Below are 52,773 nucleotides of genomic sequence, written 5' to 3'. Positions count from 1 at the left end.
GTGCTGAGGGATCTCTCGCTATGGGACAAGAAGGACGCCAAGGCGATCACGCTGTCGGGCGGTATGAAACGCAGGTTGATGATCGCCAAGGCGCTGTCGCATGAGCCGCGCATCCTGTTCCTCGACGAGCCGACCGCCGGCGTCGACGTCGAGCTACGCCAGGACATGTGGGAGATGGTGCGCCGGCTGCGCGAGGATGGCGTCACTATCATCCTCACCACCCATTATATCGAGGAGGCCGAGGCGATGGCCGACCGCGTCGGCGTCATCAACCGCGGCGAGATCATCCTGGTCGAGAACAAGGCCGAACTGATGCGCAAGCTCGGCCGCAAGCGGCTGGTGCTGGAACTGCGCAACCCGCTGACCGCCATTCCGGAGGCCTTTTCGCGCTATGCGCTGGAGCTGTCGCCGGATGGCGGGCAACTGATCTACACCTATGACAACCAGGCCGAGCGGCCGGGCGTCGCCTCGCTGATCCGCGACCTCGAGGCCGGCGGCATCCAGTTCCGCGACATCGACACGCAAAACAGCTCGCTCGAGGAGATCTTCGTCAATCTGGTGAGGAGAGAGCCATGAACCTGCGCGCGGTCTGGGCCATCTACCGGATGGAAATGGCACGTGCTTTCCGCACCGTGCTGCAGAGCATCGTCTCGCCGGTCATCTCGACATCGCTCTACTTCGTCGTCTTCGGCTCGGCCATCGGCTCGCGCATCACCGAGATCGACGGCATCAGCTACGGCGCCTTCATCGTGCCGGGGCTGATCATGCTGTCGCTGTTGACGCAGTCGATCTCCAATGCCTCCTTCGCCATCTACTTCCCGAAATTCGTCGGCTCGATCTACGAATTGCTGTCGGCGCCGGTGTCCTACCTGGAGATCGTCATCGCCTATGTCGGCGGCGCCGCCACCAAATCGATCATCCTCGGCCTGATCATCCTCGCCACCGCCTCGCTGTTCGTGCCGCTCACCATCCTGCATCCGTTCTGGATGCTCGCCTTCCTGGTGCTGACGGCGGTGACCTTCAGCTTGTTCGGCTTCATCATCGGCATCTGGGCGAAAAGTTTCGAACAGCTGCAACTGGTGCCGCTGCTGATCATCACGCCGCTGACTTTCCTCGGCGGCAGCTTCTATTCGATCAACATGCTGCCCGGCATCTGGAAGACGATCACGCTGTTCAATCCGGTAGTGTACCTGATCAGCGGCTTCCGCTGGAGCTTTTACGGCAAGTCCGACGTCTCGGTCGGCATCAGCCTCGGCATGACGCTGGTGTTCCTGGCCGTCTGCATCGCGATCGTCGCCTGGATCTTCAAGACCGGCTACCGGCTGCGGAACTGACGCGGCAAAGGCGCCCTGAGACGCCGCCGAGATCTGTAGAGATTCAGGTCAGGCCGGCCTCACCTGAATATCGGCAGATCTAGATGGCCTTGACCAGCCGCAGCAGCCCCAGCATCTCGATATAGGTCCCCTCGCGGAAGGCGATATAGACCGGCTCCTCCATACCGTGGAAGCGGCGCTTGAATGCCGCCTGGCCCTGCAGGTTGAACCGGCGGCGGTTGACCCATGGCGAAGAGTAGGCGCGCTGGAAGACGTTGCGCCAGAAATCGCTTTCGGCAAATCCGCTCGGGTCGACGTCGACGAGCGGTGACAGGCCAAGCGTGACCACCTCCATGCCCTCCTCGCGAAACCGGTCGACGGCGAATTTGGTCAGCCCGATCTCGGCGTGCGGCGAAGCATCTATATGCTTGCGCTTGAAGGCGGTGGTGTAACCGATGACCTTGCCGTCGCGGAACAGCGGATCGAAATCGAGCAGGGCGATCAGCTCGCCATCGGGTCCATGCAGGACGAAGCGGCGCATGTCGGTGCCGAGGTGATCGTTGAAGGGGCGGTTGAGGAAGCCCATCTCCCAGCGCTTGACGATGCGGTCGCCGCGCCAGTTTTCGGACAGCCGGGCGATTTCGTCGAGGAACACCGTCCGCTTGTCTTCCTCGAACGAAAAGCCCTTCTTCGAGAGCCAGCGCTCGGAATAGCGCACGGTCTCGTTGCGCTTGCCGGAAAAATCATGCTCGGGCAGGACGAGCCTTGTGTCGATGCCCAGCCGGTTGACCTTGTAGCCGAGCCCGGCCAGCACGCGCGCGGTCTCCTCGCCGATCTGCACGAACCATGGGTCGCCGGCGGTCTCGACGAAGCGTCTGATGTAGTCGGCCCGCCGGGCCGGCGCCGCCACCGGGTCGCCGAGAGCGAAGTGATGCTTCATCTTGGTGCCGAAGGCGATGTAGCCGTCGGCGTCGCCAAAATAGGAAAGCTTGGCTTGCACCGCGGTGGAATAGGCGAGCGAGAAATCGCCATGGCGGCGGACAAGCGCCAGCCGTTCGACATGTGTCAGCGCAAGGCGCTCGACCTTGGGCGAGGCGCCCTCGAGGATGTTGTCGAAATAGATCCGCAAGGAGGGCATGGTCGAGATTCCGCGTGCCGTCTGTGGCGCGACGTGTCTTTCGACACGCTGGACGCGCCACGGCGTCCTGTTTTTTCGTAGGAAGCCAAAATCGCTGCGATTTCGAATTCCTGCGTGGGTAACGAGATCCGCCAGCCCCCGGAGCTCGAATCAATCACATTGCCGCGACCTGATTATCGCCGATGCCGCGGATATGCCATATAGGGCTGCATGGTTTCGGACAGAAGCGGGCATCCCGCTTCATGTCGTTGTTTTGGCCGCATTTTTGCGATGGAAGTTGTTTCCGCTTGGCGGCGCAATGCTCTGGAGCGCAAGCGCGGCCCGGCGCGGGGCCTCGGCAATGGGTACCGATCCGCTGCATGGGTTTGCGCGCGATCAAACGGTTACAGCGTCCTGCAAACCTTGTCGGGATGCCGTGGCGGTTGAATGGGTTTTGAGAGTGAATGACTGATACGACGACCAGACCGATGGTGGAGCAGTTGGTGGCGATCGAGCCGGCGATCGTCATTGGCGCCGGTGCTGCGGGACTGGCCGCCGCGCAGGCTTTGATGAAGGCCGGCGTGCCGGCGTCGATCCTGGAAAAGGAGAGCCGGCTGGCCGAGCCCTGGCATCGGCGGCACCAGCAACTGCATCTCAACACCCATCGCGATCTCTCGGCACTGCCTGGCCTTTCCTATCCCGGCGATACGCCAGCCTTTCCACCCAAGAGCGTCGTTATCCGCCATATGAACGATTTCCGGGACGCGAACCGGCTGCCGGTGGAGTTTGGCGTCGCCGTCGAGACCATCGTGTTCAGGGGCGACCACTGGGCCGTGCGCACCAGCACCGGCTCACGCCTGGCGCGTCATGTCGTCGTCGCCACCGGCCGCGACAAGGAGCCGTTCACGCCGCAATGGAAGGGCGCGGAGGCCTTCGCGGGCCGGATCATCCATTCGGCGGATTTCGGCGACGCCAGGTCCTATGCCGGCAAGAAGGTGCTGGTTGTCGGCGCCGGCAATTCGGGCTTTGACGCCCTCAATCACCTGGCTGGCGTGGATGTGGCGGCTCTCTGGCTGTCGGCCCGCAACGGCCCCGCCATTCTGCCCAAGCGGATCGGCAAGATCGCCGTGCACCGGCTCTCGCCGCTGATGGCGCGCCTGCCGCTGCGCGTCGCCGATGCGGCGATCGCCGCGACGCAGCGCCTGGTTTTCGGCGATCTGACCAAATTCGGCATGCCGCCCGCGCCGTCGGGCGGCGCCAGCCGCCTGACCTCCGACTACACCGCGATTGCCGCGGACGATGGCGCCGTCGACGCCATCAAATCGGGCAAGATCACCGTCGTGCCGGCGATACGCGAGTTCAGCCGCGACGGCGTGATCCTGGCCAATGGCAGCCTGATCGATCCCGATATCGTCATTGCCGCGACCGGCTACCGCACCGGGCTGGAGCGCATGGTCGGCAGTCTCGGCGTCCTCGACAGCAAGGGCGTCCCGCTCTTCAATGGCGGCGACGCCGATCCGAAACTGCCCGGCCTGTGGTTCACTGGTATGCGGCCGAGCATTCGCGGCTGCTTTGCCAATGCCGGCATATTGGGCAAGGCGATCGCCAGGCGGATCGCCGGTGCGTCCCTGCCCTCGGGTGACTCACGCTGATTTGACTGGAGGCGGCTTTGACTCGTTCCTTGCCATGTTATATAACATGTTATGGATTTAGAGCAATTCCAGGAGAAGTGTGAACGGTTTTCCGTTCGGAATTGCGTCAAAACAAAGAGTTAGAGTGGTTCGCCGTTTCCGTGAAACCGTGAACTGCTCTAGGGACAGATTGATCATGGAAGACGTTATTCGGTCGCTTGGCTATCTCTGCCTGGGCAGCAGGCTGAAGCGCATCGGTGAACAATTGCAGGCCGACGCGCAGCATCTGCTCGACGGCCTGGAGGTCCCGCTTCAATCGAGCCAATACCCGCTGCTTGCTGCGCTCGACAGGCTGGGGCCTTTGGCCGTCGGCGAACTGGCGCAATCGCTCGGGCTGACCCAGCCAGGCGTGACGCGAAGCGTGTCGCTGCTGGTCGAGTTGGGGCTGGTCGAAGCCGTCCAGTCGGAAGGTGACCAGCGCCGCAAGATGGTCTCCCTGACGGGCAAGGGCCAGCGCCTGGTCGACGTGGCGAAGCGGGACGTCTGGCCGCGCATCGAGCGCGCCGTCGCGGATCTGTGCCGGGACCTCTCGGGGCCGCTTCTCGATCAACTCGCCGCTATCGAGGACGGGCTCTCCGCCGCTCCACTCGATCGCCGTGTGAAAAAGGGTGTCGCGCAGTGAAACATGTCCTCGACCGGCCCGTCTGGAGCGCGCTTGCGACGCGCCATCAAGCCCTCGCGCAAGGTGGCGAGCTCGCCAGGCGCTATTCGCCGTCATTCGCCCTCTTCGCCGCCACCGCCGCGGACGATGCCGAAAGCCTGCAGGCGCTCAACGACCTTGTCGGCCCCGGTGACAGCGTCATCATGGCTCAGGCCGACCCCATAGCCCTTCCGGCCGGCCTCTCGGCAATCTCGCAAGCCGCAGCCGTGCAAATGGTTGCCGATGCGCCGTTACAGCTGGTGTCGGATGATCGGGTGCAACGCCTGACACAAGACGATGTGGCGGAAATGGTGGCCCTGGCGGCGCTCACCAAGCCCGGCCCATTCACGTCCGGAGCGTTGAGCCTTGGCGACTTCTGGGGCGTGAAGGCCGGCGGCCGGCTGGTGGCGATGGCCGGCGAACGGATGAAGCAGCCGGGTTACAGCGAACTCAGCGGCGTCTGCTCGCATCCGGATGTCCGCGGCGGCGGCCTCGGCCGGCTGCTGTCCGTGGTCGTGGCCAATCAGATTTTCGCACGCGGCGAGGTACCCTACCTGCACGCCTACGCGACCAACGCCGGCGCGATAAAGCTGTACGAATCCATCGGCTTCAAATTGCGAAGCGCGATCAATGTGGCTATCGTCCAACGTCAGGGATAGCGGCAGGCTGGAAGTGGCTCTTCAATCTCAGGCCGATTTCGGCTCCAGCCGGCGGAAACCGACGGCGTCCGTCAGCATCTCCTCGTCGACCATGCCGGCATTGTGGAGGGCGAGCAGGGTCAGGGCGATTTCGCGCGCTTCCGGCGAATCGGGGTGCGCTTCGCGCTTGAGGCAGGCTTCGTCAAAGACGCGCTGAAGCCTGGCGATGTCGCCGGGCTTGAGCAGGCCACGATCATAGATGGACTTCGACATGGTGGCGGTCTCCTGAGAACGACCTAGGGCGCCACCTGTAAATTGCCAATCTTTCCCGGAGCTTGAATGGGCTTCATGCCACGAAGGAGGGGCGTTCGGGAACCGAAACCCCTCCCAAGGCTGCAAACCGAGGCCCGAACTCAGACCGCGATCTTGCCGCCGCCCTGCCTGGTGATGGCGACGACCGACGGCCGCACCGGCATGTCTGGCTTGAAATCCGGCCAGCGCGTCGACGGATCCTCATAGTAGGACGGGCGGCCAAAACCTTCCCAATCCTCGCCGCCATCGCCCGGATGCTGGACGGCGACGAACGCGGTCTGGTCGTCGGGCGCAAACAGCGGGCCGCACATTTCCGCACCGATCGGCACGCGGAAGAACAGCTTTGAGGTCGCCCGTGCCGCCCCTTCCGTGTCGACCGCCCACAGGCCGTCTGTGCGGCCGGTGGCCTTCGGGCCCTGACCATCGGTGGCGACCCACAGGCGACCGGCCGAATCGACCGCGCAATTGTCGGGCATGCCGAACCAGCCATTGGCCGTCGTTGCCGTAGAGAAGGTAGCGCCCACATCGGCAACCGAAGGATCGCCGCATTTCAAGAGCACTTCCCACTTGCCCTTGGTGGCCGTGAAATCGCCATCGCTCTCGGTGATCTCGATAATGTGGCCGAAGGCATTTTCAGCGCGGGGGTTGGCGGCATCGACCTGGTCTGCCTTGCGCTTCGAATTGTTGGTCAGCATGACATAGACCTTGCCGTTGACACCATTGGGCTGGATGTCCTCGGGCCGGTCCATCTTGGTGGCGCCGAGCAGATCGGCGGCGCGGCGCGTCTCGATCAGCACGTCGGCCTGGCCAGCAAAACCGTTTTCCGCCGTCAGCGGCCCCTGGCCAAAGACGATCGGCAGCCAGTCGACCGTGCCGTCCTCGGCGAATTTGGCGACATGCAGTGTGCCGTCGTCGAGCAGGTCCTTGTTGGCGGCAGGGTCGTTGGCGTTGAACGTGCCCTTGGTGACGAACTTGTAGGCATAGTCGAAGCGCTCGTCGTCGCCGAGATAGAAGACGACGCGGCCGTCCTTGGCGACGATCGATTCGGCGCCCTCATGCTTGAAGCGGCCCATGGCGGTGCGCTTCCTCGGCGTCGAGGTCGGATCGTTGACGTCGACCTCGACGATCCAGCCGAAGCGATTGGCCTCGTTCGGCTCCCTGGCGAGGTTGAAGCGGTCGTAATGCGCGCCCCATTCATAGGCGCCTTCCGGAATGCCGAGGCGCTTGTAGTTGGCGGCTTCCTTGTGGCCTTCCGGCAGTTCGCCGGAGAAATAACCGTGGATGTTCTCCTCGGCCATCACATAGGTGCCCCACGGCGTGACGCCGCCGGCGCAGTTGTTGAAAGTGCCGAAGACTTTCGTGCCGGACGGATCGGCATTGGTCTTGACGCGGTCGTGGCCGGCGACCGGACCGGACAGCGCCATTTCGGTGGTCGAGGTGATGCGGCGGTTGAGCTTGCCGTCACGCACCACTTGCCATTTGCCAGACACCTTGCGGATCTCGACGATGGTGCCGCCATGCGCCGCCATTTCGACATCGACCTGCTCCTTCGAGAGCGGCGCGACCTCGGCCTTCTTCTTCCCGTCCTTCTCGACGATCGAAACAATGCCCGGGAACATCAGATGCGGGTTCGTGTATTCGTGGTTGACCACCAGCAGGCCGTGCTCGGCCGAGCCGTCGATCGCGATGTAGCCGACATAGTCGTTGTTGTAGCCGAACTGCCTGGCCTGCGCCTGCGCCGACTGCTTGGTCGGATCGAACTCCGGTGAATCGGCAAACAGCGGATCGCCCCAGCGCAGCAGCACGTCGGCATCATAGCCCGGCGCGACATGGTGCTTGTCGTCGATGCCGGCCTGGAGCTCGTCGAATTTGAAGGCTGAGCCTTCCGCGGCGCGGGCATCGTCTGCCGCGATCATGGCCAGCGGGCTGACGGTGGCGGCGATCGCTGAGACGGCGAGCGATCCCTTCAGGAAACCCCGGCGCGAGAACCGCGCGGCGATGATTTCGCCCATGGTGCGGTTGTCGGTGGGGTTGACGGCCGGTCCTTCGTTTTCCTCGAGCAGGCTGGTGCGGAATCGGGCGTCGGGGGAACGATGTTCGGTCATCAGGGCCTCTGGCTTTGGAGTGGCTGGAGCTTGTTGCCTGTTCGACCCCTTACGCCAGGCCGATCACATTTTCGTGACATCATACAAGCTCCAATGCTGGGAGCGAGGCGACTCACTCACCCGAACATCAGACTTTGGTCCAATCTTGCGTTGGCAAAGGTCCTGGAGGACAACCGCAACGGTCGGAGGTCGCTTCCGGTCACCACATCTTTCGGCGATGTTGTTGGTTGCAACGTTGGGGTGGGCGCGCCGGCTCAATCGACGGAGATCAGGGATGCACGGATCGATCACGGCCCGTTGTCGCCGGCTGACGCTTGTTTCGGCGGCTGCTCTGGCGCTGACCACCATCCCCTATCGAATTTCCCTGCACGGCTCCGCCCCCGGAATCGACGCTGCCACCGCGCAGGCCGCCAAGGGCGGCAATGGCGGCGGCAACAACGGCAATGGAAACGGCAACGGTGGCGGCAACGGCAGCAACGGTAACGGCGGCGGCAATAGCGGTAACGGTGGTAACAGCGGCAATAGCAGCGGCGGCAATAGCGGCAACGGAAACGGCGGCAATAGCGGCAATGGAAATGGCGGTAACAGCGGCGGCGGCAATAGTGGCAACGGCAATGGAAACGGCGGCAATTCCGGAACAGATGGCGACGGCTCGGGATCCAGCAATGGCCAAAGCGACAAAGGCGCCAGCCATGTCAACACCACGACCGGTGACAAGGTCGACGTGACCGGCAACAAGATCACGGTCACGCACCCCGACGGCATCGTCGAGAAGGTCGATAGCGGCCGGTTCAAGATGCAGGATGCGCTGGGCCGCACAATCATCGACCGCCGGGCCACGCCGGCCGATGTCAGCCGTCTGAAGGCTATGTGAGGCTGGTCAACAGGCAACGACCAGCTTCGCATGTCACCTCCGCCGCCCCCGGCGGAGGTGACCTCTCTTTGTCTGGCCCTCGTACGGGTCCGCGATGGCCCTAAGAGAATGGCCCAGAGCAATTCCAGGAAAAGTGTGAAACGGTTTTCCCGGGAAAAGCGCGTAGCGCTTTCCCTTGCGAATTGCGTCAAAACAAAGAGTTAGAGCAATTCGCCGTTTCCGTGAAACGGTGAATTGCTCTACGAGCGGTTCCGGTCCCGGTCGTGAAACTCGCGCATCATGAGAGCCGCTTCAGTGCGGTTTCGCACATTGAGTTTCGACAGCACCCCGGTCATGTGATGTTTGACCGTCTTCTCCTGCAGCTCCAGGCGCAGGGCGACCTCCTTGTTGCTGAGCCCTTCCGCCACCAGCTGCAGGATTTCCGTCTGTCGTTCGGTCAGTTGCCGCAGCCGGTCCGCCACGCCGTTGGCAGGCTGCGGGGACTGGAGATCCGAAAGCAGCCGCGCCGACAGGGTCGGCGTAAGATAGCTCTCGCCGGCCGCCACGTTGCGCAGGATGTCGGCCAGCGCGCGCGACCCGACACCCTTCAGGATATAGCCCTGCACCCCGGCGTTCAGGGCCCTGGTTACGTCGGCATTGGCCTCCGAAACGGTCAGCATGACGATCTTCTGGGCGGGATGGTCGGCAAGGATGGTTGCAACCGCGGCCAGGCCGCCGCCCGGCAAGGAGATGTCGAGCAGCAATAGGTCGGGCCGCACCGTAGAGGCGATGCGTTCGGCATCCTGCGCCGTCGCACCTTCGCCGACGATCTCGAAGCCTCCGAGTTCCGACAGGCTGCGCGTCACGCCTTCGCGAAAAAGCGGATGGTCGTCGACAATAGCGATGCGAATGGCGCCAATCATGCTTGCTCCTCGACTGACAGGCTGATCACCAGCCGCGTGCCTTGCGGTCCAGTCCGGGTTTCGAACTGGCCGCCAATGCTTTCAACCCTATCCCTGAGGCCAGCCAGCCCCAATCCTTCGACCCGTGCCGCTGGATCAAAGCCTGGCCCGCCGTCCGATACTTCGACGAAGAGCCTGCCGCCTTTCATTTCGGCATGCACCGCCTGATCCTTGCCCCGCCCGTGGCGATAGGCATTGTTCAACCCTTCCTGCACGAAACGATAGATGCTGATTTTCTCGGAGGCGCCGGGTTCGGGCAGATGCCTGGGCAGCGTGAGCGTCACCGACGTTCCCGTCCGGCGCTGGTGTTCGTCGACTGCCAGCCGCAATATGTCCATCGCGGCGGCCGTCTCTATCTGCGGCAGCACGAGGCCGGTGCAGATGCCGCGTATTTCGCGCATCGCATCCTCCAGCGTCTTGCGGATCATCGTGACCTCGGTCGAGCGGCTTTCGCCCCAATTGCCGTCGCCGGAAAATACCGGGCTGTCCATGCGCAGCGCCGCCAGGGCGACGAGTTGCGCCGGTCCGTCATGAAGGTCGGCGCCGATCCGGCGCAAATATCTTTCGTTGAATGCGGTGGCGCGGCGGGACGCCCGCTGCACACGCTGCCGCAAGGCGCTGTTTTGCGTCACCAGGCCCTGCAGCTCCGACACCTGACGGCGCAGCGCCCCGCGCTGGTCGTCGATGGTGCGGCTGGCGCGCAGCACGATGCCCGACAACAGCAGAAACGCCGCCAAGGTGGTGCCGGCCACGACCAGCCAGCTCGACAACAGGGCGGAAGCCAGCGTGGCTTTGAAATCGCTGGCGACCTCGAAAAATTCAGTGACGGCCACCACCTCGCCGGACCAGGGCGCGCGCACGGGATTGTAGATCTCCAGCAGCGGCACGCCGGCGGCCCGCTCCTTCTCTTCGTCTTCGTCGAACGTATCGAATTGCGCGGTGACGTTGCCCTGGAAGGCGGCCCGCAGATTGTCGGTCAGGTCGAAGCGGCGGCCGATCAGCGCCGAGTCTTTCGCGTAGAGCACGGTACCGTCGCGGCGCCAGAGCCTGAACGAGACCAGGCGCTTGCCGAGCGCACCCTGGCCGAGCGTCTCATCGAGTGCCTGCTTTGCGGATTCGCTGAGCTCCTCGCTCTTGCGCAGGTCAGGCAGCAGCGGCGCAATCACGCTGTCGACATAAAGCGCCGTCGACGCGGCCGAATTGCGGATGACGCCGTCCCGGATCTGCGACGTCACCCAGGCGCCCACCACCAGCATGACGGCCAGAAGGCCAAAGCCGCCGGCAACGAGGAATTGCAGGGCAAGAGAAAGCTCGCTCCAGCGCCGCGCCAAGTTCTGCAGAATACGAATCATGTGCCCCTGACCGCCCTTCCATCGACAGCCGGGCGACATCAGCACATTGAGCTTCAGTCGTGCCGTTGCCAAGACCTTCGTTAGAACGAGGTTACTTGACGTCTCGGCGTGCGTCGGAAACAAGGTCCGCGGCAGATGCCGCCAGAGCCGCTTCGAGGGGGACGGGACGTTGAGTTTTTCGGGACTGCTGCAGCTTGGCTTTTCAACGGTCATCTTCCTTCTGGCGGCGACCGCCGCCAAGCAATGGGGACTGGCGCCGAGCCTGGGCAAGATCCTTTTGACGCTCGCGCTCTATTCGCTGGGCAACCTGATCATGCTGCGGCTGATCCGCGAATTCGGCATGTCGGTGTCGTTCAGCCTCTCGGCGGTCATCCAGCTGGTCTCGGTCAACGTCGTGGCGCTGGTGTTCTTCGGCGAGCGCGTCAACGCGCTGCAGGCCAGCGGCATCGTGCTGGCGATCGCCGCGGTGGCGCTGATCACGCTCGGGCCCTATCTGCAAGGGCGTTGACCGAGATGAGGACTGCGACACCGCTCCGATGAAAGACACCGCAAGCACCCTGCTCAACCGCATCGAATTCCCGGTCCTGCTGGCCGGCCTGGTCATCGCCGGCGGGCTGTGGGGTTTTGAGGAACTGATGGAGGTGGCGCGCGCCACCACCCCGCACGCCTTCGACACCGAGATCCTGCTCGCTTTCCGCCAGGCCGGCCAGCCCGGCGTCCCGATCGGGCCGCCATGGCTGGAAGGGGCGATGCGCGACATCACCAGCCTTGGCAGCGCCAGCGTGCTGGTGCTGATCACGACGGCAACGATCCTCTATCTCCTGTTGATCCGCAGGCCCGGCACCGCGCTTCTCATCTTCGTCGCTGTCGCCGGCGGCCAGGTGCTGTCGAGCCTGCTGAAGCTCGGCGTCGACCGGCCGCGGCCCGAACTCGTTTCGCATCTGGTCAGCGAGACGTCGCTTTCCTTCCCGAGCGGCCATGCCATGCTGTCGGCGGTTACCTATCTCACGCTCGGTTCGCTCGCGGCGCGCTTCCTGCATGGCCGGGCGACCAAGATCTACGTCCTGTCGCTGGCCGTGCTGACGACGGTACTGGTCGGCGTCAGCCGCATCTATCTCGGCGTCCACTGGCCGTCGGACGTGCTGGCCGGCTGGTGCGCCGGCTTCGCCTGGGCGATGTTGTGCTGGTTGGTGGCGCGGGTGTTGCAGCGGCGCAAGGTGGTCAGCGACGATGCCTGATGGCGCCTGACCGCACCGCTCAGGCTTGCGCTCAGATCAATCTGTTGATCAGGTGTCCACCACAGCCTGCCAGCGCCAATACCATCGACAGCAAGCATGCCGACGTCATCAAAGCCTTGAAAATGTTCACCGCGTTACCCCCTGCCTTAGATGGACGAGACCCTAGCTTGCATTCCTCGGGAAGTATCGAAAAATGGGCAATCAGGCGGCGGTGCTTACGTCTCAGACATTCATATTGATGCTTGAAACATCATGATAATGGTATTATACGTTATTTCAGCAGACTCAGACATGGGTTCCGACCGATGATCACTGCCGCGCAGATGCGCGCCGCAAGGGCGCTGGCCGGCATCGATCAGAAGACGCTCGCCGAGCGTGCCGGTGTTTCGCTTCCAACCATCCAGCGCATGGAAGCGAGCGACGGCGTGGTCCGGGGCGTGGTCGATACGCTGATGAAGGTCATCCAGGCGCTCGACGAGGCCGGGGTGGAGTTGATCGGCGAGAACCAGGCCAGCGAGCGCGGCGGCAGGGGCGTGCGCCTCAAGCCCGCCGTGCCGCCAGATCCCAAGGCTGAGCCGGCATAAGTCGCGACGGCGACCGCCGACAGTCCTGCCGACGATCCCGCCGCCTTTCAGGTTCGGAAGGCAGTCCATGGATCAGACCCGTCAGGCAGTGCATCAACCTGCCCATAAGCCAGCCCACAAATCGACCCCTGGGTCGGCCCAAAAGTCGGCCCAAGGGTCGACAAAGCCGACATTCGCCGAACTGTTCACGCCCAAGCTGGTGACGGTCTGGCGCGAGGGCTACCACCTGCCGCAGTTCAAGGCCGACTTCATGGCCGGGCTGACCGTCGCCATCGTCGCGTTGCCGCTGTCGATGGCGATCGCGATTGCCTCGGGCGTGACGCCGGAGCGCGGCCTGTTCACCGCAATCGTCGGCGGCTTCATCGTCTCGGCGCTCGGCGGCAGCCGCTTCCAGATCGGCGGGCCGGCCGGCGCCTTCATCGTGCTGGTGGCGGCAACGGTGCAGCGCGAAGGTGTCGATGGACTGCTCCTGGCAACGATGATGTCCGGCCTCTTCCTGCTTGCCATCGGCTATCTCAGGCTCGGCACCTACATCAAATTCATTCCCTATCCGGTGACGGTCGGCTTCACCGCCGGCATCGCAATCATCATCTTCTCCGGCCAGATCGTCGAATTGTTCGGGTTGAAGCTTGCGGGGCCGGAGCCCGGGCCGCTGCTGCCGAAACTGATGGCGATCGGGCATGCAGCCGGCACGGTCAACATCTCGGCGACGCTGGTGGCGGTGCTGACCATCGTCACCATCGTCGCGGTCAAGCGTTGGCGGCCGGGCTGGCCGGGCATGCTGATCGCCGTTGGGCTCGCCTCGCTGGTGGTGGCGCTGCTGGCACTGCCGGCGGAAACCATCGGCACGCGCTATGGCGGCATTCCACGCAGCCTGCCGTTTCCGGCGCTGCCGGCGCTCAGCCTGGGTAAAGTGGTCGCGGTGCTGCCGGACGCCATTGCCTTTGCCTTGCTCGGCGCCATCGAATCGCTGCTGTCGGCCGTCGTCGCCGACGGCATGACCGGACGGCGGCACCGTTCCAATTGCGAACTGGTGGCGCAAGGTTTCGCCAACATCGCCTCGGCGCTGTTCGGCGGCATCTGCACCACCGGCACCATCGCCCGCACCGCCACCAATGTGCGGGCCGGCGCGCATGGGCCGGTCTCGGGCATGCTGCACTCGCTGTTCCTGCTGGTCTTCATGCTGGTGGCGGCACCGCTGGCCAGCTACATCCCGCTTGCCGCTCTCGCCGGCGTGTTGGCGGTGGTCTGCTGGAACATGTTCGAGAAACAGGCCTTCGCCACGCTGCTGCGCGCTTCACGCGGCGACGCGCTGGTGCTGTTGGCGACCTTCCTGATCGTCGTCTTCCGCGACCTGACCGAAGGCATCGTCGTCGGTTTCGCGCTCGGCTCGATCCTGTTCATCGACCGCATGGCCAAGTCGATCGCGGTTGAGGCGGATGTGCCGCTGGTGCAGGACGATGTCGCCGACAGCAGTGGCCGCGCCTATGATGCCAGCGAGGCGAGCGACACAGACACCGTCGTCTACCGTATCTCCGGCGCCTTCTTCTTCGGCGCCGCCTCCACCGTCGGCACCGTGCTCGACCGCATCGCCGACCAGCGCAAGAATTTCATCCTCGACTGTTCCGCCGTGCCGCTTTTCGATTCGACGGCCGCCAATGTCATCGAAAGCGCGGCTCACAAGGCCAGCCGTGCCGGCGTCCGCTTCATCATAGCGGGCGCCTCGCCGCAGATCCGGCGCACCCTGATCAACCATGGCGTCAAACGACCGCTGGTGACCTACGCCGCCTCGATCAAGGACGCGCGGGCGCAGTTGGCTGGGGCGTCGGCGCGTGCGGTCACGCAATAGCTGCATCGCGGCTCGGATGTCAGCCGCCCCGCATTTCCTCAGCGTGCGCCTTCGCTAGGTCGGCCATGCTGTCGAAGCGGAAATCCACCGTCGGGACGTCGCCGGGGTTCATCGTCGCGCCAAAACCCTGATCCGCATGCCGGCGATAGATCCAGCACGATGTCAGGCCGAAGCGGTTGGCGGGAGCGTGATCGTGGAACATGCTTTCCGCGGTGTGCAGGATCTCTGGCTTCTCTATCCCGATCGTGCCGAGCTTTTCGAGCATATAGTCGAAATTCCGGTCGGAAGGCTTGTAGGAGCCGATATCTTCCGCCGTGTAGATCGCGTCGAAATCCACGCCGAGCTTCCTGTTGCTGAACGAGAAGCTTTTGTTGTCGACGTTGGAGAGGATGATCAGCTTGTAGTGCCTTTTGAGATACTGCAAGGCCTCCGCTGAATCGGCAAAAGCCGGCCAATCCTTCACGCTCTCGCCATACGCCACGCATTCCTCTAGCGTGACGATGACACCCCACTCCTCCGCAAGTCGCTTGTAAACGATCGCCAGGAGGTCGCGATAGCGTTTCCCCGGCGTCCATCTCTGTTGGCTGGATTCGTGCCGGGCGTGCGCCTCCAGAATGTCGTTCCGGCTCAACTTGCGGGCGGCCCGTTCGGTCAGCGGCTTCAGGCCGTCGATCATGCCGGATTCCCAATCGATCAGCGTGCCGTAGCAGTCGAAGGTCAGGGCTTTGAAATCTGTGAGCTTCATGAGGTACCTCTCCTTGATGTCCATGAGTGAATGTCCGTGAGTGAGCGATGCCGGCGTGGATCGGGATCGATCATGAAGTCGATTTCGCCTCGGGGATTAGCCGATCTGCTGCTGATTGAGCTGAATGTCCTTCGACGCCGCGCTGCCCGACGAGGTGAACCAGACACCGAACAGTGTCACCGCAAGGCCAGCCAACATCGCTTTCGAAAGCGGCTCGCCGAACATCGACCAACCCCAGAGCATCGTCACCGGTGGGCTGAGATAGATCACGCTGCTGACCTGTGAGGCCGTGTAGAGGCGCAGGCTCGCATAATAGGTGCCGTAGCAGAAGAAGGTCGAAAACAGCACCAGCCAGGCGATGCCGAACCCGAAACGGGCATCGAGGGGCGGCATCAGCCCGCCATTCCATTGGGCGCAACCGGCGAAAAGGATCGCCGCCGTCAGGCATTGAATGCACAGGCTTTGATGGATGGGCATATTGATCGTCCCCATCCGCTTCTGCACCAGGGTGGCCAGCGCCAGAACCATCATGGAAGCGACCGTCAACACATATGCCCAGACCGGGGCCGTCCCGAGGCTCAGGCTGTCCAGCGAGACGATGAGAACACCGGTCACACCCAGCGCCGTTCCGATCCATTGTCTCCCGGTCAACCGGTGTCCCAGAACCGGCTGCGACAAGGCCGCGATGGCGAGAGGCACAAGATCGGAAATCAGCGCGACAAGCCCGGTTGGCACGCGCTGGCCGATGGCAAGTGCGAATCCGCCGAGATAGAGGAACATTATCGCCACGCCGAAGATCATCTGCTGGACAAGGGCACGGGCGCTCATGCGCGGTCCGATCAGGAGAGCAAACGGCAAGAGGATCAACCCGGACATCAATGTCCGCCAGAACAGCACCAGCATGACATCGGCATTCTCGCTGGCATAGCGGATGCCGACGAAGCCGGAACTCCAGCTTACGGCCAGCGCCGTCGCCATCATTGGCCACAGGAGGCGATGGGCTTTGGTGGGCAGGAGCGTCATGGGATCTCTTATTCAGGCCCGCCCGTGGCCCCCGAAGCGGAGCACGGCCGGTGTTGGCTCGGACTATTGGAGACACCAACGGTCGTTTGCACATGACAAATTTCGATACGTCCATGAAATAGCCGCTAAAACGAGCATACAAGCTTGCTTGAGAGGCGCCTGCGGATCAGAAATCGGCGCCCTGCTCTTGTTTCGAACGAGGATTGTCATGGCCGGACTGATGAACCGCCGCCTGGATGTCGACGCCTTGCGCGCACTGGTCGCCATCGAGAAGCACGGCGGCGTTACGCGCGCGGCCGAAATTCTCGGTCTGTCGCAGTCGGCCGTCAGCCACAAGATCAGAAGACTCGAAACGAGTCTCGACTGCGAAATCCTCGCCCGGAAAGCAAACGCGCCGATGTTCACCACGGCCGGGCAGGATCTGCTTGGCTATGCGCGGCGCATTCTGGGCATCCATGACGAGGCGGTCCTGAGCCTGTCGAAAAGCACTTTGCAAGGCAAGATCGCGCTGGGAATGACCGAGGATACGACCTGCACGGACCTTTCGCGCATTCTTGGCCGGTTTCGCCGGCTCTACCCGGAGGTGAGCGTCCGCACGCAGGTGCGCATGAGCCTTGTGTTGCAGGAGCAACTGAGCCAGGGAGCCCTTGATGCCGCCATCATCCAGGTCTTCCAGCACGAGGTCCGCCCCGCCGACATCCTCCTGTTCCGCGAGACGCTGCATTGGGTGAAATCGCGCGACCTGGTTCTGTCGTCCGGGAAGCCGGTCCCGTTTCTGTCCTTCGATGAAAATTGCTTTTACCGGCGCTGGGGCATCGATGTCGGGCAGGACGAGGATACGGTGCTGGAGACCGTGTTCGAATGCTCCAGCGCTGCCGGGATCATTGCGGGCGTGACCGCCGGGCTCGGCGTCGCCCTCTTGAGCCAGCGCTACCTGCAGCCCGACATGGAGATTGTCGACAACAAATTCCCCAAGCCTCCAGACCTGGCCTATGTCATCAGGCGCGCGCGCTCCCCCCGGAACCCCGCGCTCGAGACGTTGGTCAGGGAGATCGAGGCCGAGGTGAAGCGTTACGGGACGCTTCAAATCGCCGTCTGAGCGCGTCGCGCTGCTAAAGCTGACTGGTCTCTTATTCCCGAAGCGACCTTGAGCCGCTGACGAACGGGCTGCCTCTGACGTAGAAACGCAGCGGTCGGTCGGCATCTTTCGAAATGCCGATCCTGATGCCTTGCCCGATCTCGCCGGGCTCAAAGTCATCGCTTGCGAGCCATAGCGGGCCTTTCCGGCAGAGATCGAGCCCGTCGAGCGAACGATCGATCCGCAGCGCCGCCGCCAGCCGTCCCGGCCCGCGCGCCAGGTCGCGCAAGCGCTCGACGCCGCGGTTCTGCCGCATGATGGCGATGCCTTCGAGCGGCTCGAGCGCCCGGATCAGCACGCCGGTTCCAATCCCCGACGCCTCGCTCGAGACATTCAGCATCTTGGAGATGCCATAGGCGAGATAGACATAGGCGTGGCCGCGCTCGAGGAACAGCGAACGGTTGCGCGCGGTCATTCCCCTGAAACCATGCCCGGCGGCGTCGCCGACGACATAGGCTTCGGTCTCGACGATGCGGCCGCTGACGATGCCTTCGGGCAAGTCGCGCATCACCAGCTTGCCGATGAGATAACGGGCGAGAGCGGCCGTATCCTCAGGCAGCTCTAAACGAGCGATCGGCGGATGATCGTCCCTGTGGCTCAAGGTATCCGCTCGACCCATTGCGCGCGCGACGGTCCCGGCTCGAAAGGGTCGCTGAAATACTGGGTCTCGTGAGCCACCTTGCCGTCCAGGAATTCCATGATGCTGACCGTGTAGGACGGTCGCCCGTCATAAGTCAGGACATATTCGGTGACCCAGAGGTTGCCCGTGCCGGTGATCCGCCGCACCGCAAAACGCTTGCGGTTCGGCTGCGCGGCGCGCGACGACTGGATGTTGCGCCGCCCACGAATGCGCTCGCCCGATTGCGGATAGTCGAGCACCGCATCCTCCCGGTAGATCTCATGTTCCGTCTCGAAGTCACCGGCATCCGAGGCGGCCCAATGGCGATCCAGAGCGGCGCGAATCTCCCGATCTTCCATCTTAACTCCTTGGCTGTCGGCCGCTGCACCATACGCCGGTCCCGAGCGGACCTTCCAGAGGGAAGGCCCGCTAGGAACAACTCTCAATCGAGCTTCAACGCCGCGACCTCGCCCTCGTTCATCAGCGGCACGTAGAGGATCGACTTGCCGTCGGTGCCGATGTCGGCGCTGCCCGGCTTGAAATGCGCCACCGCTTCCGGCGTTCCGCCGGTCTTGTATCGGTAGAGCGTGCCGGTCATGTAGGCGGTGGCATAGATGGTATCGCCAATGGCGATGACGCCGTCGAGGTCGGCGAATTTTTGCGCCCCGGGCAACGGTGAAATCGCCTTGCTGGCGAGGTCGACCGACAGCAGCCCGCCCGGCTCCGCCGTGCTGAAGTCGGGCTTGATGCCCTTGCCCCAGGAGGCGACGATCAGCCTGTCGCCGTCGGCGAAGACGCCATTGGGCGAGGCCAACAAAGCATCCCTGACGAACAACTCCGGTCTGTCGCCGTCGATGCGGTAGATCGTGTCGGCCAGCATGTCGCTGACATAGACCTTGCCCGCCTTGTCCGAGGTCATGTCGTTGAGGAAGACGGCATTCGGCACCGCGATGCTGTCAACGAGCTTGCCGCTGGCCAGATCGACGACGCGAACCTTGGTGATGTCGGCGACATAGAGCTTGCCGCCCGATATCGCCATGCCCTTGGGCGCGTCCATGCCGTCGGTCCAGTGCTGGGTGACAATCTTGCCGTCCAGGGACAGCACACTGAGATAACCGTTGCCGTCTACATCGCCTGCATTACCGACGATGTTGGAGACAATGATGCGATTGTTGGCAGCGTCGAACAGCGCCGATTCCGGTTGTTCGAAGCCGGTGGCGCGCCAGAGTTCGCCGGCCTGGGCGGAGGGTGCGGCCGCGATGCCGATGGTGGCGGCAAAGGCTGAGATGATGAGACGGTTCATGGCTGTTCTCCTGTGATGACAGGCGGACAGCTAGGATTTTCGATACTTTTCGGGAAGTCCGATTACCGCTAGTATCGAATATCGATACGAAACTGCGGGCAAGAGGTGCACGCCATGAACGCTCTGATCTTCGAGGCGCTGAAGCGGACGCTGAAGGCCAGGGGTGTCACCTATCGCGAGCTTGCCGAACGCATGGGCGTTTCCGAGCCAACGGTGAAGCGCATCTTCCACGAGCGCAATTGCAAGCTCGACCGGCTGGTGGAGATTTGCGCGGCTGCCGGCGTCGAGCTGGAAAACGTGCTCGGCTCGATGAATCGCGGGCCGGGGCCGGTCAACCACATCGCGCCTGAGATCGAGCGCAGGCTCGCTGGCCGGCCGGCACTGCTGTTCATCTTCGTCATGCTGTCGGAGAAATTCACGCCCGAAGGCATCATGCGCTCGCAAGGCCTGAGCGAGGCCTCGATGTTCCTCTATCTGCGCGACCTCGAGGAACTCGGCCTGATCGAAATCGGGCGCGGTCTTTCGGCAAGATTGCTGGTCGAGACGCCGATCCAGTGGAATTTCGAAGGACCGCTCAAGGCACTGTTCGAGATGACCAACAAGAATTTCATCGGCTGGGCCATCACCCACATCGACAAGGAGGCGACCTTCGTCAGCTTCTCCAGACGGATGCGGCCGGAAACGGCGGAGATGGTGCGGCGCGAGGCGGAAGATCTGGCCGAGCGCGTGAAACTGCTCGCCCATCATGACCAGCACACCACTCCCGAGGACGGGCTCACCGGCTACAAATTTACGTTTGCCTTTGGCGCGACGCCGTTTCCGGCGATCATGCCGATCGGCCCGCACCCGCGAGATGCGGGTGCACAGGTGGGCAGGCCGCGTATGCCGGCATAGCGATTGGCCGGCCGAAGGCTCGACGGCCTCGGCGTCTCAGGGCACCGCCCTTGGGTTGAAGTCGCGCTCCAGCGTCGGCGATGGTGAAAACGGTGGCGGATGGGTACAAGATCTTCTGGCGTAAGGGCGGATTGCGCTGAATTATAAAGATACGATTCGCAATACCTCGGGCCACTCTCATTCCTGAAAGACCTTGCTCTTGCCCCTCCTTGTCGCTGCCTCCGCATTCATTGGCGCCTGGATAAGCCTGGTCCTGCATGAGTCTTCTCATGCTCTCGCCGGACATCTGGCAAAATTGCAAATAAGAGAAATTCATCTCGGCTTGGGACCAACAACACTCGACACCCGCTTGCTGAGAATGGAGGTCCATGTAGGGACTATCCCGCTAGGAGGCTGGACAAGAACGTTTCCTCAATTATCCTTTTCGAAGCCCGCCAACCTGTTTTTTGTGGCCGCAGGGCCGATTATGGACATCGTTTGGTTGGGTGTTCTGAGCGGCGCAATGACTATCTTTCACGGCACAGAACTTGTAGGCACCATCTTGGCGCCGGCCGTTATAGTTCAGATGGCAATGGTCGTCGGCAACGTTCTTCCGCTTCGTTCCAAGGTCTACGGCCAGCGACTGCCCAACGATATGCTGGCCTTGTGGAAACTTGCCCGAGGTCGCGATCCGTTCGAGGTGCTCTGGCAGGACTATCTGGACCGGTTGCGGCCGTATATGAGTCCGGACGATCCGCCGTGGYACCCCACGGGTCAGTCGGATCGTATCGCTTTCTATTTGTTCAAACCTGACCTGACGGACGAGGACATTACAGCGCTCGAAGATGAGCTGACCCACACGGCGTCCGCAAGCGAGCGACTTCTCCTCATTGACACCGCCGCCACGAAAATCCTCGCTCAACCCACCCAGCCGAGCTCTCGTCTCGATGCTTTACTCGATCGCTTGACGGAAAGTGCCGTCGCCATGTCTCCGGAGCTCCCTACGCTGAAAGGCACACGCGGCGCGGCGCTGGCACGATTGGGGCGCCACGAGGAGGCGCTGAATATCCTTGCGCAGGCCGATGACTCCGACGACTTCAATCGCTGCTTGAATGCTGCCTTCCGGGCATTGGCACATTCCCACGCCGGTCGAAAAGAAATCGCCGCCGCCGAGCTTGAGACATCCATCGCCATCTTGCGATCTCACAACTGGGCGGGCGGGATCGCCCTTAAAATAGTAAGCGGTGTCTGCGTAGAAACCGGATACCCCACTCCCAAAGAGACCGAAGCACCGACACCCCCTGCAGAAGACGGCGCACCTCCAGGCTAAGGCGCCAGCAACGAGGCAAGGCGGTCATGATCAGGCCGCGTTCGCTTCTTCCTGCGGTGCGGCAAGATCATCGCGCGCCTTGCGGGCGAGCTTCTTCGTCGAGTGCTTAGGGCTGTCGCCGAACAGTTCGGCGGCCTCGGCAAGACAGGATTTCCGCAGGCTCTTTTCCGAACGTTTGATGAGTTTGCCGAGAAGCTTTGTGTCCTCGTGCGGCCCAAGCGGCGCGTCGTCCGCCTCAAGCAGGCCCGTACGCGCGAGATGCCGGCGCACGGACATCCGAGCAGTCCGCCGCAAAAGGACGCCGCCCGCTTCCGGCTTGAAAGGAATGCTATTCGGCGGCCTTTGCGTCGGCGGCCTTGTCATCCCAGGTCACCGCCCGGTAGTCGAAGCCATATTCCAGCGTTGGCTTGACGATACGGAAATAGGGCGACAGGTCGAAATCACGCGGCGTGTACAGCGAGTGATGGCGGATATGCAGGATTTCCTTGCGCGAATAGTTCGACTGCGCCGAGGCACGGCCGGGCGCGCGGGTGATCTCGGGCAGGATCGGATAGCGGATCTGGCCATAGGCCTCGGCAATCAGCGTCGAGCAGATGGCGCGCGTCGGGTCGCCGGAGCCGAAGGCCAGCATGCGGCGCCGCCAGCGTACAGGCACCGGCGGCGTCGGCAGGAAATAGCGCAACATGTCGAAAATGTTCTTGAGGTCGTATTTCAGGCCGAGCTTGCCGACCATGAAGGCGACGACCGTGTCGCGGTCCTCCGGTGTCAGGCCATTCGCCCGGCAGATGCGGGTGTTGTAGGTGCGATAGCGCGACAATGGCACCGCCACGCAGCCTTCGCCGATCGTGACCTCGATCAGCCGCGGCCGCTCCGAGCCGTCCTCCGGCTCGGGCAAGGTGTCGCCGACATAGAAGGCCGCATGCGACCAGGTCGACTGGGTGAGATACTTGATCGCCGCCGAGATCTTCTGGTTGCCCTCGATCAGCAGGATGTCGCCGGGTTCGAGTGTGCGGCGCAGCGTTTCAGGGTCCGACGGGGTGTAGGGTTCATAGCCGGAGGACTCTTCCTGCAGCCGGCCGGCGAGCCAGCGGCCAAGTCGGTCCAGGAGCGTATCGCTGGGCTCGGTCATGATGGAGCGTGACTAGCACAGGCCGGAGGGGAAGTGCTAGCGCGACGGTCGCCGCCTTTCCTTCTCCCGTCGCGGGAGAAGCTGAGACATCAGTTGGCCGCGGTGGCCAAATCCTCCGCAGACGCGCCGGCAAGATCATCGCGCGCCTTGCGGGCGAGCTTCTTCGTCGCGTGCTTGGGGCTGTCGCCGAACAGCTCGGCGGCCTCGGCAAGGCAGGATTTCCGCAGGCTCTTTTCCGAGCGCTTCAGGAGCTTGCCGAGAAGCTTTGTGTCCTCGTGCGGCCCAAGCGGTTCGCCGTCCGCCTCGAGCAGCGCGCGCAGGACGAACAAATCATGCAGGTCGCCGAGCCGTTCGCCCAGCTCATCGACGGCCTTGCGCCGCGCCTTGATCGGCGTCGGCCACAGCCTGCCCAGCAGCGACAGGTGCATGCCATGCGTCTTGGCCGCCTTGCGCAAATCGTGGAAATCATTGGCCTCGCCGCGCGCGCCGGCCCTGTCGAGTGCCTTCCTGGCACGGCGCAGAGTGACGCGGGCGCCTTCGGCAAGCACGTCGGCCGCCTGTTCCGGCTGGTCGGGCAAGGCCAGGCTTTCGATCCGCTTCATGCCGTCTTCGCAGGCGGCTGTCGCCGCGCCGATCGCCGCTTCGAGGCCGGCGCCTTCATGCATATCGTGCTGACGGGCGATCAGCCTGTCGCGCACGGCATCGAGCCCGCCATCGGCGCTGTCCCTGGGAAAAGCTGCCGCCAGCCGGTCGACGGTCTCGATCAGCGCCGTCGCCTCGCGCGGGCCGGCAAGCAGCGCCGCCACGTTGCGATAGCATTGGTTCTCCGTCGTGCAGAATGTTTCGTCTCCGGAATGAACCAAGCGCAGCAAGGCACGCGCGCTCTTCAGCCGCTTGCGGCATTTGTGCAGCCCCTGTTCCGGCCGGCTGCGCGCCGCATCCAGATGCTGGAGTGCCTTGCCGATTTCCTCGGCAAGGATGCGCCTGACCTCGCCGGTCAGCGGCAGGCGCGGGTCGATGCGAAAGCTCATGCGGCGATCTCCGGTATCCCCCCGAGGGCGAGCGACGCGTTGTAGAATTTCTGCTGGCCGGTCACTTCACGGCCGAGCCAGTCAGGCAGCATTTCGTCCGGCACATCTTCCGGAGTCTCGAGTTCGGCCACCACAAGTCCCGCGAGTGCACCGCCAAAGACATCGACTTCATAGAGATAGCCGCGATGCCTAACATGGTGACGTGTCTTCTCGATGACACGTCCGATGGCGAAATCCAGCATCTCTACCGCCTCGCCAAGTGGGATCGGATATTCGAACTCGTCACGCTCACGCGCGCCGCTGCCGAATTTGAGCGTAAGCTTGGCGGAAGCGCCGTCACTGATGCGGATGCGGACGGTTCGCCCAGGTGCGGTGGCGAGATAGAACTGGAGAATGCGGATATCCACCTCGACCAGGCTCCGCCACGCGGTGCTGGAGACCAGGAACTTGCGCTCGACTTCCTTGCCCATGGCCGGGCACTAAAGCGTTTGCCGTGGGCGATGGCAAGACAGAAGCGAACACAAGTTGACTTTAATCAATCGATTGATTAAAGTTCAATCATGATCAAATTGCCTGACCCCAAAAATCCCCGCCGCGAGACGTCGCCCGCGGATCTCACCCGCGCCGCACTCGTCCGCGCCGCGCTGAAACTGTTCGGGCGGCAGGGTTTCGACGGCACCTCGACCCGCGAGATCGCGGCCGAGGCGCAAGCCAATATCGGTTCGATCGCCTATCATTTCGGCGGCAAGGAAGGCCTTCGCGCCGCTGCCGCCGATTTTATCGTCGAGACCATCCAGGCGGTCGCTGGCCAGGCACTGGGCGCCGGCCAGGTGCCAGGCAGCGGTCAGTCCGCGCCCGATCCGGAGGCGGCGCGCGCGCAGCTGTTCGCGGCGTTGGAGCGGATGGGCAGCTTCATCCTGGCGCAGCCGCAGGCCGGTGAGATCGTGCAATTCGTGCTGCGCGAACTCTCGCATCCGACGGCGGCGCTCGACCGCATCTACAACGGCGTGTTCGAGCCGACGCATCGCCGGCTGTGCCAGCTCTGGGAGCAGGCGACCGGCGAGCCGGCCGAAAGCGAGCGCACCCGGCTCACCGTGTTCACGCTGATCGGCCAGGTCATCTATTTCCGCATCGGCCGCGAGGCGGTGATGCGCCGCATGGGCTGGCACGACATCGGCGCTGCCGAGGCGGCCAAGGTGGTGTCCGCCGTATCTGACAATCTCAGCGCCATACTGGCCGCCCGAACGGGATCAAAACCCCCACTGGGATCAAAACCCCCAAGAGGACCAAGACAATGAGTTTCCTCTGCTCCTTACCGCTTGCCGCTCAGCTCTTCGGTGCCTGTGCGCCCGCCGCTCCGCTCGCCGTCGGTTATGTCGAAGGCGACTATGTGCTGCTGGCGCCCATCGAGGTGGCACAGGTCGATACGGTTACCGTGAAGCGCGGCGATCGCGTCACGCCGGGCACGCCCGTGGTGACGCTGGAAAGCGCCGACGCCAGGATCGCGGTGGCACAAGCCGAAGCCGGCCTTGCGCAGGCGCAGGCGCAGCTTGCCGACCTGCAGGTCGGCAAGCGGCCGGAAGAGATCGCCGTGCTCAAGGCCGAGGTCGACATGGCGAGAGCCCAGGCGGCCGACGCCAAGCGCAAATACGACCGCGCCGCCGATCTGTTCAAGCGTGGCGCCGGCACGCAAGCCGACTACGACACCGCCTCGGCGACGCTGGAGACCGCCAATGCCCAGGTCGGCCAGGCCGAGGCCAATCTCGCCGTCGGCGGCCTGCCGGCGCGGCCCGAGACGATCAAGGCCGCCGACAACCAGGTCAAGCAGGCGCAGTCGACGCTCGAGCAAGCGCAATGGCGGCTGTCGAAACGGGTGCTGGAGGCACCCTCGCCCGGCCGCGTCAACGACGTCATCCGCAATCCCGGCGACACCGCCGGCCCGACCGCGCCGGTCATCTCGATGCTGCCTGACGGCGCGGTGAAGCTCAGCGTCTACATACCGGAGGCCGCCTTCTCCTCGGTCAAGATAGGCAGCCTGCTCAGCGTTCATTGCGACGGCTGCGGTTCGGACGTGAAGGCGCGCGTCAGCTATGTCTCGCCCGATCCCGAATTCACCCCGCCGGTAATCTATTCCTTGGAGAACCGCCAGAAGCTGGTCTATCTCGTCGAGGCGCGGCCGGAAGGCGATGCCGGCCTGCTGCAGCCCGGCCAGATCGTCGACGTCGATCTTGCGGAAACGACAAAATGAACGCCATCGACGTTCATGGCCTGGTCAAGCGCTTCGGCGACAAGACCGTCGTCGACCATGTGACGATGTCGGTCGCCGAAGGCGAGATCGTCGGCTTCCTCGGCCCCAACGGTTCAGGCAAGACGACAACCATCCGCATCATGTGCGGCTTGCTGACGCCGGATGAGGGCGAAGGCACGGTGTTGGGCTTCAACATCCGCACCGACTCGCTCAGCATCAAGCGCGAAGTCGGCTACATGACGCAGAAATTCTCGTTCTACGAGGATCTGACCATCGGCGAGAACCTCGAATTCGTGGCGCGGCTCTACCAGTTGAGGCCGGTCGGCGAGTACGTTGCGAGGACGCTGGAAGAGCTCGGCCTGACCTCGCGCCGCAACCAGTTGGCCGGCACGCTGTCCGGTGGCTGGAAGCAGCGGCTGGCGCTGGCCGCCTGCATCATGCACAAGCCGAAGCTGCTGCTGCTCGACGAGCCGACGGCCGGCGTCGACCCGAAGGCGCGACGCGAGTTCTGGGACGAGATCCATCGCCTCGCCAGCGGCGGGCTGACCGTGCTGGTCTCCACCCACTACATGGACGAAGCCGAGCGCTGCCACCGCATCAGCTACATCTCCTACGGCAAGATGCTGGCCACCGGCACCGTCGCCGAGGTGGTGAAAAACGCCGGCCTGACCACCTTCGTGGTGCAGGGTCCGCAGCTCGCCAAGGTGGCCGAAGAACTGCAGGGCCGCCCCGGCGTTGACCAGGTGGCGCCGTTTGGTGCCACGCTGCATGTCGTCGGTTCCGACAGGAAGAAGCTCGAAGCAGCGCTTGCCGATGTCGAAAAGGAGCACAAGGGCGTGACGGTGGCACCGGGCGAAACCAGCCTGGAGGACGTCTTCATCCAGTTCATGTCGGGGTCGAAGGACAATATGGCATGAACAGCATCTTCTCCTTCGCCAGGCTCGGCGCGCTGCTGATCAAGGAATTCATCCAGATGCGGCGCGACCGCATCACCTTCGCCATGATGCTCGGCGTGCCGCTGCTGCAGCTGGTTCTGTTCGGCTTTGCCATCAACAGCGATCCGAAGGGTTTGCCGACGGCGCTGGTGGCGATGAGCAACGACCAGTATACGCGCGCCATGGTCTCCGCGCTGCAGGTGACGGGTTACTATCGTTTCGACCATGTGACCGCGAGCGCCGAAGAGGCGGAATTCCTGATGGCGCGGGGCGACGTTTCCTTCGTCGTCACCATCCCGGCCGACTTCGCCAGCCGTGTCGAGCGCGGCGACAATCCGCAGATCCTGATCGAGGCGGACGCGACCGATCCGTCGGCGGCGAGCGGCGCCATTTCCACGCTGAGCAAGGTGGCGAGCCAGGCGCTGCTGCGCGCCCAGGGCATGCAGGCCGCTGCCGCCGAGAATGCCAGGCAGCAGCTGCAAGTGGTGGTGCACCAGCGCTACAATCCCGAAGGCATTTCGCAGTACAACATCGTGCCCGGCCTGCTCGGCGTCATCCTGCAGATGACCATGGTGATGATGACCGCGATGGCGCTGACCCGCGAAACCGAGCGCGGCACGATGGAAAACCTGCTCGCCATGCCGTCCAGCCCGGCCGAGATCATGCTGGGCAAGGTGCTGCCCTTCCTTGTCGTCGGCGCGGTGCAGGTCGCGGTGGTGCTGGTGGCGGCGAAGCTTTTGTTCGATATCCCGTTCGTCGGCAGCCTGACGCTGCTGTTGTCGTCGGTGCTTGTCTTCGTGCTGTCGCTGGTGCTGCTCGGCTATACCATCTCGACCATGGCCCGCTCGCAGATGCAGGCGATGCAGCTCACCTTCTTTTTCTTCCTGCCGTCGCTGCTCTTGTCGGGCTTCATGTTCCCTTATCGCGGCATGCCGGGCTGGGCCCAGGCGCTGGGCGAAATCTTCCCGCTGACGCATTTCCTGCGCATCACCCGCGCGGTCATGCTGAAGGGCGCCGACTTCCATGCCATCGCCGCCGAGATCGGCTGGCTGGTCGTGTTCGTGCTGGTGTTCGCGGGCACAGCGCTTTTACGCTTCAGGCGCACGCTGGACTAGGGCTGTTCCAGGAAAGTGGGAACGGTTTCCGTCCGGAATTGCGATCAGGCGGCCGCCATGATCTCGGCATAGGTGCCGAAATCGACATTGCCGCCTGACAGCACCACGGCAACGCATTTGCCGGACAGTTCGATCTCGCCCGAAGACAGCGCGGCAAACGCGACGCAGCCGCCGGGTTCGACCACCAGCTTCAGATAGGCCATGGCGTCGCGCATCGCCTGCGCGGTCGCTCCGTCGGAAACGGCAATGGCGCCGGCGAGGTTTTTGCGGTTGATCTCGAAAGTGATGGCGCCAGGCTCAGCGGTCAGGATCGCGTCGCAGATCGAGCTGTAGCCCGGTTCGTTCGAAACCCGGGCGCCGGCGGCGAGCGAGCGGCGCGTGTCGTCAAAATGCTCGGGCTCGACCGCCCAGACATCGGTGCCGGGCGACGCATCCTTGACCGCGACCGAAATGCCGCTCGACAGGCCGCCGCCACCGCAGGGAATGACGACGGCATCGAGGCTGACACCGAACGCCCTGGCCTGTCGCATCAGCTCGAGGCCGATCGTGCCTTGCCCGGCAATGATGGCCGGATCGTCGAAGGGCGGCACCAGCACCATGCCCCTTTCGATATAGGGGCGAACCACGGTCATCCTGTCGTCGCGAAAACGGTCGAACGGCACCACCTCCGCGCCCATCTTGCGGACATTGCCAATCTTCATCGCCGGCGCGTCGGCAGGCATTGCGATAACCGCCTTGACGCCGAACATGGCGGCCGAAGCAGCGACGCCTTGCGCATGATTGCCTGAGGAAAAGGCGACGACACCACGGCTGCGTTCCTCTTCGCTCAGCGACGACAGCTTGTTGTAGGCGCCGCGGAACTTGAACGAACCGGTGCGCTGCAGCGTCTCAGGCTTGAACAGGATACGCCCGCCGAAGCGCTTGTTCAGCTCAGCCGATTCGATCAGGGGTGTTTCGACGATCAGGCCGGAAAGCCGGGCTGCGGCGGCATGGATGTCGGCGATGCCGGGAGGGGTGGTGGCGGTCATGCGAGGTCCAGCAAAAGAGAGGGTGTCTTCTCATGATGCCCGCAAAGGCACGTTGCGCACCAATGAAAAAATGTGACCGTTACAAAGTTGGCGACGTGAGCGAGGCACCAGCGTCACGGCCGTCACACCCCCCTCTGCCCTGCCGGGCATCTCCCCCGCAAGGGGGGAGATTGGCAGTTCATGCGTTGCACCAGCTTTGAGACGTTGGAGATTGGCGAAGGCCGAAGCGACATCCGATCTCCCCCCTTGCGGGGGAGATGGCCGGCAGGCCAGAGGGGGGTGCTGTCCCGCCAGCCTATCGCAAATTCACCCCAGCAAAGTCCTCTGCCTCTTGCTCCCACCAAGCTTGCGCCAATTGTTGAAGCGGTGCGTGGCGGCGGCAAACGAGATCTTCATCTGCTGGGCGACGGAATAGCGCGACTTGCCGTCGTCGAACATGCGGTAGCAGCACTCTACGCCTTCCTCGGTCAGCTTGCCGTCCGGCGCCTTGTTGTGCGGGTTGGCGGGGTCGAATTTCTCGACCTGCTGCTCGACCAGGCCCTTGAGGCGCTGCAGGTCGGCCTCAATGCTGGCAATGAGGTCGAGAACGGGTTTTGGGTCATAGCCGTGCGGGGGCTGTTTTGCCGTCATCTACGGATTCCTTTCTCTCGGGGTTGGCCCATATATAGGTGAACATTCGCTGATAATGAAGGGTACCCCTCGCGCGCTGGCTTCAACAATTCTTGACCCACGACCTCAGCGCGGTTGACCCGGGCCATGCTAGATCCTAGTTTAGAACTATTCTAAACTAGGGTGATTTCCTCATGCTTTCCCGCGTTTTCGGCTTCGGCCGCCGCCCCTTCGAATCGCTCTCCGAACAGGAGATCCTGGCGCTGGCCATTTCATCCGAGGAAGATGACGGTCGCATCTACCGGGCCTATGCCGACGGGCTGGCAGAGAGCTTTCCGCAATCGGCAAAAGTGTTCGAGGAGATGGCCGAGGAAGAGGACGGCCATCGCGACGCGCTGATCGAGCTCTTCCGCAAGCGGTTCGGCGAGCGCATCCCATTGATTCGGCGCGAGCATGTGAAGGGTTATTATGAACGCAAGCCCGACTGGCTAGTCAGGCCACTCGGCATCGATTCCGTGCGCCGCCAGGCCGAAGCGATGGAGCAACAGGCCTACCGTTTCTATGTCGAAGCGGCCAAGCGCACCACCGATGCCTCGACCCGGAAACTGCTCGACGACCTGGCGGCGGCCGAGCAGGGGCACGAGAACTCGGCGCATCAGCTGCAGCAGAAACATGTTCCGGGCGCGGTCAAGGACGAGGAAGCCAGCGCCGAGCAGCGCCAGTTTATCCTCACCTATGTGCAGCCGGGCCTGGCCGGGCTGATGGACGGTTCGGTGTCGACGCTGGCGCCGATCTTTGCCGCCGCCTTTGCCACGCACGATACCTGGCAGACGCTGCTGGTCGGTCTAGCCGCCTCGATCGGCGCTGGCATTTCGATGGGCTTCACCGAAGTCGCCTCCGACGACGGCAAATTGTCGGGCCGCGGCTCACCGATCAAGCGCGGCCTGACCGTCGGCATCATGACGACGCTCGGCGGTCTCGGTCACGCACTGCCCTATATCATCCCAAGCTTCTGGACAGCGACCGCCGTTGCCGCCGTGGTGGTGTTCTTCGAACTGTGGGCGATCGCCTTCGTCCAGAACCGCTACATGCAGACCCCGTTCCTGCGCGCCGCCTTTCAGGTGGTGCTGGGCGGCGCGCTGGTATTCGCGGCCGGCGTACTGATCGGGAATGCGTGAGCGCTTCTTGCCTTCTCCCCTTGTGGGGTGAGCAGCCGGTTCGCGTAAGCGAATTCATCGTGCCAGTGGCACGATGAAAGGCCGGCGAACGCCGGGACGCTGCGAAGCAGCGGGGTACCCGGCAGGGTGGATCGACTACCACGCCCGGCCCTTCGCAGGCTCAGGGCGTTCGAAGCTCGAAAAGCCAAGCAATTGGCTTTTCGTTCGCTGCGCGAACTGCTCCTCACCCCACAAGGAGGGAAGGAAGAGGAGCTACCCATTCACCGACCGGCTATCGCTGGGCGCCTCATCCCTCTCCGCCAGCCCATAATCCCTCACCACATGCGCAATCCGCAGTCGATAGCCGGCAAAGATACCGCCACGACCGGCCTGCTGCGCTTGCCTGTGTTCTTCCGTATTCCGCCAGGCCTTGACCGCCTCCTCGTCGCGCCAGAACGACAGCGACAGGATGCGGTTCGGGTCGACCAGGCTCTGAAAACGTTCGATCGAGATGAAGCCGTCAATGCCGTCGAGCAAGGGACGCAGATTGGCGGCGATGGCGAGATAGGCATCGCGTTTGCCCTCCGCCGGTTCGACCTCGAAGATGACGGCGATCACGGCAGCACCAGTTTCGCGTGTGGTCCGGAGACGTGTTTCAGGAACATGCGGTCCTCCTTGAGGATGAATCGCTCACGCTTGGCGAACTCATAGTTTGCCTTGCCGGCGGGATCGGCGGCAAGCCGCGCGCGATAGGCTTCATAGGCCGCCAGGCTCTCGATGTTGTAGGCGGCGTAGGCCGTCGTCGCCGAGCCCTCATGCGGGGCATAGTAGCCGATCAGATCGGCGCCGCAGCGCGGGATGGCCTGGCCCCAGTTGCGGGCATACTCCTCGAAGGCAGCCTTGCCGAACGGGTCGATCTCGTAGCGGATGAAGCAGGTGATGGTCATGGTCGTCTCCTTGAGGGCTGTGGTTTCACGTCGATAGTTCGAGGGGCGTCGAAACGTTGTGCCGCCCGATCTGCTAGGCAATTCCCTTGCAGGTCATGCCTGCCAGAAAGACTTTGCGCATTCGCGGCGCACATCTTCCGGCGTCAGGCCAAGGTCGCGCAGCAGGTGGTCGTCGATCTCCGAGAGGTCGCGGCGTTGCAGATGGCGGTCATACCAGCGGGCCAGCAACCGTGAGCGGACCCAGGCGATGAACGGGAACGATCGGCGGCCGGGGAACGGTGCGGAGGTGAATGTGGTTCTTGCGGTCATCATCGTCTCCTTGATCAGATCGGAGAATAATGGTTATCTGACAAGAATGCTTCGATGAGGAACGAACTATGCGTGAAGGACCTGACATCGCCCGCATCGCCAGCCTGGTCGGCGATCCGGCGCGCGCCAACATGCTGAACGCACTGATGGGCGGCACGGCGCTGACGGCGAGTGAACTGGCGCTGGAAGCCGGCGTGTCGCTGCCCACTGCCTCCTCGCATCTGTCGAAACTGATGGAGGGCGGGCTGCTGACCCTGGCCAGCCAGGGCCGCCATCGCTACTACGGCCTCGCCGGGCCGCAGGTGGCCGGCATGATCGAGGCCATTACCGGCGTCGCGGAAGCGGTTGGCCCCAAGCGCGTGCGGCCAGGTCCGCGCGACGGCGCCATGCGCGTGGCGCGTGTCTGCTACGACCACCTCGCCGGTGAGCAGGCCGTGGCGATGCTCGATCGCCTTGTCGATAAAAACATCCTGGTCCGCGACGACCAGGAGATCAGGCTCGGGCCGTCCGCGGCATCGCATTTCGCCGCCATCGGCATCGATGTCTACACCAAGCCGCGCCGGCCGGTCTGCCGTGCCTGCCTCGACTGGAGCGTGCGCCGCTCGCACCTCGCCGGCACGCTGGGCGCCGCCATCCTCGACAAGATTCTGTTGGAGAAGTGGGCACGCCGCGAAAAGGACAGCCGCGCGGTGGTGTTTTCGCCACCGGGCAAGCAGGCGTTCGAGAGGGTGTTTTTGAGCTGAGGTTTCGCCGTCGACAGTGGAGAGAGGTCAGCGGGACAGCACCCCCCTCTGCCCTGCCGGGCATCTCCCCCGCAAGGGGGGAGATTAAGCTCTTAGCCGCTTTCGCCAATCTACGACGTTGCGGGAGAAGCGGCTCGCCGAAACAGCTGATCTCCCCCCTTGCGGGGGAGATGGCCGGCAGGCCAGAGGGGGGTGCTGTCCCTCGGCGCTGAAAACTACCCCCGCTTCAACACCTTCCCCTGCTCGAAAAACCTCGCCCACGGATCGGCTTCCTTCAACTTCGCCAGCGTCGTCTTGTTGCCGATCGGGAACGCATTCGGCGCCAGCCCAGCCTCGATCTCGGCCCAGGTCACCGGCATTGATACCGTCGCGCCCTTCTTGGCCCGCGAGGAGTAGGGCGCGACCGTTGTCGATCCCCTGCCATTGCGCAGATAGTCGACGAAGATTTTGCCGGTGCGCGCCTTCTTAGACAGCGTCGCCGTGTAGCGGTCCGGGGCACCTTGTTCGAGCGCCTTGGCGAAATCGTGGGAGAAGGTCTTTACCGCCTCCCAGTCCGCCGATGGCTTCAGCGGCACCAGCACATGATAGCCCTTGCCGCCCGATGTCTTGACGAAGTTCGGCAGCGACAGCTCGTCGAGCTTGCCCCTGATATCGAGCGCCGCCTCGCGCACCGCTTTGACGTCGACACCTTCATCGGGGTCGAGATCGAAGATAATCTGGTCCGGCTGTTCAAGCTTGTCGATCGCGCAGCCCCAGATATGGATTTCGACCACGCCGTACTGGACGAGCGCTGCCACGCCATCGAAATCCCTTATGAACAGGATCTCCTCGCCATCCCCGGGGTCTTTCATCCGGGCGATCTTGTCGCTCATGCCGGCCGAAGCGTGTTTCTGGAAGAAGCGTGGGCCGCCGACGCCGTCCGGCGCCCGCACCAGGCTGAGTGGCCGGTTGACGACGAATTGCTCCATGCGTGGCCAAACTTGCGCGTAATGTTCGAGCAGGCCCTGCTTGGAGATCTTTTCCTCGGGCCACAGCAGCTTGTCAGGGTGGGAGAGTTTGACCGTGGTGGTCATCACCCCGGCGGATGTGCCGGTACCGCTTGACGCCGGCTTGGTCTTGGCTGTCGATGCCTTGGGCTTTTCCTGCACCACATCCTCCGCCGGCTTGTCCTCGCGCAGCCCCTGGAACGAGGCATGGCGTATTATACGGTCCGAGGTCCAGCTGCGAAACTCCACTTCGCCGACAAGCTCCGGCTTGACCCAGACCAGCCCCTTGCCCTTGGGCACGGCCTTGTCGAACGGCGAGTCCTTCGCCTTCAGCGCATCGAGCTTTTTCTTGAGCTCAGTCGCGCCCTTGGCCGAGAAACCGGTGCCGACACGGCCGGCATAGTGCAGTTTGCCAGCCTCATAATAGCCGACGAGCAGCGAGCGCAGCCCGCGCCCGGTCTTGTCCGACGGGAGGTAGCCGCCAATGACGAATTCCTGCCGCGCCGTGCATTTCGACTTCACCCAGGTCGGACCACGCCCGCTGCGATAGGGCGCATCGGCGCGTTTGGAGACGACGCCTTCCAAGCCCATACGGCAGGCATGCTCCAGCATGATCTTGCCGGGCTCGGAAAAGTGGTCGGAGAAACGCACCGCCGGATTGTCCGACTGCTTGCCGAGCAGCTCTTGCAAGGCCTGCTTGCGCTCGACCAGTGGCTCTGCGCGTAAATCCTTGCTGTCGAGCCGCATCAAGTCGAACACGTAGTAGATGAAGCGATTTGTCCGCTTCGCCGACAAATCCTGCTGCAGCAGCGAGAAGGAAGAAACGCCGCTGTCGGCGAGCACGACGACCTCGCCGTCGAGTATGGCGTCGCTGCATTTCAGCGCTGCCAGTTCCGCAGTGATTTCGCTGCCGAACTTCTCCGTCCAGTCGAGGCCGGTGCGGGTCAGCAACCGCACATCGGTGCCGGCAATCTGCGCCTGCATGCGATAGCCGTCGAATTTCACCTCATGCAGCCAGTCCTTGCCGCCGGGTGCATCCCGCTCCAGCGTCGCCAGTTGCGGTTCGATGAAGTCGAGGCGCTTTCCGGCCTTCGCCTTGCCGGCGGCCGGCTTGTTGGAATGCCAGACTTTTGGCTTCTCACCCTTGGCGGCCTTGCCCTCGCCGACCTCTTCGATCGTCAGGCCCGACTTCACCGATTCCGGCGCTTCCTTCAGGATGTCCTCGCCGGGCCTTGCGGCGGCATCGTCCGACTTGATCAGCAGCCAGTTGTCGCGCTTCTCGCCCGCCCGTGGCTTCAGCCGCACCAGATGCCACAGCCCATGCAGCTTGTGGCCCTTGAGCTCGAAGCTGATATGGCCCTTCTTCATCGCCTTGGCCGGGTCGATCTCGGGCACCCATGTGCCCTCGTCCCAGACGATGACCGAGCCGCCGCCATATTCGCCCTTGGGGATCGTGCCCTCGAAGGAGGCATAGTCGATCGGGTGGTCCTCGACATGCACCGCGAGCCGCTTTTCGTGCGGATCGAGGCTCGGGCCGCGCGTCACCGCCCAGCTCCACAGCACGCCGTCGTGCTCGAGGCGAAAATCGTAGTGCAGTCTCGTCGCGGCATGTTTCTGGATGACGAAGATGCCGCCGGCTTTCGCGCCGCGAACAACCTTGCCGGCCGGCTCCGATGTCTTCTTGAAATCGCGTTTGGCGTGATACGGCTTGAGGCTTGCCATGGCTTGGTGTCCTCAGGCCGATTTGCGCTTGGGCGCGGCGGCTTTCGCCTTGGCGCGTTTGGCCGCCGGTTTGGCTTTCGCGGACGATGAGTTTGGCGAGCCCGAATCCGACGACAGGCTCTTCTTCAGCGCGTCGAACAGGTTGACGACGTTGGAGGGTTTGGGCGCGGCCTTGGTCTTCGGCGCCTTGTGCCCCGCCTTCTTGGCGCGGATCAGTTCGAGCAGCGCGTCCTCATATTTGTCGTCGAATTTCGACGGATCGAAAGTGGCCTTCTTCTTGTCGATGATGAGTTCGGCCAGGTCGGTCATCTCCTGATCGGTCTTCACCGCCTTGATCTCGCCGAACACGCTGTCCGGCTGGCGCACCGTATTGTCGTAGCGCAGCGTCGTCAGCACCATGCCCTTGCCAAGCGGCTCGATGACCACGGGGCGTTCTCGGCTGTAGAGCACGATGCGGGCCAGCCCAGCCATCTTCTTGCCCGCCATAGCGTCGCGGATGACGGCAAACGCCTCTTCCGACACCTTGTCGGCCGGCGCGACATAATACGGCGTGTCGAGATAGATCTGCTGGATCGAGGCTTTGTCGACGAAGCCGTCGAGCGCCATCGTGTGCGACGACTCGATCTGCACCGCCGCGATCTCGTCTTCATCGATATGGACGAAATCGCCGTCGGCGAGTTCATAGCCTTTGATCTCGTCGCCATCGCCGAGCGGCTTGCCGGTCTCGGCATCGACATAGATGCGCTTTACCGTGTTGCCGGTCTTGCGGTTCAGCACCCGGAACGAGACCTTTTCGGTATGGGTGACGACATTGGTCAACTCGACCGCGCAGGTGACCAGCGACAGCTTCAGATAACCCTTCCAGGCTGGGCGCGGCGCCATGGCAATTTCCCTTCAGCAATCAGATGAAGATGAGAACGGCCAGGGGCCCGCTCCAGTTCCGCCGGCGCATGACATCAGACATGCCACGGCGCGCCTGAGCCATTATGGCGCCCAGAACGGAAATTTCACGGGCACGGCAAAAATTGAAACAGAACCGCGCGCAGGCGACATTCAAACGAAACATATGTGATGCAAAAGTCACACTGGGCGGAATGGCGACAAAGAGCACTGAAAGACCCCGAATCAGCCGCATTCCGGCCACGAAGCGACGGGTTTTCGACCAGATATTAACATCGTGTTCACCGACTATTCACGCCTCGACGCTATGATGTCCGTCAATCGGAAGGGACATCCGAAAATCGGGACAGGGACAGGGTAAATGAACTTCCTTACGCACCTCATCGGCTATGCCGCCGCCATCCGCGAATTCGTCGCGCCGACCTATCGGCCCGAGCGCTATTACATGCGCGGCCCCGGTCCGGCTTGCGCCCGTCGCGGCACGTCGCTGGGCGCGCATTGATCATGACCTTCGAGAGCCGCCACAACAGCCGTATCTGCAGGCCGGGTGCCAATACCCGTGCCACCACCTATCGTTCCGAGCGCCCGGCTCTGAGCGACAGGCGTCGTGCGACATCGCCACGTCTTTGATCCCGCCTCCGGCTGGCCTAGTGTCCCAGGACACGAGCAGCCGAGGCCCGCGTGACCGACCTGTCCCAGTCAAGTCTGCCCCCATCAAATCAGTCAGAGTCCAGTCCTCCCGCTGAACCATCTTTCGATGCCAGCCATCCGCTGATCGTCTTCGACGGCGTCTGCGTGCTCTGCTCCGGCTTCGTGCGCATGGTGGTCAGGCTCGACCGCAAAAACCGCTTCCGCTTCGCCACCGCGCAATCGCCTTTCGGCGAGGCGCTGTTTCACAAGCATGGGCTGCGCACGGACTCTTACGAAACCAATCTCGCCCTGATCGATGGCGTCGCCTTCACACAGCTCGACAGTTTTGTTGCCGTGATGTCGGAACTCGGCTGGCCATGGCGGGTCGCCAAGGCGTTGTTGCTGCTGCCGCGCCCGCTGCGCGACTGGCTGTACAATCGCATCGCCAAAAATCGCTATGCCCTGTTCGGCAGGAAGGACAGTTGCGACGTCCCGTCGACCGAGCTGCGCGGGCGCTTGATTGGCTGAAGGCTCTCCGCGACGCCGTTTCGAGGTGCGAAGGCTTGCGCCGTGCCCGATCAAGGCCGAAAGATTTTTCTTGCGCCCTGTCGAAATCGGTCGCCGCCGCGCGACATCCGTCTGGCCCCGCAAGGACGCGGCCTTCGAAACCACGGGAGAAGACCCATGCGATACATGATTTTGATCAACGGCGACGAAGCCGCACTGGCGAACACGCCGATCGAGAAGGCCCAGCAGATGAGCGCGGCCTATGCCGCTTACACCGAAGCGTTGAAGAAATCCGGCGCATGGCTCGCCGGCGAACGGCTGCGCCCGAGCCAGGCGACCACCTCGGTGCGGATCACCGACGGCAAAACCAACGTGATTGACGGCCCCTATGCCGACACCAAGGAGCAGCTTGCCGGCTTCTATATGATCGAGGCGGCCGATATCGACACCGCCATCGAATGGGCGGCACGCTGCCCGGCGGCCAGCACCGGCACGGTCGAGTTGCGGCCGATCTGGGAAATGGCCGACTACATGCCCAAGAAATGACGGCATAATGGACAGTCGCCCGGAGATCGCCCGGGCGGCCGCCGAGGCCGCCGCCCGGCAGAGCTATGGCAAGCTGGTTGCCTGGCTCGCCGCGCGCACGCGCGACGTGGCGGCCGCCGAGGACGCGCTGGCCGACGCCTTTGCCGCGGCGCTCGAACGCTGGCCGAAGTCAGGCGTACCGGAAAAACCGGAAGCCTGGCTGTTGGCGGTGGCGCGGCGCCGCCGCGTCGATGCGGTGCGGCGGCGGCTCACCCGAGAGGCGGCCCGCGATCATCTCCAGCTGATCGCCGAAGAGATGGACGCGCGTATGACCGAGGAGGACCTGCCCGACGAGCGGCTGCGGCTGATGTTTGCCTGCGCGCATCCGGCGATCGAAGCGGGCGTGCGGGCTCCGCTGATCCTGCAGACCGTGCTTGGCTTCGATGCCGCGACAATCGCTTCCGCCTTCCTGGTCTCGCCGGCAACGATGGGCCAGCGCCTGGTGCGCGCCAAGACCCGCATCCGCGAAACCGGGATTCCGTTCCGTGTGCCGGAGCGCGCCGAACTCGGCGAACGGCTTGATGCCGTGCTGGAGGCGATCTACGCCGCGTTCGCCGAAGGCTGGTCCGATCCTGCCGGCACCGAGACACGGCGCCGCAACCTCGCTACCGAAGGCATCTGGCTAGGCCGCCTGGTGGCGACGCTGATGCCGGAAGAACCGGAAGCGCTTGGCCTGCTCGCGCTGATGCTGTTTGCCGAGGCGCGCCGCGGCGCCCGGCGCAGTGCCGAAGGCGACTTCGTGCCGTTGGCGCAACAGGATTGCGATCTATGGGACCGCGCTCTCATCGATGAGGCGGAGGCGCTGCTGTCCCATGCCGCGGCGAGCGGCGTCGTCGGCCGCTACCAGCTCGAGGCGGCCGTCCAGTCGGCGCATGCGGCGCGGCGGCTGACCGGCCGCACCGACTGGCCGGCTATCCGCGCGCTCTACGACGCGCTGTTTTCGATCGTCGGATCGCCGGTGGTGGCGATCAACCGCGCCGTGGCGCTTGCCGAGACGGAGGGCGCCATGGCAGGACTGGCAGCGCTTTACGTGCTGGGCGATGACAAGCGGCTCAATGAGTATCAGCCCTACTGGGCGGCGCGGGCCGGCCTCCTGGCCAGGCTTGGTCAGGCGCCGCAGGCAACCGAAGCCTATGATCGCGCGATCGGCCTCGAGCGCGATCCGGCGGTGCGCCGGTTCCTGCAAGGCAAACGCGCCGCTCTGCGAAACTGACCTTCAGCCCGGCCACATCTCGTGCGAAATGTTGAGCGTCTTCATCAGCGGGTGGCCGCGCAACTTGGCCCATAGCCGTTCGATATTCGGCCACGCCGCCCGCGCGGTTTCGATGTCTGGATGCCACGCAATGAGCATCACCAGATAGATGTCGGCCAGCGACATGGTCTCGCCGACCAGCCAGTCACGGCCTTGCAGAGCGGCATCGAGAACGGTGAAACCACGGTCCATTTCGGCGACGGCCGCCTGCTTGACGGCTTTCGTGCCGTCGGCGTCGGCCGTGTAGCGATAGGCGTAGTAGAGCCGCAGCACCGCCGGATAGAGCACCGACGACATGAACGCCATCCAGCGCAGGAACTCGGCGCGGGCCGGCGCATCGATCGCCGGCGCTAGGCCGGCATCGGGATGGCGTTCGGCGAGCAGGATGCAGATCGCCGCCGATTCGGTCATCGAGCTGCCGTCCGGCAAGGTCAGCACCGGCACCTGGTTCAGCGGGCTGATGTCGAGGAAGGCCGGATCGGGCCGGTCGGATTTCGGCACGTCGATCTGCTCGAACGGCGCATTCGCCAATGCCAGCGCTGCCTCGACGACGAACCCGCGGCTGCCGGGACGGGTATAAAGCTTGTACATGAAATCCTCCCCCGGCCCGTGGAAAACGGGCCGGGGCGATATGAACCGGAAGCGGGGTTCCGCTCAAGCCGGAGGCAGGCGCCACAGAAGGATTTTCTGCGGGCCAGCCGATCCGTAGAAAAGGCGGTGGCCTAAAGCAATTCCAGGAAAAGTGTGAACGGTTTTCCGTCCGGAATTGCGTCAGAACAAAGAGTTAGAGCGGGTCGCCGTTTCCGTGAAACGGTGAACTGCTCTACGCCCCCAAACCTTCGAACAGGATCGTCGACAGATAGCGCTCGGCAAAGGATGGGATGATCACCACCAGGGTCTTGCCCTTGTTCTCCGGCCGCGAGCCGACGACGATCGCCGCCTGCAGGGCAGCACCCGACGAAATGCCGACCGGCACGCCTTCGAGGCGGGCGACGAGACGCGCATTGGCAACGGAATCCTCGTTCGAAACCTTGACGATCTCGTCATAGATCGTGGTGTCGAGGATCTTTGGCGCGAAGCCGGCGCCGATGCCCTGGATCTTGTGCGGGCCGGGCTGGCCGCCCGACAGCACCGGCGAGGCCTCGGGTTCGACGGCGACGATTTGCACCGAGGGCTTACGCTTCTTCAGCACCTGGCCGACGCCGGTGATGGTACCGCCGGTGCCAATGCCGGCAACGAAGATGTCGACCTCGCCCTGCGTGTCGTTCCAGATTTCCTCGGCGGTCGTCGTGCGGTGGATTTCCGGATTGGCGGGATTTTCGAACTGCTGCGGGATGATGGCGTTGGGGATCGTCGCGGCCAGCTCGTCGGCCTTGGCGATGGCGCCCTTCATGCCTTTCGGACCCTCGGTCAGCACCAGTTCGGCGCCGAGCAGCGCCAGCATTTTTCTGCGCTCGACCGACATCGTCTCCGGCATGGTCAGGATCAGCTTGTAGCCCTTGGCGGCGGCGGCGAAGGCAAGCGCGATGCCGGTGTTGCCCGAGGTCGGTTCGATCAGCGTCGTCTTGCCGGGCGAAATCTTGCCGGCCGCCTCCAGCGCCTCGATCATCGCCACGCCGATGCGGTCCTTGACCGAGGCGATCGGGTTGAAGAATTCGAGCTTGGCGACGAGATTGGCGACGATGCCTTTTTCCTTGGCGAATTTGTCGAGCCGCACCAGCGGCGTGTCGCCGATCGTGTCGGTGATGGAATTGTAGATGCGGCCGCGGCCGGGGACGCGGGCGGAGGTGACGGGCTTGTTCATTGGTTTCGCTCCCAGGATTTCAGGCAAGTGGCCGGCGAGGATATAGCGCCTTCGGCCGCAAGATAGACCGTCGGTGGAAAATATCCGAGTGGGCCTCTTGTCTAAAACCGCATTGCCCCGGAAAAGGGTTTCCTGAGAATGCCGTTATCTGGAATATTTTGGCCGAATAGAAGCTACTGGCGGGCTGCGATCGCTGCCGCGGCGCCGACCATGAAGCCGGCAGCGGTTCGGTTCAGCACCTTCAGCGCACGCGGTGATTTCAGGAACCAGCGCGCCTTGGCCGCCAGCGCCAGGTAGGGCACCAGCACGACGAACAGGACGACGACCGTCAGCGCGACGAGAATGCCGTAGTCGGCCAGCGTGATCGTCTTCAGGTCGACGATGGTCGGCGTGATGGCGAGATAGAAGATCATCGTCTTCGGATTGCCGAGCGTGACGGTGAGGCCGGCGATAAAGCTCGAAACCAGTCCGCCCTTGCCCTTTTTCGCTTCGACGGTTTCGGGCGTGATGCCGTCGGTCCAGAAGCGCCAGCCGAGAAATGCGAGATAGGCGACACCCAGCCATTTGATGGCCAGGAACACCATGCCGAAGGTCTGCGCGACGAAAGCAAGTCCGAGCACCACGGCGGTCAAATAGGTGAGGTCACCCAGCATCAGGCCAAAGGACATGGCCAGCGACGAGCGAAAGCCGGAGCCGAGCGCCCGCGCGACCAGCGCGGTGACGCCGGGGCCGGGAATGGCGGCGGCGATGCCGAGGGCGGCACTGTAGGCGAGGAAGCCGGTGAAGGTCATGGCGGGTGGTTCCAGATCGGAGGGTATTATCGCATGGGACGGGCTACCGGTTGAATTCCCTAGGGGGCGGAATCCATTGCACCAGCTATCTGGGACACTTGGAGAAGGCCCCCTCATCCGTCTCGGCGCTGCGCGCCGATCCACCTTCTCCGCGAGGGGAGAAGAGGAAGGCGCCGGCGCTGAACGGCTCCTCTCCCCGCCGGGGAGAGGTCGGATTGCCCCGAATTGCCCTTCGCAATTCGGTTTCGGCAATCCGGGTGWGGGGGCCTGCGCTGCCCAAGCAACCTCCTCAGGACCGCCCGCCATAGGTCACGCGCCAGATCGTGCCGTTGCCGTCCTCGGTCATGATCAGCGCGCCATCGGCCGCCACCGCCACGCCCACCGGCCGGCCCCACACCTCGCCATTGGAGACGACGAAGCCGGTCATGAAATCCTCGTATTCGCCGGTCGGCTTGCCATCCCTGAACAGCAAGCGGACGACCTTGTAGCCGGTCCTGTTGCCGCGATTCCACGAACCGTGCAGGGCGACAAAGGCGTCACCCCTGTATTCCTTGGGAAAGCCGCTGTCGGCGGGCAAGTCCTTGCGGTCGTAGAAGGCGATGTTGAGCGGCGCCGAATGCGCCTGCATCAGCACGTCGGGAATGGTTGCCTTGCCGGCAAGATCGGGACGCGCGCCCTTGTAGCGCGGGTCCTCGTGGTTGCCGATATAGTACCAGGGCCAGCCGTAAAAGGCGCCGTCCCTGACCGAGGTGGCGTATTCGGTGGGCACATTGTCGCCGAGCGCATCGCGCTCGTTGACGACGCACCACAGCGCGCCGGTCGCCGGCTGGACGGTCATGCCCGAACAATTGCGCAGGCCGGTGGCGACGATGCGGCCATTCTTGCCGTCCGGGTCGAAGGCCTGCACGTCGGCGCGGCCTTCTTCGGAGCCCCAGGTGGCGCCCAGCGGCTTCGCCTTGACCCACGCGTCCAGGCCGCCATCCGGCGCCTTGCCCATATCCTCGGCGACGTTCGAACCCGAGCCGACCGACAGATAGAGCGTCTTGCCGTCAGGCGAAAAAACGATGTCGCGCGTCCAGTGATGGTTCGAGGGAATGTTGTCGACGATGGTTTCCGGTTCGCCTGACGCCTTCAGGTCGCCCTTGCGGTAGGCAAAGCGCACGATGCTGTCGCTGTTGGCGACATAGACCCATTGCGGGTCATCGCCTGGCGGATAGAAGGCAATGCCATAGGGCTGGTTGAGATTGCCGGCAAAGATGCCGTCTTCGGCGGGCTTGGCGCTGTCCTTGGCCAGGCGGTAGACGCGGACCTGGTTGGCCTCGCTGTCGGCGACGAACAGGTCGCCATTGGGTGCGACGCGCACGACACGCGGATTGTCGATGCCGGACGCGATCAGCTCGGCCGAGAAACCCGGCGGCAATTGCGGTTTCGCGCCTGCCGGCATGTCGGCAAGGCCGGCGCCGTTCGAGGCGGACTTGGTGACATAGGGCTTGGGCAGGTCTTCCGGCTTGATCAGGCGGCGCACGCCCGGTCTGTCGGCGCGCCAGTCGCCGAAGGCGGCCGCGCCCTTCAGCACCGGATGGTCCACCTGCTGGGCGAATGCCGTGGCTGTGAGAAAGAGGGCGGGAAGCACCAGTCCGGCCAATCGGATCATTTTGTCCTCCATCGGGTCGCGAAGGAAACCAACGGCCGGTTTGTCCCCGGGTTCCGCCTCACACGATGCGCTGGAAGCGAAAGTCCGGTTTCCGGTCTATGTCCCGGCAGCTAAAAAATCGTCGTCGAGGCGTTTTTCCAGCGCGACGAGATCGGCCGGCAGCGGCAGGCCCATGGCGCGCATTTCCTGCAGCTTTTCGCGCAGCTGTTCCTGGATCTCGTGCTGGTCCTCCGGCTGGTTGACCATCTCCTCGAGCAGCAGGCTGATCCGGGCCTTGAATTCTTCGAGCGCCATTCTTTTTCTCCTCGGTTCTCAGCTCAACGGAGCATGCGGGAAATCAGCTGCGCCGTATAATCGACCATCGGTACGATGCGGGCATAGTTGAGCCGGGTCGGGCCGATGACGCCGAGCGCGCCGACGACGCGGGCATCCTTGTCGCGATAGGGCGCGACCACCAGCGACGAACCCGACAGCGAGAACAGCTTGTTTTCCGAGCCGATGAAGATGCGCACGCCCGATCCCTCCTCGGCAAGGTCAAGCAACTGGATCAGCCCGTCCTGCGTCTCCATGTCCTCGAACAGGTGCCGCAGCAGTTCGATATCGGCCTGGGCGGTGACGTTTTCGAGCAGATTGGCGCGGCCGCGCACGATGAGCCGCGCCGGCAGGCCGCTATCGGCGCCTGCCCACACAGCCAGCCCCTTCTCGACAAGGTCCTGCGACAGCGTGTCGAGGGCGGCCCTGGTCTCTTCCTTGATACGGGCGATCTCGACCCGCGCCTCGGCCAGCGTACGGCCGCGAATGTGCGCGTTGAGGAAATTCGAGGCCTCGTGCAGTTGCGAGACGGTGATGCCGGCGGGCAGTTCGACGACGCGGTTTTCGACATCGCCATTCTGCGACACCAGCACGGCAAGCGCCTTGGTCGGCTCCAGCTGGATGAATTCGATATGCTTCAGCGCCACCTCGTTCTTGGCGGCCAGCACCAGGCCGGCGCCGCGCGACATGCCCGACAGCATCTGGCTGGCCTCGGTCAGCATGTGTTCCAGCGTCGCGCCCGAGCCGGAGGCCCGCACCTGCGCCTCAATGGTGCGGCGCTCCTCGTCGGAGAGGTCGCCAAGTTCCATGAAGGCGTCGACGAAGAAACGCAGGCCGGCCTGCGTCGGCAGCCGTCCGGCCGAAATATGCGGCGCGTAGATCAGCCCGAGATGCTCGAGGTCGCTCATCACGTTGCGGATGGTGGCCGGCGACAGCGAGGAGGGCAGGATGCGCGACAGGCTGCGCGAGCCCACGGGTTCGCCATCCCTGAGATAGGAATCGACGATGCGCCGGAAGATGTCGCGCGAGCGCATATCCAGCGATTGCAGAGCGGGCGACAGCAGACTGGGTTCGGCGACTGCTTTGGTCATGTGGCCAAAAACCTCCGGTCTCAAGATATAGACCTACGCCGGGGCCGCGCAACCCGGTGTCTGTGTCAGATCACCCGGTGTCTGTGTCAGATCATCGGGGCGGGGTCGTCAGGCCATTTTCCTTTGCGCCATGCGCCCCATGCGGCTACAAGCCGGCCAAGATTCCAAAAAGTGACAAGAAAGAAGCCTGAATGCGCCCCTCCAAACGCCAATTCGACGAAATGCGCGCCATCTCCTTCGAGCGCGGCGTCTCCAAGCATGCCGAAGGCTCGTGCCTGGTGAAGTTCGGCGATACCCATGTCCTGTGCACCGCCAGCCTCGAGGAAAAGGTCCCGGGCTGGATGCGCAATTCCGGCAAGGGCTGGGTCACCGCCGAATATGGCATGCTGCCGCGCTCTACCGGCGAGCGCATGCGCCGCGAGGCCTCCGCCGGCAAGCAGGGCGGCCGCACGCTGGAAATCCAGCGCCTCATCGGCCGCTCGCTGCGCGCCGTGGTCGATCTGCAGGCGCTGGGCGAACAGCAGATCACCGTCGATTGCGACGTCATCCAGGCCGATGGCGGCACCCGCACCGCCTCGATCACCGGCGGCTGGGTGGCGCTGTATGACTGCCTGCGCTGGATGGAAGCACGCCAGATGGCGAGCGTTGCCAAGGTGCTGAAGGACCACGTCGCGGCGATTTCCTGCGGCATCCATGACGGCCAGCCGGTCATCGACCTCGACTATCTCGAGGATTCCTCGGCCGGCACCGACGCCAATTTCGTCATGACCGGCAAGGGCGGCATCGTCGAGATCCAGGGCACCGCCGAGGGCGAGCCGTTTTCCGAGGATCAGTTCGGGGAATTGATGGGCCTCGCCAAGAAGGGCATTCAACGCCTGGTGAGTTTGCAGCAGATGGCGGTGGCGTAGTTTTCGATGCCGAGCCAAGGCACCCCCCTCTGGCCTGCCGGCCATCTCCCCCGCAAGGGGGGAGATCGGCTGTGGTCGCGGGTTTCGCCAATCACCGACATTGCAAGCCATGAGCCAGCTTTGACGCTGCCAATCTCCCCCCTTGCGGGGGAGATGGCCGGCAGGCCAGAGGGGGGCGCCTCGTGATCCCCTCCGCCATTCTTGAATCCGCTCTCTACGTCACCGATTTGCCAGCCGCTGAAGCCTTCTACACCGACATCCTCGGCCTCCCCCTCCTCGGCAAGGTCGAAGGCCGCCATCTCTTCTTTCGCTGTGGCCCCGGCGTGTTGCTCGTCTTCAACGCCGAGGCGACGAAAGTGCCGCCCGCACCTGATGCCCGGCTACCGGTGCCGCCGCATGGCACGGTCGGCGAAGGTCATCTCTGCTTTGCGGCAACCGCCGACGAAATCGCCGGCTGGAAAGCGCATCTGGCGGCGAAAAGAATCGCCATCGAAAGCGAATTCGGATGGCCGCAAGGCGGCCGTTCGATCTATATACGCGACCCCTCGGGCAATTCGATCGAGTTCGCCGAGCCGAGAATCTGGGGCCTTTGATGCATACTCTTGATGGCAGGAAGATCGTCGTTGCCAGCCACAATGCCGGCAAGCTGCGCGAATTCGCCGATTTGATGGGGCCGTTCGGCTTCGAGGCCAAATCGGCCAAGGACTATGGCCTGCCGGAGCCGGACGAAACCGGCACCACCTTCGAGGAAAACGGCTACATCAAGGCGCTGGCCGCCGCACAGGCGACCGGCCTGCCGGCGCTGTCGGACGATTCCGGCCTTTGCGTCGACGCGCTCGACGGCGCCCCCGGCGTCTACACCGCCAACTGGGCCGAAACCCCGGACGGTTCGCGCGATTTCGCCATGGCCATGCAGCGCACCGAAGTGGCCTTGCAGGAAGTCGGCGCCGCCTCGGCCGAACAGCGCAAGGGCCGCTTTGTCGCCGTCATCTGCCTCGCCTTCCCCGATGGCGAGGCTGAATATTATCGCGGCGAGGCCGAAGGCACGTTGGTCTGGCCGCCGCGTGGCGAGCTCGGCTTCGGCTACGATCCGGTGTTTTTGCCCGATGGTTTCGAAAAAACGTTTGGCGAGATGAGCGCCGAGGAAAAGCACGGCTGGAAACCCGGCCAGGCGACAGCGCTGTCGCACCGCGCCCGCGCCTTCCAGAAATTCGCCAAAGCGAGATTGGGAGAGGCATGAGCATGCTGCTCGACCGGACGCCCGGCTTCGGCGTCTACATCCATTGGCCGTTCTGCGCGGCCAAGTGCCCTTACTGCGACTTCAACAGCCATGTCCGCCACCAGCCGGTCGACCAGGAGCGCTTTGCCGCCGCCTTCGAGGCGGAACTGGCGACGATGCGCCAGCGCACCGGGCCGCGCGACGTGACCAGCATTTTCCTCGGCGGCGGCACGCCGTCGCTGATGAAGCCCGAAACCGTGGCCAGGGTGCTGGACGCCGTGGCGAAGAACTGGACGGTGCCTGACGGTATCGAGGTGACGCTGGAGGCCAACCCGTCCTCGGTCGAGGCCGAACGGTTTCGCGGCTACCGGGCGGCGGGCGTCAATCGCGTCTCGCTCGGCGTGCAGGCGCTGAACGACAAGGATTTGCGCTTCCTCGGCCGGCTGCACAATGTCGACGAAGCGCTGCACGCCATCGGCCTGGCCCGAGAGATCTTTCCGCGCCTGTCCTTCGACCTGATCTATGCCCGCCCCGGCCAGACGCCGGAAGACTGGCAGGCCGAGCTCGAACAGGCGATCAGCCATGCCGCCGACCATCTGTCGCTCTACCAGCTGACCATCGAGGAAGGCACCCCGTTCCACGCGCTGCATGCGGCGAAGAAATTCATCATCCCCGACAACGACCACGCCGCCGACCTCTATGCGCTGACGCAGGAGATCACCACGGCGCATGGCCTGCCGGCCTATGAGATTTCCAACCATGCCAGGCCGGGTGCGGAGAGCCGGCACAATCTGACCTACTGGCGCTATGGCGAATATGTCGGCGTCGGCCCCGGCGCGCATGGCCGCTTCGTCGAGCATGGCCGCCGCACGGTGACGATCGCCGAGCGGATGCCGGAAACCTGGGCCAATCTCGTCGAGGCCAAGGGCCATGGCGTCACCGGTGGTGAAATCCTGACCCGCTCGGAAGAGGCCGACGAATTCCTGCTGATGGGGCTGCGTCTGGCCGAAGGCATCGACCTCTCGCGCTACGAGGCGTTTTCCGGCCGCGGCCTGTCGAGCGCGCGGCTGTCGGTGCTGCAGGGCGAGGGGCTGGTGGCGCCGATCGGCAATGCGCGGCTGCGCGCCACGCCGGCCGGCATGATCGTGCTCGACGCCGTGGTCGCGGACCTGGCGCGCTAGGCCAAAAGGTAGTTTCTGCTCAGGCAAAGACACTGTGGGCTTGGCTGAAAACCATTACGCTGTTTCCGATGTGGGTGCGCCATGAAGTATCTGATCCATGAGACGTTGCGCACGGTGAACACGGATGATGTCTTCGAGTTTGGATTGACCGAAATTTCGAAGCCACAGGCCGACGAGGATTTTTATCAAGCCGATGCAGTAATTATCAAAAATCAGAAAATTATATCGAGACACAAGCCCTCAGGCATGACTGAGTTCGATGTAATTCGGAATTTTCTTGCTTATGTCGGCATAAATCTGAGGGCACTGCCGCGCGAGCACGCGGTGGAGTTTGAACTCTACGGGTTGACGCTTGACCAGTACATACCGCTGACCAAGTCGATACGCGAAATGTTCGATGAGTAGTGCCGAAGCCGCAAGGTCGCTGAACCAGGAAGCCACGAGCTGGTGAAAAACGTCCTCTTCGTCTGCAGTCAGAACCGTTTGCGCAGCCCGACCGCGGAGCAGGTGTTTTCCACGCGCCGGGATATCGAGGTTGCGTCGGCCGGGACAAACCATGATGCCGACACGCCGCTGACGCATGAGTTGGTGGAGTGGGCCGACATCATCTTCGTCATGGAAAAGGCGCACCGCACCAAGCTGCAGAAGAAATTCAAGACGAGCTTGAAAAAGGCCCGCGTCATCTGTCTCGACATACCGGACGATTACGAATTCATGGATTTGGAGCTGATTGAGCTTCTGAAGGCGCGTGTTTCACGGTATCTGGGCTGAACCAGACCTTCGTCATCCTCGGGTCTGCGCCGCGTCGTTTCGCTCAGGATGACGAAACGAGAGCAATCGCGGCGGGCGCTATGGTCAGGCGTCGTGCTTGAAACGGCGCTTGCCGCGATCCTTCTCGGCATGCGCCGTTCCGTTCCGGGCCGGTTTGGCGTCGGCCTTTTCGCGGCGAACGCTGTGCTGGTCGTTCATAGGATGCGGGGGCACGCCGTCTCTGGCGCTCTTTGTTTCAAGACGGGTGATGAATATATCGAAGCGATTGGGCATCGTCCGGTCAGTGCTCCGTCGTGCTGTCGGGTTCGTTGTCGGAAAGCCTGACATTCGTCGGCAAGGCGGTTGTCGCCTGCTTGGTCAGGCTGGTGTCGGTCTTGGCTGGCAGGCGCTTGTCCCTGGCGGCGGCAACGCGCTTGCGGCCGGCATAGTAAGGCTCGAAAGCATCCTGTATCTTAAGGCTGTCCATCCTGTCCTCCCGGGGAATCAGGGGCTAAATCTGCCAATGCCGGTTTCGTTCCCTACTGTGGCAAAGGAATGGCGAGTTCCTTACATCGACGACAGCTTTTGCAAGGCCGCGCCAGCCATGCCAAACAAGATTTGGCAGGCCAAACAAGATTTGGCAGGCCAAACAGGGCTGAACGGAGACTTGATCAGTGACCGATGAGACGAGCAGGCGCAGCTACGTGGTCGGGCAGACCGAAATCCTCGCCCGCCCGCTCGAGCCGGCGCTCTATCTGGTGGCGACCCCGATCGGCAATCTCGCCGACATCACGCTGCGCGCGCTGGAGACGCTGGCCGCCGCCGACATCGTCGCCTGCGAGGACACAAGGGTGTCGCGCGTGCTGCTCGACCGTTACGGCATCCGCCGCCGCACCACGGCCTATCACGAACACAATGCCGGCGAGGCCGGACCGAAGCTGATATCAGCCCTTCAGGCCGGCCAGAGCGTGGCGCTGATTTCCGATGCCGGCACACCGCTGGTGTCCGATCCCGGCTACCGGCTGGTCGGCGAGGCGATTGACCATGGCATTCGCGTCGTCCCGATCCCCGGTCCATCGGCGCCGCTTGCCGCGCTGACGGCATCCGGTCTGCCGTCGGACGCCTTCCTGTTCGCTGGCTTTTTGCCGGTCAAATCAGGCCAGCGGCTGACGCGGCTGGAAGCCCTGAAAGCCGTGCCGGCAACACTGATCTTCTTCGAATCGCCGCGCCGGTTGGCCGAGTCGCTCGGCGCCATGGTCGAAGTCCTCGGCGGTGAGCGGAAGGCCGCAATCGGCCGCGAATTGACCAAGACCTTCGAGGAAATGCGCATCGGCACGCTGCGGGCGCTGGCCGACCATTATGCGGCGGCCGACACGCCGAAAGGCGAGATCGTCGTCTGCGTCGGTCCCGCCGAGGCCAAGCCGGACGAGCCGGCCGATATTGACCGGCTGCTGTTGTCGCTCGCCGCCGAAATGCCGGCCTCCAAGGCGGCGGCGGAAGCCGCCAAGATGACCGGCGGCCAGAAGCAGGCGCTCTACCGGCGGCTGCTGGAGCTCAAGGATGCCTCAGGAGAAGGCGACGGTGGCTGAGCGGCCGAGCGCCAGCCGCCAAAAGGCCTATCGGCGCGGCCATCGCGGCGAATGGCTGGCGGCGGCAGCTTTGATGCTGAAGGGCTACCGCATCCTGGCGCGCCGCCATCGCACCCGCTTCGGCGAGATCGACCTGATCGCTCGGCGCGGCGACTTGGTGCTGTTCGTCGAGGTCAAGGCGCGTCGCACGCTGATGGAGGCGATGGAAGCGATCGGCCACGAAGCGGAGCGCCGCATCGAGGGCGCCGCCGATATCTGGCTGTCGCGCCAGGCGGATTATGGAAAGCTGTCGATGCGCTTCGACATGGTCGCGGTGCTGCCGTGGCGCTGGCCGGTGCATGTCGAGAACGCGTTTTATGGGCGGAATTAGTGGGAGAGCCGTTCCTTGCTCCGCCCGTGGATGACGAAGTCGAGGAGGTCGCGGACCACTCCTCACCTCACCCCCAGATAAACAACGCCACCAGGCCGACAATCCCCACCACCAGCCGCCACCAGCCGAACAGTGAGTAGCCGTTGCGCGAGACGTAGTCGAGCAGGTAGCGGACGACCACCAAGGCCGTGATGAAGGCTGCGACGAAGCCGACGGCGATGATCGGCAGGTCGGCGCTGCTCAGCACGTTGCGGTTCTTGAACAGGTCGAAGGCAAAGGCGCCGACCATGGTCGGGATGGCGAGGAAGAACGAAAATTCCGCCGCCGCCCGCTTGTCGACGCCCAAGAGCAGCGCGCCGACGATGGTCGAACCGGAGCGCGAGGTGCCGGGGATCAGCGACAGGCACTGGAAAAGCCCGATCTGCAGGTAAAGCCGGGTCGGGAAGCGCTCGACGTCGCGGTAGACAGGTTTCAGGTTCATGCGGTCCACCGCCAGCAGGATGACGCCGCCGATGATCAGCATGATGCAGATCAGCCGTGGCGATTCGAACAGCACGGTCTTGATGAAATCATGCGCCAGCGCGCCGATGATCGCCGCCGGCAGGAAGGCAATGAGGATGCCAATGACGAAATGCCGCGTCAGCCGGTCATGCGGCAGATCGAGCAGCATCTGCCACAGGCGGCGGAAATAGACGCTTAGAATCGCCAGGATGGCGCCGAGCTGGATCAGGATCTCGAAGGCCTTGCCGGTCGAATGGAAGCCGAGGAAATGGCCGGCGAGCAGGATATGGCCGGTCGAGGACACCGGAATGAACTCGGTCAGCCCCTCCAGCAGGCCGAGCAGCAGGGCTTCGACGATGGTCTGGCTTTCCATGGCTACCTCGGCTTTGCGCGACGGCTAACAGAACGGTTTGCTTGTCATGGCGTTGAAGTCCCCCTATAGGTCGCAACACCCTGACGGCCCGCTAACCGGGCGGCCAAGACTTACCGGTGCGCCCGGCGATTCGCCAGTGCGCTTTATCATCGCGGAACCATGCTGACGCTTTTCCATCACCCCATGTTCGCCACCTGCCGCTTCGTCCGCCTTGCCTTTGGCGAGTATGGCGAGGAGCTGGCGCTGATCGAGGAAAAGCCGTGGACGCGGCGCAAGGAGTTTTTGGCGCTGAACCCGGCCGGCACGCTGCCGATCCTGCTCGCCGAGGGCGACGTGCCGATCGTCGGCGCAACCGTCATCGCTGAATATCTCGACGAGACGCGCGGCGTCTTGAAGCGCGACAAACGGCTGTTCGCCGAAGACCCGATGCAGCGCGCCGAAATCCGCCGGCTGACCGACTGGTACCTCAACAAGGCCGAGAGCGAGGTCACAAGGCATCTGGTGCGCGAACGCGTGCTGAAGCCGGTCATGCCGGAAACGGCGGGTGGCGGTTCGCCCGATTCGGGCGCCATCCGTGCGGCACGCGCCAATATCCGCCAGCACATGAAATACACCAACTGGCTGGCCGGCACCCGCCATTGGCTGGCCGGCGGCAGGGTCACCTATGCCGACCTGGCGGCCGCCGCGACGCTGTCGGTGCTCGATTATCTCG

Annotated in this window: 62 protein-coding genes and 1 pseudogene (2 of these 63 only partly in view); 33 read left to right on the top strand and 30 right to left on the bottom strand. The window is 63.7% G+C overall.

Annotation, left to right across the window (positions count from 1 at the left end; genetic code table 11):
- Positions 1-576, top strand: the 3' portion of a protein-coding gene (locus AC1DX4_RS04005) for an ABC transporter ATP-binding protein (RefSeq protein ID WP_477219065.1). Its footprint begins 351 nt before the window's first position; 576 of the gene's 927 nt are visible here — the last part of the coding sequence; the start codon falls outside the window, past its left edge; its stop codon occupies positions 574-576.
- Positions 573-1,334 carry an ABC transporter permease gene (locus AC1DX4_RS04000; protein ID WP_477219064.1) on the top strand — a complete coding sequence of 254 codons (762 nt, stop codon included), beginning with the start codon at positions 573-575 and terminating at the stop codon, positions 1,332-1,334. The genes AC1DX4_RS04005 and AC1DX4_RS04000 overlap by 4 nt, the downstream gene beginning before the upstream one ends.
- 79 nt (positions 1,335-1,413) lie before the next feature.
- On the opposite strand, the gene AC1DX4_RS03995 is transcribed toward AC1DX4_RS04000, so the two are convergent.
- Entirely contained in the window at positions 1,414-2,451 is a 1,038-nt protein-coding gene (locus AC1DX4_RS03995) for a phosphatidylglycerol lysyltransferase domain-containing protein (RefSeq protein ID WP_477219063.1), read from the bottom strand.
- Positions 2,452-2,894: 443 nt separating this feature from the next.
- Between AC1DX4_RS03995 and AC1DX4_RS03990 the strand changes: the two genes are divergently transcribed.
- The 3 genes from AC1DX4_RS03990 to AC1DX4_RS03980 all read left to right on the top strand — a co-directional run bounded on the left by AC1DX4_RS03990 (position 2,895) and on the right by AC1DX4_RS03980 (position 5,420).
- Complete coding sequence (locus tag AC1DX4_RS03990) at positions 2,895-4,082, top strand: flavin-containing monooxygenase (protein ID WP_477219062.1); 1,188 nt, start codon at positions 2,895-2,897, stop codon at positions 4,080-4,082.
- 175 nt (positions 4,083-4,257) lie between these two features.
- Positions 4,258-4,743 (top strand): MarR family winged helix-turn-helix transcriptional regulator, encoded by a 486-nt coding sequence (locus AC1DX4_RS03985; protein ID WP_477219061.1) that lies wholly within the window; start codon positions 4,258-4,260, stop codon positions 4,741-4,743.
- The gene (locus tag AC1DX4_RS03980; protein WP_477219060.1) at positions 4,740-5,420 is read left to right on the top strand and encodes a GNAT family N-acetyltransferase; all 681 of its coding nucleotides are present in this window, start codon (positions 4,740-4,742) and stop codon (positions 5,418-5,420) included. The genes AC1DX4_RS03985 and AC1DX4_RS03980 overlap by 4 nt, the downstream gene beginning before the upstream one ends.
- A gap of 27 nt (positions 5,421-5,447) precedes the next feature.
- On the opposite strand, the gene AC1DX4_RS03975 is transcribed toward AC1DX4_RS03980, so the two are convergent.
- Together AC1DX4_RS03975 and AC1DX4_RS03970 are read right to left on the bottom strand one after the other, a co-directional pair.
- Entirely contained in the window at positions 5,448-5,672 is a 225-nt protein-coding gene (locus tag AC1DX4_RS03975; protein WP_477219059.1) for a hypothetical protein, read from the bottom strand.
- A 140-nt stretch (positions 5,673-5,812) separates the two neighbouring features.
- A complete protein-coding gene (locus AC1DX4_RS03970; RefSeq protein ID WP_477219058.1) occupies positions 5,813-7,816 on the bottom strand; it encodes a PhoX family protein in 2,004 nt (667 codons plus the stop codon).
- Between the two features lie 274 nt (positions 7,817-8,090).
- Here AC1DX4_RS03970 and AC1DX4_RS03965 point away from each other — a divergent pair, with 274 nt between their 5' ends.
- Positions 8,091-8,690 carry a hypothetical protein gene (locus tag AC1DX4_RS03965; protein ID WP_477219057.1) on the top strand — a complete coding sequence of 200 codons (600 nt, stop codon included), beginning with the start codon at positions 8,091-8,093 and terminating at the stop codon, positions 8,688-8,690.
- A 239-nt stretch (positions 8,691-8,929) separates the two neighbouring features.
- Here the strand turns inward: AC1DX4_RS03965 and AC1DX4_RS03960 are convergent, their stop codons facing one another.
- Positions 8,930-9,592 (bottom strand): response regulator, encoded by a 663-nt coding sequence (locus AC1DX4_RS03960; protein ID WP_477219056.1) that lies wholly within the window; start codon positions 9,590-9,592, stop codon positions 8,930-8,932.
- Positions 9,589-10,983 carry a sensor histidine kinase gene (locus AC1DX4_RS03955; RefSeq protein ID WP_477219055.1) on the bottom strand — a complete coding sequence of 465 codons (1,395 nt, stop codon included), beginning with the start codon at positions 10,981-10,983 and terminating at the stop codon, positions 9,589-9,591. Before AC1DX4_RS03955 ends, AC1DX4_RS03960 begins: the two co-directional genes overlap by 4 nt.
- Before the next feature lie 169 nt (positions 10,984-11,152).
- On the opposite strand from AC1DX4_RS03955, the gene AC1DX4_RS03950 reads away from it, so the two are divergent.
- The 4 genes from AC1DX4_RS03950 (at position 11,153) to AC1DX4_RS03935 (ending at position 14,654) form a co-directional block, all read left to right on the top strand.
- Positions 11,153-11,491: a hypothetical protein gene (locus AC1DX4_RS03950; protein WP_027054900.1), complete on the top strand. Its 339-nt coding sequence runs from the start codon at positions 11,153-11,155 to the stop codon at positions 11,489-11,491.
- A 28-nt stretch (positions 11,492-11,519) separates the two neighbouring features.
- On the top strand, positions 11,520-12,221 hold the full coding sequence (locus AC1DX4_RS03945; RefSeq protein WP_477219054.1) for a phosphatase PAP2 family protein: 702 nt from the start codon (positions 11,520-11,522) through the stop codon (positions 12,219-12,221).
- Between the two features lie 305 nt (positions 12,222-12,526).
- Positions 12,527-12,805: a helix-turn-helix domain-containing protein gene (locus tag AC1DX4_RS03940; RefSeq protein WP_013528670.1), complete on the top strand. Its 279-nt coding sequence runs from the start codon at positions 12,527-12,529 to the stop codon at positions 12,803-12,805.
- Between the two features lie 67 nt (positions 12,806-12,872).
- Entirely contained in the window at positions 12,873-14,654 is a 1,782-nt protein-coding gene (locus AC1DX4_RS03935; protein ID WP_477219053.1) for a SulP family inorganic anion transporter, read from the top strand.
- Positions 14,655-14,673: 19 nt separating this feature from the next.
- Here the strand turns inward: AC1DX4_RS03935 and AC1DX4_RS03930 are convergent, their stop codons facing one another.
- Both AC1DX4_RS03930 and AC1DX4_RS03925 read right to left on the bottom strand, forming a co-directional pair.
- Positions 14,674-15,399, bottom strand: a complete 726-nt coding sequence (locus AC1DX4_RS03930; protein ID WP_477219052.1) for a haloacid dehalogenase type II — start codon at positions 15,397-15,399, stop codon at positions 14,674-14,676.
- 96 nt (positions 15,400-15,495) lie between these two features.
- Positions 15,496-16,422, bottom strand: a complete 927-nt coding sequence (locus AC1DX4_RS03925) for a DMT family transporter (protein WP_477219051.1) — start codon at positions 16,420-16,422, stop codon at positions 15,496-15,498.
- Between the two features lie 208 nt (positions 16,423-16,630).
- Between AC1DX4_RS03925 and AC1DX4_RS03920 the strand changes: the two genes are divergently transcribed.
- Positions 16,631-17,521, top strand: coding sequence for a LysR family transcriptional regulator (locus AC1DX4_RS03920; RefSeq protein WP_477219050.1), 891 nt, complete (start codon positions 16,631-16,633; stop codon positions 17,519-17,521).
- Positions 17,522-17,552: 31 nt separating this feature from the next.
- Here AC1DX4_RS03920 and AC1DX4_RS03915 read toward each other — a convergent pair whose 3' ends face one another.
- The 3 genes from AC1DX4_RS03915 to AC1DX4_RS03905 all read right to left on the bottom strand — a co-directional run bounded on the left by AC1DX4_RS03915 (position 17,553) and on the right by AC1DX4_RS03905 (position 19,482).
- On the bottom strand, positions 17,553-18,179 hold the full coding sequence (locus tag AC1DX4_RS03915) for a DNA-3-methyladenine glycosylase (RefSeq protein ID WP_477219049.1): 627 nt from the start codon (positions 18,177-18,179) through the stop codon (positions 17,553-17,555).
- On the bottom strand, positions 18,158-18,538 hold the full coding sequence (locus AC1DX4_RS03910) for a nuclear transport factor 2 family protein (RefSeq protein ID WP_477219048.1): 381 nt from the start codon (positions 18,536-18,538) through the stop codon (positions 18,158-18,160). Before AC1DX4_RS03910 ends, AC1DX4_RS03915 begins: the two co-directional genes overlap by 22 nt.
- An 83-nt stretch (positions 18,539-18,621) precedes the next feature.
- The gene (locus tag AC1DX4_RS03905) at positions 18,622-19,482 is read right to left on the bottom strand and encodes an SMP-30/gluconolactonase/LRE family protein (RefSeq protein WP_477219047.1); all 861 of its coding nucleotides are present in this window, start codon (positions 19,480-19,482) and stop codon (positions 18,622-18,624) included.
- A gap of 114 nt (positions 19,483-19,596) precedes the next feature.
- Between AC1DX4_RS03905 and AC1DX4_RS03900 the strand changes: the two genes are divergently transcribed.
- Both AC1DX4_RS03900 and AC1DX4_RS03895 read left to right on the top strand, forming a co-directional pair.
- The gene (locus AC1DX4_RS03900) at positions 19,597-20,376 is read left to right on the top strand and encodes a helix-turn-helix domain-containing protein (RefSeq protein WP_477219046.1); all 780 of its coding nucleotides are present in this window, start codon (positions 19,597-19,599) and stop codon (positions 20,374-20,376) included.
- 193 nt (positions 20,377-20,569) lie between these two features.
- On the top strand, positions 20,570-21,685 hold the full coding sequence (locus AC1DX4_RS03895) for a site-2 protease family protein (protein WP_477219045.1): 1,116 nt from the start codon (positions 20,570-20,572) through the stop codon (positions 21,683-21,685).
- Between the two features lie 30 nt (positions 21,686-21,715).
- On the opposite strand, the pseudogene AC1DX4_RS03890 reads toward AC1DX4_RS03895, so the two are convergent.
- From AC1DX4_RS03890 to AC1DX4_RS03875, 4 genes and pseudogenes are all read right to left on the bottom strand, one after another.
- Positions 21,716-21,928: pseudogene (locus AC1DX4_RS03890) on the bottom strand (CHAD domain-containing protein); the annotation flags it as partial.
- Positions 21,929-22,013: 85 nt separating this feature from the next.
- A complete protein-coding gene (locus AC1DX4_RS03885) occupies positions 22,014-22,814 on the bottom strand; it encodes a YiiX/YebB-like N1pC/P60 family cysteine hydrolase (RefSeq protein WP_477219044.1) in 801 nt (266 codons plus the stop codon).
- 89 nt (positions 22,815-22,903) lie between these two features.
- Positions 22,904-23,845 (bottom strand): CHAD domain-containing protein, encoded by a 942-nt coding sequence (locus AC1DX4_RS03880; RefSeq protein WP_477219043.1) that lies wholly within the window; start codon positions 23,843-23,845, stop codon positions 22,904-22,906.
- Positions 23,842-24,315 (bottom strand): CYTH domain-containing protein, encoded by a 474-nt coding sequence (locus tag AC1DX4_RS03875; RefSeq protein ID WP_477219042.1) that lies wholly within the window; start codon positions 24,313-24,315, stop codon positions 23,842-23,844. The genes AC1DX4_RS03880 and AC1DX4_RS03875 overlap by 4 nt, the downstream gene beginning before the upstream one ends.
- A 90-nt stretch (positions 24,316-24,405) precedes the next feature.
- Here AC1DX4_RS03875 and AC1DX4_RS03870 point away from each other — a divergent pair, with 90 nt between their 5' ends.
- Genes AC1DX4_RS03870 through AC1DX4_RS03855 form a run of 4 tightly spaced genes read left to right on the top strand, consistent with a single transcriptional unit; the run spans position 24,406 to position 28,143 of the window.
- A complete protein-coding gene (locus AC1DX4_RS03870; protein WP_477219041.1) occupies positions 24,406-25,143 on the top strand; it encodes a CerR family C-terminal domain-containing protein in 738 nt (245 codons plus the stop codon).
- Positions 25,140-26,093, top strand: coding sequence for an HlyD family secretion protein (locus AC1DX4_RS03865; protein WP_477219040.1), 954 nt, complete (start codon positions 25,140-25,142; stop codon positions 26,091-26,093). The genes AC1DX4_RS03870 and AC1DX4_RS03865 overlap by 4 nt, the downstream gene beginning before the upstream one ends.
- Positions 26,090-27,010, top strand: a complete 921-nt coding sequence (locus tag AC1DX4_RS03860) for an ABC transporter ATP-binding protein (RefSeq protein ID WP_477219039.1) — start codon at positions 26,090-26,092, stop codon at positions 27,008-27,010. Before AC1DX4_RS03865 ends, AC1DX4_RS03860 begins: the two co-directional genes overlap by 4 nt.
- A complete protein-coding gene (locus AC1DX4_RS03855) occupies positions 27,007-28,143 on the top strand; it encodes an ABC transporter permease (protein WP_477219038.1) in 1,137 nt (378 codons plus the stop codon). The genes AC1DX4_RS03860 and AC1DX4_RS03855 overlap by 4 nt, the downstream gene beginning before the upstream one ends.
- A gap of 44 nt (positions 28,144-28,187) precedes the next feature.
- Here AC1DX4_RS03855 and AC1DX4_RS03850 read toward each other — a convergent pair whose 3' ends face one another.
- Positions 28,188-29,171, bottom strand: a complete 984-nt coding sequence (locus AC1DX4_RS03850) for a threonine/serine dehydratase (protein ID WP_477219037.1) — start codon at positions 29,169-29,171, stop codon at positions 28,188-28,190.
- Between the two features lie 306 nt (positions 29,172-29,477).
- Positions 29,478-29,801, bottom strand: a complete 324-nt coding sequence (locus AC1DX4_RS03845; protein WP_477219036.1) for a hypothetical protein — start codon at positions 29,799-29,801, stop codon at positions 29,478-29,480.
- Between the two features lie 173 nt (positions 29,802-29,974).
- Between AC1DX4_RS03845 and mbfA the strand changes: the two genes are divergently transcribed.
- Positions 29,975-30,958 (top strand): iron exporter MbfA, encoded by a 984-nt coding sequence (gene mbfA, locus AC1DX4_RS03840; protein WP_477219035.1) that lies wholly within the window; start codon positions 29,975-29,977, stop codon positions 30,956-30,958.
- A 252-nt stretch (positions 30,959-31,210) separates the two neighbouring features.
- On the opposite strand, the gene AC1DX4_RS03835 is transcribed toward mbfA, so the two are convergent.
- The 3 genes from AC1DX4_RS03835 to AC1DX4_RS03825 all read right to left on the bottom strand — a co-directional run bounded on the left by AC1DX4_RS03835 (position 31,211) and on the right by AC1DX4_RS03825 (position 32,193).
- A complete protein-coding gene (locus AC1DX4_RS03835; protein WP_477219034.1) occupies positions 31,211-31,555 on the bottom strand; it encodes an antibiotic biosynthesis monooxygenase family protein in 345 nt (114 codons plus the stop codon).
- Positions 31,552-31,884, bottom strand: a complete 333-nt coding sequence (locus tag AC1DX4_RS03830; RefSeq protein ID WP_095776169.1) for an NIPSNAP family protein — start codon at positions 31,882-31,884, stop codon at positions 31,552-31,554. Before AC1DX4_RS03830 ends, AC1DX4_RS03835 begins: the two co-directional genes overlap by 4 nt.
- A gap of 93 nt (positions 31,885-31,977) precedes the next feature.
- Positions 31,978-32,193, bottom strand: a complete 216-nt coding sequence (locus AC1DX4_RS03825; RefSeq protein WP_477219033.1) for a DUF1127 domain-containing protein — start codon at positions 32,191-32,193, stop codon at positions 31,978-31,980.
- A gap of 68 nt (positions 32,194-32,261) precedes the next feature.
- Here AC1DX4_RS03825 and AC1DX4_RS03820 point away from each other — a divergent pair, with 68 nt between their 5' ends.
- Positions 32,262-32,936, top strand: coding sequence for an ArsR/SmtB family transcription factor (locus AC1DX4_RS03820; RefSeq protein ID WP_477219032.1), 675 nt, complete (start codon positions 32,262-32,264; stop codon positions 32,934-32,936).
- A 215-nt stretch (positions 32,937-33,151) separates the two neighbouring features.
- On the opposite strand, the gene ligD is transcribed toward AC1DX4_RS03820, so the two are convergent.
- Both ligD and ku read right to left on the bottom strand, forming a co-directional pair.
- On the bottom strand, positions 33,152-35,644 hold the full coding sequence (ligD, locus tag AC1DX4_RS03815; RefSeq protein WP_477219031.1) for a DNA ligase D: 2,493 nt from the start codon (positions 35,642-35,644) through the stop codon (positions 33,152-33,154).
- Between the two features lie 12 nt (positions 35,645-35,656).
- Positions 35,657-36,526 carry a non-homologous end joining protein Ku gene (ku, locus tag AC1DX4_RS03810; RefSeq protein WP_477219030.1) on the bottom strand — a complete coding sequence of 290 codons (870 nt, stop codon included), beginning with the start codon at positions 36,524-36,526 and terminating at the stop codon, positions 35,657-35,659.
- Between ku and AC1DX4_RS03805 the strand changes: the two genes are divergently transcribed.
- The 5 genes from AC1DX4_RS03805 (at position 36,525) to AC1DX4_RS03785 (ending at position 39,479) form a co-directional block, all read left to right on the top strand.
- On the top strand, positions 36,525-36,716 hold the full coding sequence (locus AC1DX4_RS03805; protein WP_477219029.1) for a hypothetical protein: 192 nt from the start codon (positions 36,525-36,527) through the stop codon (positions 36,714-36,716). The genes ku and AC1DX4_RS03805 overlap by 2 nt on opposite strands.
- A 189-nt stretch (positions 36,717-36,905) precedes the next feature.
- Positions 36,906-37,046 (top strand): hypothetical protein, encoded by a 141-nt coding sequence (locus AC1DX4_RS03800; RefSeq protein ID WP_013892047.1) that lies wholly within the window; start codon positions 36,906-36,908, stop codon positions 37,044-37,046.
- A gap of 203 nt (positions 37,047-37,249) precedes the next feature.
- Positions 37,250-37,702, top strand: a complete 453-nt coding sequence (locus AC1DX4_RS03795; protein ID WP_477219117.1) for a thiol-disulfide oxidoreductase DCC family protein — start codon at positions 37,250-37,252, stop codon at positions 37,700-37,702.
- 156 nt (positions 37,703-37,858) lie between these two features.
- The gene (locus tag AC1DX4_RS03790) at positions 37,859-38,227 is read left to right on the top strand and encodes a YciI family protein (protein ID WP_477219028.1); all 369 of its coding nucleotides are present in this window, start codon (positions 37,859-37,861) and stop codon (positions 38,225-38,227) included.
- Positions 38,228-38,234: 7 nt separating this feature from the next.
- Positions 38,235-39,479: an RNA polymerase sigma factor gene (locus AC1DX4_RS03785; protein WP_477219027.1), complete on the top strand. Its 1,245-nt coding sequence runs from the start codon at positions 38,235-38,237 to the stop codon at positions 39,477-39,479.
- A 3-nt stretch (positions 39,480-39,482) separates the two neighbouring features.
- Here the strand turns inward: AC1DX4_RS03785 and AC1DX4_RS03780 are convergent, their stop codons facing one another.
- The 6 genes from AC1DX4_RS03780 to hrcA all read right to left on the bottom strand — a co-directional run bounded on the left by AC1DX4_RS03780 (position 39,483) and on the right by hrcA (position 45,170).
- Positions 39,483-40,109, bottom strand: a complete 627-nt coding sequence (locus AC1DX4_RS03780) for a glutathione S-transferase family protein (RefSeq protein WP_477219026.1) — start codon at positions 40,107-40,109, stop codon at positions 39,483-39,485.
- Between the two features lie 232 nt (positions 40,110-40,341).
- Positions 40,342-41,322, bottom strand: coding sequence for a cysteine synthase A (cysK, locus tag AC1DX4_RS03775; protein WP_477219025.1), 981 nt, complete (start codon positions 41,320-41,322; stop codon positions 40,342-40,344).
- A 173-nt stretch (positions 41,323-41,495) separates the two neighbouring features.
- A complete protein-coding gene (locus AC1DX4_RS03770) occupies positions 41,496-42,113 on the bottom strand; it encodes a LysE family translocator (protein WP_477219024.1) in 618 nt (205 codons plus the stop codon).
- A gap of 289 nt (positions 42,114-42,402) precedes the next feature.
- Positions 42,403-43,767 (bottom strand): PQQ-dependent sugar dehydrogenase, encoded by a 1,365-nt coding sequence (locus AC1DX4_RS03765; protein ID WP_477219023.1) that lies wholly within the window; start codon positions 43,765-43,767, stop codon positions 42,403-42,405.
- Positions 43,768-43,863: 96 nt separating this feature from the next.
- Positions 43,864-44,061: a hypothetical protein gene (locus AC1DX4_RS03760; RefSeq protein ID WP_027041026.1), complete on the bottom strand. Its 198-nt coding sequence runs from the start codon at positions 44,059-44,061 to the stop codon at positions 43,864-43,866.
- 23 nt (positions 44,062-44,084) lie between these two features.
- Positions 44,085-45,170 carry a heat-inducible transcriptional repressor HrcA gene (hrcA, locus tag AC1DX4_RS03755; RefSeq protein WP_477219022.1) on the bottom strand — a complete coding sequence of 362 codons (1,086 nt, stop codon included), beginning with the start codon at positions 45,168-45,170 and terminating at the stop codon, positions 44,085-44,087.
- A 191-nt stretch (positions 45,171-45,361) separates the two neighbouring features.
- Between hrcA and rph the strand changes: the two genes are divergently transcribed.
- The 6 genes from rph (at position 45,362) to AC1DX4_RS03725 (ending at position 49,249) form a co-directional block, all read left to right on the top strand.
- A complete protein-coding gene (gene rph, locus AC1DX4_RS03750; protein WP_477219021.1) occupies positions 45,362-46,078 on the top strand; it encodes a ribonuclease PH in 717 nt (238 codons plus the stop codon).
- 182 nt (positions 46,079-46,260) lie between these two features.
- Positions 46,261-46,671 (top strand): VOC family protein, encoded by a 411-nt coding sequence (locus AC1DX4_RS03745; RefSeq protein WP_477219020.1) that lies wholly within the window; start codon positions 46,261-46,263, stop codon positions 46,669-46,671.
- The gene (gene rdgB / locus AC1DX4_RS03740; RefSeq protein WP_477219019.1) at positions 46,671-47,318 is read left to right on the top strand and encodes an RdgB/HAM1 family non-canonical purine NTP pyrophosphatase; all 648 of its coding nucleotides are present in this window, start codon (positions 46,671-46,673) and stop codon (positions 47,316-47,318) included. The genes AC1DX4_RS03745 and rdgB overlap by 1 nt, the downstream gene beginning before the upstream one ends.
- Positions 47,315-48,478: a radical SAM family heme chaperone HemW gene (hemW, locus tag AC1DX4_RS03735; protein ID WP_477219018.1), complete on the top strand. Its 1,164-nt coding sequence runs from the start codon at positions 47,315-47,317 to the stop codon at positions 48,476-48,478. The genes rdgB and hemW overlap by 4 nt, the downstream gene beginning before the upstream one ends.
- A gap of 81 nt (positions 48,479-48,559) precedes the next feature.
- Positions 48,560-48,883, top strand: a complete 324-nt coding sequence (locus tag AC1DX4_RS03730) for a hypothetical protein (RefSeq protein WP_477219017.1) — start codon at positions 48,560-48,562, stop codon at positions 48,881-48,883.
- A gap of 42 nt (positions 48,884-48,925) precedes the next feature.
- Complete coding sequence (locus AC1DX4_RS03725; protein ID WP_477219016.1) at positions 48,926-49,249, top strand: low molecular weight protein tyrosine phosphatase family protein; 324 nt, start codon at positions 48,926-48,928, stop codon at positions 49,247-49,249.
- Between the two features lie 84 nt (positions 49,250-49,333).
- Here the strand turns inward: AC1DX4_RS03725 and AC1DX4_RS03720 are convergent, their stop codons facing one another.
- Entirely contained in the window at positions 49,334-49,462 is a 129-nt protein-coding gene (locus AC1DX4_RS03720; protein ID WP_477219015.1) for a hypothetical protein, read from the bottom strand.
- A 67-nt stretch (positions 49,463-49,529) separates the two neighbouring features.
- Entirely contained in the window at positions 49,530-49,715 is a 186-nt protein-coding gene (locus tag AC1DX4_RS03715; RefSeq protein WP_477219014.1) for a hypothetical protein, read from the bottom strand.
- A 187-nt stretch (positions 49,716-49,902) separates the two neighbouring features.
- Here AC1DX4_RS03715 and rsmI point away from each other — a divergent pair, with 187 nt between their 5' ends.
- Complete coding sequence (gene rsmI, locus AC1DX4_RS03710) at positions 49,903-50,817, top strand: 16S rRNA (cytidine(1402)-2'-O)-methyltransferase (RefSeq protein WP_477219013.1); 915 nt, start codon at positions 49,903-49,905, stop codon at positions 50,815-50,817.
- Entirely contained in the window at positions 50,789-51,187 is a 399-nt protein-coding gene (locus tag AC1DX4_RS03705) for a YraN family protein (protein ID WP_477219012.1), read from the top strand. Before rsmI ends, AC1DX4_RS03705 begins: the two co-directional genes overlap by 29 nt.
- A 67-nt stretch (positions 51,188-51,254) precedes the next feature.
- On the opposite strand, the gene AC1DX4_RS03700 is transcribed toward AC1DX4_RS03705, so the two are convergent.
- Positions 51,255-52,061 (bottom strand): undecaprenyl-diphosphate phosphatase, encoded by an 807-nt coding sequence (locus AC1DX4_RS03700; RefSeq protein WP_477219011.1) that lies wholly within the window; start codon positions 52,059-52,061, stop codon positions 51,255-51,257.
- 159 nt (positions 52,062-52,220) lie between these two features.
- Here AC1DX4_RS03700 and AC1DX4_RS03695 point away from each other — a divergent pair, with 159 nt between their 5' ends.
- Positions 52,221-52,773, top strand: the 5' portion of a protein-coding gene (locus tag AC1DX4_RS03695) for a glutathione S-transferase family protein (RefSeq protein ID WP_477219010.1). Its footprint extends 140 nt past the window's final position; the window shows 553 of its 693 coding nt (coding positions 1-553); it begins with the start codon at positions 52,221-52,223; its stop codon lies off the right edge, out of view.

Source organism: Mesorhizobium sp. P3_A8 (assembly GCF_056402995.1).
The sequence above is the reverse complement of the archived record's forward strand: the minus strand, read 5'-3'. Positions and strand labels throughout refer to the sequence as shown.

What these genes read in the sequence shown, in the direction of transcription:
- AC1DX4_RS04000 (WP_477219064.1), top strand. Translation starts at nt 573, where the DNA reads ATGAACCTGCGCGCGGTCTGGGCCATCTACCGGATGGAAATGGCACGT.
- AC1DX4_RS03995 (WP_477219063.1), bottom strand. Translation starts at nt 2,451, where the DNA reads ATGCCCTCCTTGCGGATCTATTTCGACAACATCCTCGAGGGCGCCTCG.
- AC1DX4_RS03990 (WP_477219062.1), top strand. Translation starts at nt 2,895, where the DNA reads ATGACTGATACGACGACCAGACCGATGGTGGAGCAGTTGGTGGCGATC.
- AC1DX4_RS03985 (WP_477219061.1), top strand. Translation starts at nt 4,258, where the DNA reads ATGGAAGACGTTATTCGGTCGCTTGGCTATCTCTGCCTGGGCAGCAGG.
- AC1DX4_RS03975 (WP_477219059.1), bottom strand. Translation starts at nt 5,672, where the DNA reads ATGTCGAAGTCCATCTATGATCGTGGCCTGCTCAAGCCCGGCGACATC.
- AC1DX4_RS03970 (WP_477219058.1), bottom strand. Translation starts at nt 7,816, where the DNA reads ATGACCGAACATCGTTCCCCCGACGCCCGATTCCGCACCAGCCTGCTC.
- AC1DX4_RS03965 (WP_477219057.1), top strand. Translation starts at nt 8,091, where the DNA reads ATGCACGGATCGATCACGGCCCGTTGTCGCCGGCTGACGCTTGTTTCG.
- AC1DX4_RS03960 (WP_477219056.1), bottom strand. Translation starts at nt 9,592, where the DNA reads ATGATTGGCGCCATTCGCATCGCTATTGTCGACGACCATCCGCTTTTT.
- AC1DX4_RS03955 (WP_477219055.1), bottom strand. Translation starts at nt 10,983, where the DNA reads ATGATTCGTATTCTGCAGAACTTGGCGCGGCGCTGGAGCGAGCTTTCT.
- AC1DX4_RS03945 (WP_477219054.1), top strand. Translation starts at nt 11,520, where the DNA reads ATGAAAGACACCGCAAGCACCCTGCTCAACCGCATCGAATTCCCGGTC.
- AC1DX4_RS03940 (WP_013528670.1), top strand. Translation starts at nt 12,527, where the DNA reads ATGATCACTGCCGCGCAGATGCGCGCCGCAAGGGCGCTGGCCGGCATC.
- AC1DX4_RS03935 (WP_477219053.1), top strand. Translation starts at nt 12,873, where the DNA reads ATGGATCAGACCCGTCAGGCAGTGCATCAACCTGCCCATAAGCCAGCC.
- AC1DX4_RS03930 (WP_477219052.1), bottom strand. Translation starts at nt 15,399, where the DNA reads ATGAAGCTCACAGATTTCAAAGCCCTGACCTTCGACTGCTACGGCACG.
- AC1DX4_RS03925 (WP_477219051.1), bottom strand. Translation starts at nt 16,422, where the DNA reads ATGACGCTCCTGCCCACCAAAGCCCATCGCCTCCTGTGGCCAATGATG.
- AC1DX4_RS03920 (WP_477219050.1), top strand. Translation starts at nt 16,631, where the DNA reads ATGGCCGGACTGATGAACCGCCGCCTGGATGTCGACGCCTTGCGCGCA.
- AC1DX4_RS03915 (WP_477219049.1), bottom strand. Translation starts at nt 18,179, where the DNA reads ATGGGTCGAGCGGATACCTTGAGCCACAGGGACGATCATCCGCCGATC.
- AC1DX4_RS03910 (WP_477219048.1), bottom strand. Translation starts at nt 18,538, where the DNA reads ATGGAAGATCGGGAGATTCGCGCCGCTCTGGATCGCCATTGGGCCGCC.
- AC1DX4_RS03905 (WP_477219047.1), bottom strand. Translation starts at nt 19,482, where the DNA reads ATGAACCGTCTCATCATCTCAGCCTTTGCCGCCACCATCGGCATCGCG.
- AC1DX4_RS03900 (WP_477219046.1), top strand. Translation starts at nt 19,597, where the DNA reads ATGAACGCTCTGATCTTCGAGGCGCTGAAGCGGACGCTGAAGGCCAGG.
- AC1DX4_RS03885 (WP_477219044.1), bottom strand. Translation starts at nt 22,814, where the DNA reads ATGACCGAGCCCAGCGATACGCTCCTGGACCGACTTGGCCGCTGGCTC.
- AC1DX4_RS03880 (WP_477219043.1), bottom strand. Translation starts at nt 23,845, where the DNA reads ATGAGCTTTCGCATCGACCCGCGCCTGCCGCTGACCGGCGAGGTCAGG.
- AC1DX4_RS03875 (WP_477219042.1), bottom strand. Translation starts at nt 24,315, where the DNA reads ATGGGCAAGGAAGTCGAGCGCAAGTTCCTGGTCTCCAGCACCGCGTGG.
- AC1DX4_RS03870 (WP_477219041.1), top strand. Translation starts at nt 24,406, where the DNA reads ATGATCAAATTGCCTGACCCCAAAAATCCCCGCCGCGAGACGTCGCCC.
- AC1DX4_RS03865 (WP_477219040.1), top strand. Translation starts at nt 25,140, where the DNA reads ATGAGTTTCCTCTGCTCCTTACCGCTTGCCGCTCAGCTCTTCGGTGCC.
- AC1DX4_RS03860 (WP_477219039.1), top strand. Translation starts at nt 26,090, where the DNA reads ATGAACGCCATCGACGTTCATGGCCTGGTCAAGCGCTTCGGCGACAAG.
- AC1DX4_RS03855 (WP_477219038.1), top strand. Translation starts at nt 27,007, where the DNA reads ATGAACAGCATCTTCTCCTTCGCCAGGCTCGGCGCGCTGCTGATCAAG.
- AC1DX4_RS03850 (WP_477219037.1), bottom strand. Translation starts at nt 29,171, where the DNA reads ATGACCGCCACCACCCCTCCCGGCATCGCCGACATCCATGCCGCCGCA.
- AC1DX4_RS03845 (WP_477219036.1), bottom strand. Translation starts at nt 29,801, where the DNA reads ATGACGGCAAAACAGCCCCCGCACGGCTATGACCCAAAACCCGTTCTC.
- mbfA (WP_477219035.1), top strand. Translation starts at nt 29,975, where the DNA reads ATGCTTTCCCGCGTTTTCGGCTTCGGCCGCCGCCCCTTCGAATCGCTC.
- AC1DX4_RS03830 (WP_095776169.1), bottom strand. Translation starts at nt 31,884, where the DNA reads ATGACCATCACCTGCTTCATCCGCTACGAGATCGACCCGTTCGGCAAG.
- AC1DX4_RS03825 (WP_477219033.1), bottom strand. Translation starts at nt 32,193, where the DNA reads ATGACCGCAAGAACCACATTCACCTCCGCACCGTTCCCCGGCCGCCGA.
- AC1DX4_RS03820 (WP_477219032.1), top strand. Translation starts at nt 32,262, where the DNA reads ATGCGTGAAGGACCTGACATCGCCCGCATCGCCAGCCTGGTCGGCGAT.
- ligD (WP_477219031.1), bottom strand. Translation starts at nt 35,644, where the DNA reads ATGGCAAGCCTCAAGCCGTATCACGCCAAACGCGATTTCAAGAAGACA.
- AC1DX4_RS03805 (WP_477219029.1), top strand. Translation starts at nt 36,525, where the DNA reads ATGGCAATTTCCCTTCAGCAATCAGATGAAGATGAGAACGGCCAGGGG.
- ku (WP_477219030.1), bottom strand. Translation starts at nt 36,526, where the DNA reads ATGGCGCCGCGCCCAGCCTGGAAGGGTTATCTGAAGCTGTCGCTGGTC.
- AC1DX4_RS03800 (WP_013892047.1), top strand. Translation starts at nt 36,906, where the DNA reads ATGAACTTCCTTACGCACCTCATCGGCTATGCCGCCGCCATCCGCGAA.
- AC1DX4_RS03790 (WP_477219028.1), top strand. Translation starts at nt 37,859, where the DNA reads ATGCGATACATGATTTTGATCAACGGCGACGAAGCCGCACTGGCGAAC.
- AC1DX4_RS03785 (WP_477219027.1), top strand. Translation starts at nt 38,235, where the DNA reads ATGGACAGTCGCCCGGAGATCGCCCGGGCGGCCGCCGAGGCCGCCGCC.
- AC1DX4_RS03780 (WP_477219026.1), bottom strand. Translation starts at nt 40,109, where the DNA reads ATGTACAAGCTTTATACCCGTCCCGGCAGCCGCGGGTTCGTCGTCGAG.
- cysK (WP_477219025.1), bottom strand. Translation starts at nt 41,322, where the DNA reads ATGAACAAGCCCGTCACCTCCGCCCGCGTCCCCGGCCGCGGCCGCATC.
- AC1DX4_RS03770 (WP_477219024.1), bottom strand. Translation starts at nt 42,113, where the DNA reads ATGACCTTCACCGGCTTCCTCGCCTACAGTGCCGCCCTCGGCATCGCC.
- AC1DX4_RS03765 (WP_477219023.1), bottom strand. Translation starts at nt 43,767, where the DNA reads ATGATCCGATTGGCCGGACTGGTGCTTCCCGCCCTCTTTCTCACAGCC.
- AC1DX4_RS03760 (WP_027041026.1), bottom strand. Translation starts at nt 44,061, where the DNA reads ATGGCGCTCGAAGAATTCAAGGCCCGGATCAGCCTGCTGCTCGAGGAG.
- hrcA (WP_477219022.1), bottom strand. Translation starts at nt 45,170, where the DNA reads ATGACCAAAGCAGTCGCCGAACCCAGTCTGCTGTCGCCCGCTCTGCAA.
- rph (WP_477219021.1), top strand. Translation starts at nt 45,362, where the DNA reads ATGCGCCCCTCCAAACGCCAATTCGACGAAATGCGCGCCATCTCCTTC.
- rdgB (WP_477219019.1), top strand. Translation starts at nt 46,671, where the DNA reads ATGCATACTCTTGATGGCAGGAAGATCGTCGTTGCCAGCCACAATGCC.
- hemW (WP_477219018.1), top strand. Translation starts at nt 47,315, where the DNA reads ATGAGCATGCTGCTCGACCGGACGCCCGGCTTCGGCGTCTACATCCAT.
- AC1DX4_RS03730 (WP_477219017.1), top strand. Translation starts at nt 48,560, where the DNA reads ATGAAGTATCTGATCCATGAGACGTTGCGCACGGTGAACACGGATGAT.
- AC1DX4_RS03715 (WP_477219014.1), bottom strand. Translation starts at nt 49,715, where the DNA reads ATGGACAGCCTTAAGATACAGGATGCTTTCGAGCCTTACTATGCCGGC.
- AC1DX4_RS03705 (WP_477219012.1), top strand. Translation starts at nt 50,789, where the DNA reads ATGCCTCAGGAGAAGGCGACGGTGGCTGAGCGGCCGAGCGCCAGCCGC.
- AC1DX4_RS03700 (WP_477219011.1), bottom strand. Translation starts at nt 52,061, where the DNA reads ATGGAAAGCCAGACCATCGTCGAAGCCCTGCTGCTCGGCCTGCTGGAG.